The sequence below is a fragment of the Candidatus Viridilinea mediisalina genome (assembly GCF_002532535.1).
GTDB classification, from domain to species: domain Bacteria; phylum Chloroflexota; class Chloroflexia; order Chloroflexales; family Chloroflexaceae; genus Viridilinea; species Viridilinea mediisalina.
On the sequence record NZ_NQWI01000030.1, the window covers coordinates 1 to 50,148 of the forward strand.

Genomic DNA, 50,148 nt, shown 5'->3' on the forward strand with positions numbered 1-50,148 from the left:
GTCGTGCAATCCCTGACCGGATACCCCTACCTCCGGGAGGCGATTAATGCGGTATGTTCATAGGTAATTGGTATTACTCCCTGGCTATCAGCAAGCGATCACGAGTGCGATCGAGGGGCGCAACGCCGACTATGCCACCTACCAGCCCGATAGTGATTGGTATCGCTTTGAGGTCGTAAGCGGGCGCGGCTATGTGCTGGAACTTTTTGATGTGGCGAGCGGACTAGGGGCCAACGGGAGAGCCTGCGATGGCTACCAGCGAGACGGGTTGGGCTTGATTGTTTATGACAACCAGCTTAGCCTCTTGAACAGATCATGTACACCCAATCATCGGGATTTCAGTAGTGGCAACACACATCATACGATTCGGATTGACCCCACCGCTTCGGGCATCTTCTATGTTCAGGTCAAGCCCAACAATGCCAACGCCAGTGGGAGCTACAGTATTCGCCTCTTGCCACGCCACGATGAACCAGGGGCAAGTTGGGATGCCACAACGTTCGAGCCAAACAACCATCGTTATAGCGCCTATGCGATCACCCCCGGCTACCTCAATGCCCTGACGAGCGAGATTGAGGTGCGTAACCAGAACTATTCCACCTATCAGCCCGATAGTGATTGGTATCGCTTTGAGGCGCTCAGTGGGCAGACATTTGCAATTGAGCTCTTCAATGTTGCGAATAGCTTGGGCGGAACTGGCAATGCTTGCGATGGGTATCAACGCACTGGTGTAAGCCTACGCATCTACAATCCGGCTGGTACACTCGTGAGTGGCCAGTGCCCCACTGACCGGAATGTTTCGGCTGGCAACGTACACCACTATGCGAATGTGATTGCAGAAACCACTGGCACCTACTACATTCGGGTAAAACCCAATAGTGATGCCGTAAGTGGCAGCTATAGTCTGCGCGTCTTGCCCAAGTATGGCGAGCCGGATGCCGCTTGGGATGGCGAGAGCTACGAACCCAACAACTCCGTTTGGAACAGCTTCCTCATTTCGCTTGGTTCGGAACATGCGATAACGAGCCAGATTGAGGCGCGCAACACCAGCTTTAGCACCTTCTTTGCCGAAAAGGACTGGTACCGCTTTGAAGCTACCGCGAGCCAAGCGTATATTGCAGAACTCTTCGACGTAGATAGTGCCTTGGGTGTGTCTGGTAACTCATGTGATGGCTATACTCGCACTGGCACAGCCATTCGCATCTACCGGCCCAACGGCACCCTCTTTGCAGGCAGTTGCGTTCCCAACGGCACCACCGGGGTTGGTAACGTGCAACACCGCGTCCTCTTTACCGCCGAGCAGAGTGATACCTACCACATCCTTGTGCGGCCCAATGGCCCGAATGCCTCCGGCAGTTACCGTTTGCGCGTCTGTGTGAATGATGGCAGTGGCGTCTGCCCCGCTGTGGTGCTGCCCACACCGACGGCGACCCATACGCCCGTTCCAAGCAATACGCCGACGGCGACCCATACGCCCGTTCCAAGCAATACGCCGACGGCAACCCACACGCCCGTTCCAAGCAATACGCCGACGGCAACCCACACGCCCGTTCCGACCAATACACCTGCGGCAACCCACACGCCCGTTCCAACCAATACGCCTATCCCGACCAATACGCCCATTCCGCAGGTTCCGTGGTTGGTACTACTCTATTTGGGTGCTGATGATATTGATCCCGAGACGCGCCAACCGACTGGCTTTGCCCGTGCGGTTGATGCGCTCCTCTTTAAGTTGCGGCGCATGCCCTACAACCCGGCGATGGAACTGGTGGTCTTTTATGACGGCCCTGCCCTGGGTGATGCCAAGATCTACCGTTTGCGGCCTGAGGGCTTCATTGATGTAACTGAGCAGGCGGTTGCTTCACCACTCTGGCCGAGTGGTTGGACGGGTGAGCGTGGTCATCGTGAGGTGGACAGCGGCAGCATGGCAACCCTCGGCAACTTCATAGATTGGGCCCGGGCGGTCACACCGCCAGCACGCTACAGCATGCTCTCGATTGTCAATCATGGTGGTGGTTGGGCACCGGACTACAACGATCCCCCCGGACAGCCACGGGGTGGCAGTCGTGTGCAGGCGGGCGGCTGGCGTGGCCTCAGCCTTGATATGCAGAGCGGTGGAACCTCAATCTCGACCCGAGGTATTGGTCAAGCTTTAGGATCAACTCAATCCTTTGATCTCGTCTTCTACGATGCATGTCTGATGGGCATGATCGAGACGGCCTACGAGATCCGTGATAGCGCCGACTACCTCGTCGCGGGGCAGAACATGCTCTTTGCCGAACTGCCCTACCAGATCTATCTGAGTCGGCACTACCTTAATGCGACCACAACGCCTAGGCAGTTGGCTGCTCGGATCGTGACGCTCTACAATCTAGGCGTAAATCCGCGCCTTAACCCCTTCACCATCGCCGCCCTTGACCTACGGCAATTGCGTACAAGTCGGCCAGACAATCTCGCCGTGCGAGTCAACACGCTGGCCGAAGCGCTGCTAGAGGCGCTACCCGACCCAACCACACCCAACGATCCATTAGTACGGGTGCTGCTCCGTACCTATGATGCAACCCAGAAGTTTGACTATGATAGCAGTATGACGATTGATCCACGCGATGGTTACGCCGATCTTGTGGATTTCGCGCGGCGTCTCAGTGAGAGTAGTGATCAGGCACTACCCGTGGCTGCCCGTGAAGCGGCCCTAGCCGTAGTGCAAGCTGCAGTCGGCAGCGACCAGCCAGTCATTTTTGCCAACCGGGCGGTAAGCGGGGTCTACCAAGGCAATATTTGGCAACTGAACGGAGCCAACGGCCTCTCTATCTTCCTGCCGCTTGGTGAGCGGGACGAACGTCCAACTAGGATCATCCGCGTAGGTGGCAAAGATCAGGCCGTCTCCGAGCCACAGTTGCCCTACTATCTTGATCCCAACCAGTTGGCCTTCACCCGTGATGTGCCAGCCTGGGGGCAACTGCTCGAACGGATGGAGGCGAGTGTCCTCATCCGCCGCACCGGCCCCTATGTAGCACCCTCACCCTCGCTCGCCAATAGCGTTGAGTTTGATGATCGAACCTTCAAATCCGCAGAGCTATTGCATGGAATCCATACGGTCTATTTGCCCTTAACGGTGCGCTGAGCCATACCCCTAGATTACCAACTCATAGCCAATCCCACGGCGGGTACGGATCAGATCAAGATCGGGTGCTGCTTTACGCAGCACCCGTCGTAAGCCATTGAGCGCCTGATCGAGCGCGCCTGAGTCTAAACCGGGATCAAAATCGCGCCCCCAGAGCGCCTCAGCGCAACTCTCGCGGCTACAGACCGAGCCCAGATGCTGGTAGAGATGCAACAGGAGCTGGTACTGGCTCTTGGTTAGGTGCAAGGGCTGGTGGTTAAGCCAGAAGGTCAAGGCTCGTTCATCATAGCGCAAGATATTACTATTGTATGCAGTAGAATCGGGATCAACAAAGCGCAGTATTGGCGTTGGCGAACCCAAACCGATCAGATCATCATTGATTAAGGTATGGGAGTCGGTGAGCTGGCGGCCATTGACAAAGGTACCATTGACGCTGCCGGCATCGCGCAAGATGTAGCGCGGGCCACTCGGTTCAATCTGGGCATGGAGGCGCGAAATTTTCGCTCCGCGCACCAGAATCTGGCAGCCGCGCCCACGGCCAAGCATACAAGTCTCGCTACCAAGGTAAAACTCAGCGGGCGTAATGCTCTCCTCCATGGCTAGGAGCAGCGCGATGTCGTTGGGTTGGCTCTCTGCTTGCATTTTGGAACTCCTTCCCCAAGCTCACAATTCTCAAAGGTAATTGTGAGTTTTATGCGCTGGAAGTTGCCTGTACGAAGGGTATCATACGTTGTGAGGGCAGGATACAGAGACGAGGAAGTAGGAGAGAGGAAGTAGGAAGTAGGAAATAGTAATGCTTTGCCTCCTCCGAAAAACTTCTTTCCTTCGGCTTTGGCGGCGAAGCCGCCAAAGCCGAAGGAAACATGAGGGTTTGGGGCGTAGCCCCAACAAAGGCATCTGAATCAAGCGGAAGGGAAAACACCATGCTCTTGCGTAAACCCAATCTCTACGGGGCGACAGTTGAAGCGACGGGCTGCATCTTGGATGCAGAGGGACAAGCGACGGGCTGGTGGGTGAGTGACGATGGGCGCACGTTGGTAGATATTCATCATCGCGTGGTAGGAACCATTACGCTGCGTGGGCGTGTCTATGATCAGCGGGGGCAATTTATGGCTGATGTGGTACGTTACGATTATATCCTGCGCCAGAATGAATTGGGATAAATGCTTCAAGAAGCGCAATTAAATGGCTGATATGTTGTTCACGAGCTAGTTCCAGGCTGCGCTGCGTGTAGTGCAAAGCTGCTGTATGCTCCCCCTGAGCCTTAGCTAGGCGCGCACAAGCCCATAAGGTCAGTGCAAGATCATAGGGATCGCCGTGTTGCTCGGTGAGCTGCAATGCCTGTGTTAGGGCTTGGTTGGCCTCGCGTAGATCACCCAAGGCTATATGGGCCTCACCATAGACCCGTAGGGCAGACGCTTCGAGGGTTATCTGACCAAGCTCGCGCACAAGCTGAAGCGCCTTGGTGCCGTGGCTCAGGGCGGACATAGCCTGAGTCTGGGCCAAAGCTACATCACCCAGGAGTATGATGCAGCGCACATGTTCACTCTGTTCACCTAGTTCTGTAAAGATGGCACTAGCCGCAACGAGATTCTGTTCGGCCATCGTGAACTCATGTGTTTCGTAGTACAATTGACCTAAGCTTAACATAATTGAAGCAAGTGAACCACGAAGCTGGTGGCGGGTGGCCAGATCGCGGGCGGCAATGAGGTTTTGCAGCGCCAATTCAGGTGTTCCGCTGGCCAACTGGATCATCGCCAGGGTGTTGAGTGTATCTACCTGATCCAGTTGATGACCAAGTTGCATTCTAATCTGTAGACTTTCATTGAGGCAACTCTGCGAGCGAGCGAGCTTGCCACTCAAGGAGTGAAAGTGGCCCACATTGTGCAGCACCCGGGCAGTGAGGAGGCGATCACCCGCTTGCCGCGCAAGGCCAAGGCTCGTTTCGAGCATAATCACCGCTTGCTCATAGTTGCCATGCTGTCCTACAAGGGTTGCAAGACGCTGCAAGAGTGCGGCCCGTTCAGCGGGGGCGGCTGGTTCCGGTGGCAGTGTGGCTAGGCCCGCCTCACATGCTTGCTGAGCACCTACGTGATCATTGCGACGCATCAGGATTTCAGCCAACTGTGCGTAGAGCCGAGCCGCTTCAGTCTGAATCGGTGAATTCGCAGAATCGAGCGCCAACAACAAGCCTTGACGGCAGTAGGCTTCGGTACGCTCGTAGTCACCGTGGCGCGCATAGATGCGCGCCAGCAGCCGGTAGCGACGCGCCCGGCGTACCGGTGTTTCCGTTACCGTCTCAGCGAGCGCACGCTCCAAAAGGCTACATGCCAATTGGTCACGATCGAGGCGGGCCAACGCCTCGCCATGCACGGTCCAGAGGGCCACGCGCAGTTCGGGCGTGAGCGCATGAGCATCAAGGCTGGCCGCAAGCTCTTCAACTTCACCAGCTTGCCCTTGGTTGAAGAAGCGCCAGGGCGTAGTGGTGAGTAGGGTTGCCGCTTGCTGTACATCATCGGCGCGGGCATAGTGGCGCGCCGCCGCTAGGGTATCGTTGCGCCGCACCAAGTAAGCGCCTGCACGCCGGTGGCGCTCGCGCCGCCGCCGTGCTCCTTGCAGATCATAGTAGAAGGCTTGGACCATCGCGTGCTGCCGGTAGCACAGTCCCCCCGCCTGTGGTTCGACAATCAGCAATTGGCGCTGACTGAGGCTTGTCAGTTCGCGGCGCACTCCTTCATCTTCTAGGATAGCCTCAATCAGTGGACGTGGCCCCCCATAGCCCAACAACAGCGCCACCGCTTCCATCACTTCACGCTCACTGGGGCTTAGGCGGGCATCCACCTCGTGTAGCAGATACGCTTCAAGGGCGATGGTCTCGTTCAGATGGGTGAGCAGGGTTTGGCGTTCGTGGCTCTGCTGGAGCGACTCCATCGCCAGGATAAGAAACTGCGGGTTACCCTCGGTGCTGCGCCAGAGTTGTTCACTCTCACTGGCATTCAAATCGAGTTGGTTTTGGGTCAAGAGGGCCTGGGTTGTTGCGAGGTTCAAGCCGTGCAGTCCCACCAGTTCGTTGGTTGCGACAAATGCAGGCTGGGTGCGTGCCGTGGCCAGCAGGCTCGGCGGTTGTGGGGCCACAACACGCCGCAGGCGTTCGATTACACGCACAATCGCCGGATCATCCACAACTACATGGAGATCATCAAGGCAGAGCAGACTCCCCGCTAGGGCCGGTGCTTGGGCCACATACTCAACTAGGATGTCAGGGGTGGTAGGTTGACCAGCTTGGTAGTGGCGCTGAATTTGACGCCATGCCGTCGGATAGCCTCGTTGGGCTAACCAACCTGCCATGTGGTTCAGCAGGCGATCCGCACCTTCACCGGGTTGAAAATGGTGCCAAAAGACCTGATCTGGATGGGGGTAGCGGTGGGCCAATGCAACCGCCAAGCTAGTTTTGCCCACACCCGGCATGCCGCAGAGAAGCACGAAGTGGTCGCTGGCGAGTTGGGCTTCAAGTCGCGCCAATTCTGCTTCACGCCCAAAGAGCGTCGGCTTGGTAGGGAGCTGATTGGGCAGAGGTGGTGGAGGCAGATTGGCCGACTCCAACAGATCATCAAGCAAGGTCAGTAGCTCTGCTGCATGGGGGCGCGCAGCTACATGGTGTGCCATGCAGCGCTGAATGAGCTGATCAACCGCTGGACGCAACGTAGGATTAAGGGTTAGGGCGGGAATAAGCGGCTGATGAAAGGGCGGCGGAGCGTGGTTGGTGAGCAATTCGTAGAGCGTTGCGCCCAAGGCAAAGACATCCGAACGAGGTTCAGGCTTGCCCGCAAGCTGCTCCGGCGGCATATAGCCGTGGGTGCCGCCCCAATCCTGCTCAGGGTGCTGCGCTTGATCGCGGGCCAACCCAAAATCAATCAGAAAGACCCGTCCGGTCGCGTCGAGCATCATATTCGAGGGCTTGAGATCGCGGTGCAGAATTGGCCCTTGGTCATGCTCGTGCATATAGACCAGCGCAGCACATGCATCACGTACATAGCGCAGAGCCTCCGCTTCGGGCAGTGGTACTACCTGGCGCTTTAGAATGCGATCTAGGCTCTTGCCCGTGACATACTTCATCACGAGGCACTGCTCTTGGGGGAGATACTGGTAGATCTCTGGAATGTTGGGATGGCCTGGGTTATTCAGGGCCACTAAGAGGCGCGCCTCACGCTCAAAGTTGGTGTTGATCTGGCTTAGTAGGGTTTCAGGCGTATTAGGTTGGATGCTCAGACGCTTGATCAGGCAGAGCCGTCGCCAATGTTGGAGGTCCTCGGCTAGGTAGGCTTCACCAAAGCCGCCCTTGCCAATCAATTGTTGGATGGCATAGCGCCCATCGCTACCCAACACCGCACCTAATTTGAGGGGCGCTCGGACTTGAGGCACTGCTGAGGTATCAACAAGCCAATGCCCACAATAGCCACAATAGCGTGCTTGGGCACGGTTGTGGTGAGTGCAATGGTGGCAGATACGAGCATGCATCATAAGGGAAGTATACGGGAAATAGGCAATCGGTTTGCGGCATTTCCTGCCTCCTCGTTGCTGTCGCTTTCCCTCATGGTACAATCGTCAGTATGAAACTGACTTCCACCAGCGAACGCAGCCTCAGCACTCCAATCTACCCTGAGCGGCTAGGGGGGAACCTCCAGACACTTGCGGTCGTGCTCTTTTTGCCCGCGCTGGTTGCGCTGGCTACGCTGCTGCCGCGCGCCCTTGGGTTGGCTGATTTCTTTACGACCGACGAGTCGCACAATTGGATCAGGGCCACTGGTATCTTTGCCTACGCCCTTTCGATTGGGCGCTGGGAGGATACCAACCTGATTGGGCATCCCGGCGTGACCCTGATGTGGCTTGGATCGTTGGGGCTGCAATTGGAGCGTTTGGCGCTCAGTTTGGGCCTGATTGCCCCGCCTGATCGCCTTGAGCATCTGGCATGGCTGCGCCTGGGGCCAGTCTTGGCCCATACGCTGCTGACTACCCTGAGCTATCTGCTGCTGCGCCGCTTGGTGCGCCCCGCTGTGGCCCTGGTGGCCGCGCTGCTCTGGGCTACGTCGCCCTTCTTGGTGGCCCAAGGACGCCTGCTGCATCTCGATGCGCTGCTCACCGGCTTTACTAATCTTGCCGTACTCTGTACGCTGCACGCATGCTTCGCCCGTCGCCCCGCCCCGTGGCTGCTTGCGGTTGGCCTCTTGACCGGCCTGGCCCTGCTGACCAAAGGGCCCGCGTTGATCATGCTGCCGGTCTTGGGGCTGATCATGTTTGCCCTTGCCCCAAGCGTAGGTGAGCATCATTCTGGGCCGCGCCGTGTGGCTGCGACAAGCTCAGCCAGCGCCGCAGTGGCTCCGACAGGCTCAGCCAGCGCTTTCATGCTAGGCTTGCACACGCAGATCATCCCGCGCCTCCGCTGGTCGTTGTCGCGCTATCTGCTCATTTTGGGCCTGGCTGCCATCACCATCTTCCTGCTCTGGCCCGCCCTCTGGGTAGCCCCTGCCAAAGCCATTGGCGACTATCTGGGCGAAATTGTGAACAATGGGGGGCGGCCAAATGGTCATGGTCAATTCTTTCTGGGGCGTGACGACCGCGACCCGGGGCCGCTCTTCTACCCTATTGCCGGGCTCTATCGCCTGACGCCCCTGGAACTGTTGGGCCTGCTGCTGCTGCCTCTGGTGGCTTGGCAAGCGCGCATGGCTGGCAGCATTGACCCGGTGGCCCGCCGCGAGCGTGTTGTCCTCGTGGCGCTTGGCGGCTTTGCGCTCTTCTGGGTATTCGTGATGACGTTAGGGCCAAAGAAGTTCGACCGCTACATCTTGCCCGCTTGGCCTACGTTGCTCATCTTCAGCGCACTGGGGCTGGTGGCGGCGTGGGATGCCCTACGGCGACATTGGCCACAGGTGCGGGCCAGCCTCGCACTGGGCTTGCTGCTCTTGTTTCAGGCTGGCTCACTCGCCTGGTACCACCCCTACCACCTGAGCTACTTCAACCCGCTGCTCGGGGGCGGGCGTGTGGCCCCGCAGATGTTCCTGATTGGCTGGGGCGAAGGCATGCGCGAAGTGGGAGCGTGGCTGAGCGCTCGTCCCGACATCCAGCATGGGCAGATCATCTCGGCCCTCCCGCCCAACCTCGAAGCCTTCGTGCCCGTGCCCGTACAAGAGATCCGTGCGATTGACACTGCCCAACCCAACTACGCCGTGGTCTACTTGGAATCATTGCAGCGTGGCGATGTTCCCGAAATTTACGCCCGCATCCAACAGACCCTGCCGCTGCATGTGGTACAACTGCACGGCATCGAGTACGCTTGGATTCACCAACTCCCGCGCCCCTTCACCACGCCCGTTGGGGCTGAGTTTGGCAACAAGCTCAGGCTCTTGGGCTTCAGTGTTGAGCAAGAGGGGCAGCAACTCACCATCACCCCGGCGTGGGATGTACGCGTAGCCACGGACATTGATTGGATGCTCTTTTTGCACCTCTACGACCAGCAGGGGCAACGGGTAGCCCAAGTGGATGTGCCCCCAGGCGGCGGGGAGCGTCCGGCAACCAGCCAATGGCAACCGGGCGAGCAACTTGGTGTGCCGCTACCCTTGACGCTACCGAGCGACCTGCCTACGGGCAACTACCAAATCGTTGCAGGGCTCTACGATCCCAGCAGCGGCGTGCGCTTGCCCCTTAGCAGTGGCCCTAGCGCCGATGCAGGTTTAGCCGGGGCCAACGCGGCCCGCTTGGGTCAACTGGAGTTGGGTGAGCAGAGGTGAGCAGAGGTGAGCAGAGGTACAGAGTTATTCACCACAGAGGCACAGAGGGCACAGAGTGAGGTGAGCAGAGGTACAGAGTTATTCACCACAGAGGCACAGAGGGCACAGAGTTTAGAACAGAGGGAGTGTTAACAATGGCGTTTGCGATGCCACACACTTCTCTGTGTTCTCTGTGCCTCTGTGGTAAAATTCTCTGCATCTCTGCATCTCTGCATCTCTTCAAAAACTCTATTCCTCAACCACGCGGGCCAATCCGGCGTGATCCAGCACAATCACACGTCCGCGTTCAAGGCGCACCAGACCCTCTTCCGCAAGGCGGCGTAGAGCGCGGCCCGCCATCTCACGCACCGTACCGGCCCGTTCAGCCAATTCTTGTTGGGTGAGTTGGGCAGCGCCTTCGCCCGCTTCGACCAGCAGTTGGCGTGCGAGGCGGGCGCGCACCGAGCGAAAAGCGAGGTCTTCAACCAACGCGACCAGTTCCCGCAGTTGGCCCGCCATTGCACTGAGGGCCGCATAGGCCAGATCGGGGTGGCGGCGAATCAGGGCCAAGAGATCTTCACGCGGGAGCAAGAGGCAGACGACGCGACTCATCGCCCGCGCCGAGCTAGGATTGAGGCCGCCATCAAAGAGTGGCACGGGATCAAAGTGGGCCCCTGGCCCCAACATGGCCAACACCTGCTCGCGCCCATCGGGGGCCATGCGTGAGAGGCGCACGCGCCCGCGTTGAATCAGAAACAAACCAGGAGCCTCTTCACCTTCAGTCAAAATTTGCTGCCCAGGGCGAAAGGTGCAGCGCTGCGCTCGGCGTGCGGTGTCGCCCAATGTGACAGGATCGAGCGAGGCCAACAGCGGAATTGCCCGTAGATCTTCAATGGTCATTAGAGTGGGATTTTAGAAGTTGTCTGAAAAGCCGGGGGGCACACGCTGGAGTGCCGGCTTTAGCCGGCTAAAGCCGGCACTCCAACGCCAACCCATAGACTTTTCAGACAGCCTCTTACACATAGGGCACCACGGCGCGCACCGTGAGGCCGCCACGTTCACCTTCAAGAACGAAGAATTCACCATCGAATTCAGCGATGCGATAGCGCAGCGCCCGCAGGGCGTGCATGCCTGAACGCTCATAACTACCATTGGGCAGGCCCACGCCATCATCGTGGATAGTGAGGGTGACCGTCTCGGCAGCATAGCCAACATCAATGAGCACGGTACGGGCTTGGGCGTGCTGTTGGACATTGCGCAGAGCTTCTTGGGCGGTATGGAGCATGAGGGTCTGTTGGGCGGCTGCGAGAGGTTGGGGGTGGCCGCTACTTGTCACACGCACGGTAAAATCGCTCTGTTGGGCAAAAGCCGCGCCGAGTTGCTCAATGGTTGGCAGAATACTGCCGTCGGGGATCGGCTTAAGATCAAAGAGCAAGCGCCGGGCGGGATTGGCGTGTTGTTCGAGGGCACGGGTAATCACGAGCGGCAAAGGGTTGCGCGGCGGCAGGGGCGGGAAGAGGGCGGCACGCATCCGCTGCCGTTCGCTTAGGCCGCTACTCTGCGCCTCTGGGAGGGGCATGCTAGGCGGTGCCTCTGCTTGTGGCGGGTGTGGCGGCACAACCGGCGGCGCCGCTTGGGGTTCTGGTGGCTGTCCGGTACCCATGAACATGCGCTCAATGCTCACCCAGACCAACGCAAAGGCCAAGGGAGTAAGCACACGCGCAAAGAGATCAAGCCCACTTAACTCTGCGCTGGTTGCACTATTGATCAGGTTCAACCCAAGCAGATCTAAGAATAAAAAGGCCAGCGTTACGACCAAAGCCCCCGGCCAACCAAAGAGCAGCGCAGGCAGCACCAGGCTACTCAGGGCATAGGGTAAAAAGGGCAGCATCGCGCTCCCACTCAGCCAGAGTAGGGCGACACAGCCCATCAGATCAAAGATGAGCATACGTGGTTGAGCCTGCACCAAACGCACATAGTTGTGCGAAAGAGCCGTAGCCACCACATTGATCACACCAGCCAGCAAGAGAATCCCCGCATCGCGGGGCAACGTCTCAACCGGACGTCCAGGCATCGTCAGCGCGAGAGCCGCAATTGCCCAAGCCAGCCAGCGGTAACTATAGAAAGCTGCATGAGCGCTAATACGCCCAGGCCATTGAGGTGCCGAAGGCTTCACAGATGCCTGCCTTTCACCGCCCGCACACCGTACGCTCAGGGCGGCTAGGTTGATCCAACCTTTGCACTGTAGTGTAGCAGAAAGGTAGGCGGGCGGCAATGGCATTTATGCGCCAAACGCGAGCCTAAACTGATGCTGTGGTAAAGTATGTTGGGTTGATACATGTAGCATAGCTGTTGTTCTTTGGCTAGAGTGTACCATGCTCCAAACCCTCCGCCGCCGCTTTGCAAGCATCCGCTGGAAGCTCACCGCTGCCTTTATGGCCGTTTCGCTGCTCTTGGTGTTGACCATGAGCGTGATTTTTTTGGGTGGCCTGATCTTCATTCTCAACTCATCGCTCTTGCCGACGGCGGTAGCTGAATCGGCCCGCGATCTGGCGACACTGGTTGGCGATGAATTGGCCGATCCGCAGGGCAATATTGATCAACTCATTGATCGGTTGCGCCGTCTCTCTGGCTCACAAGGACTCCCCGATCCATCAGGCCAAGGGGGGGCTGAAGTGGAAGAGGAGCTCTTGATCGTGCTACTTGATCGCGAGGGGCGTATCTTACGTTCAACACGCGATCTTGAACTGCCCCTTGGTCAGCCCATCGCTGCGCTTGAACCCGAACCGGCGGGTGTGTTAGTCGAACTGGCGCTCGGTGGCTTGAAGGATCCAAGTGAATTGGGTGCCTGGAGTCGGCCCGATCATCAGCCGATTGGGGTTGCGCCTATCTTTGGTGCCGACGGCGAACTGGATGGGGTTATCTATTTGCGCATTGTCAATTTCCCCAAACTCGGTGTCTTCATTGGGGCTCTTGCCCCTTTTGCCCTCAGTCTCATTGTGCCGTGGCTGATCATCAGTGCGGGTATGGCGATGATCTATTCGTGGCTGGTGGGGCGTGGCTTTGCGCGGCGGATTGTGCGCCTCACTGAAGCGAGCATTGATCTCGCCGATGGCGATCTGAGTAAGCGGATTGAAGATCCCTCCAACGATGAATTGGGTCAGTTGGGGCGTCAGTTTAACACCATGGCCGACCAGCTCTCTGCGAATTTACGTTCGCTGCGTATGCTGGCTGAACGCAACGCCCAGCTTGCCGAGCAGGCCGCTCTGCTCGCTGCGGTGGAGGAGCGTAACCGCCTAGCCCGTGAACTGCACGATAGCGTCAGCCAAGAACTCTTCAGCCTCACGCTGCTTGCGGCAGCCGCCCAGCGCACCCTGGAACAGCAGCCGGACGTTGCGGCAACCCGCCTGCACGAGATCGAAGCATCGGCGCGTCGCGCCCTCGAAGAGACGCGCAGCATCATTTTTGCCCTACGCCCAGCCATCCTCGATGGTCGCGGTCTCGCCCCGGCGCTACGTGACCTCACCACCGCCCTTGGTGAGCGTCAAGGCTTGATTATCAAGCTTGAGATTGTAGGCGAACAACGTATTCCCCTTGAACATGAACAAGCCCTCTTCCGCATCGTTCAAGAAGCCCTCGCCAACGTCTCGCGCCACAGTGGGGTACGTACTGCTGATGTTCAACTCCACTACCATGACACGGGCGTAACCCTTGAGGTGTGCGACCAAGGGCGCGGCTTCGACCCCCAGGCCCGTCGCGATCCACGGGCCTTCGGGCTGCAAAGCATGACCGAACGCGCCCAAGTGCTCGGCGGCAGCCTGCAGCTCCAGAGCGAGCCTGGTCAGGGGACGAAGCTCCTGGTTCAGTTGCCTTTAGCTTAATCCTTTTTTCTTCCGCGTTGGCGGCGAAGCCGCCAACGCGGAAGAAAAAAAGTTCTGCGGGGGCGGCAAAGCCGCCCTCGCTCCCCACCAAATTGCGGGAGCTTCCGTATTCAAGTATACTTGACGCGGTGTAACAGCCGCATGGCTGTTGCCCTCAGCTATTCGCTTCTTCGCTCTCTAGGAGTAAATTTATGACCACCTACCAGTTGGCTCGTCGCTTAGCCCAGCTCGAGCCGTCTGCAACTGCCGCCATGAACGCCCGTGCCCAGCAGTTGCGCGCCGAGGGTATCAAGGTCATCTCGTTCAGCGTTGGTGAACCCGATTTTAATACCCCTGAGCCGATTAAGGCGGCGGGGATTGCTGCGATTCATGCCAATCATACCCACTATACCCCGGCTGGCGGCACAGTGGATCTGCGGAAAGCCATTGCGGTCCGCGTCACTGCTGATCAGGGCCTGCCCTATAGCCTCGCCCAGATTACTACCACCGCCGGGGCCAAAGAGGGGCTCTACTTGGCCTTCCAAGCCCTCTGCGACGAAGGCGATGAGGCGGTTATCCCGGCGCCCTACTGGGTGAGCTATGTGGAACAGGCGCGGCTCGCTGGTGCGACGCCGATTACGCCGATGGGCAGTGAGGCGACCGGCTTTAAGGTGACGCCTGAGCAGTTGCGCGATGCCTTGAGCGAACGCACCAAGATTGTTGTACTCAATTCCCCCTCCAACCCCACCGGCGGAGTCTATAGTGCCGCTGAACTGCGGGCTCTTGCCGATGTACTGCGCGATACTAAGGCGATCATTATTACCGACGAGATCTATGATGCTATCTCGTATGTTGAGTATGCCCGTTGGCTCCAGGTCGCGCCTGAAATGGCCGAGCGTACCCTGATTGTCAATGGGGTAGCGAAGGCCTATGCCATGACCGGCTGGCGGGTGGGCTATGTGGCTGGGCCTGCGCCGATCATTACGGCGATCAAGGACATCCAGAGCCATACGAGTACCCATACTGCCTCGATTTCGCAGTATGCCGCGCTGGCCGCCTATACGCCCAGTGAGGAGTTGGATCAGAGTGTGCGTGAGATGACCGCCGCGTTCTTGCGTCGCCGCGATATGATCCTCAAGCTGCTGGCCGAGATCCCCGGTGTGACCTGTGCGACGCCCGAGGGGGCTTTCTACGTCTTCCCCAACGTCAGCGGCTTGCTGGGGCGTCAACTCAAGCATGGGGTCTGCAACAGCAGCGATGAGCTAAACAACTACCTGCTCGACCACGCCCACATTGCGTGTGTCAGCGGGGAATCGTTTGGTGCCCCCGGCTTCATCCGCATCTCCTATGCCACCTCCGAGGAGGAGATTGTCGAAGGCATGCGTCGTTTCCGCGCCAGCCTCTAGCTCTATGAGAACGCTTGTCGCCCGCCTAGCCGCTCAGCGTATTCTGGTCATTGGCGATCTGACGCTTGACGAATATCTGTATGGGCGGGCGACGCGCCTCTCGCGTGAGGCTGCGTTGCCGGTGTTGGAGTTGCAGCGCCAGGAGTTGATCCTTGGTGGTGCGGCCAACCCGGCGCGCAACATTGTTGCCTTGGGCGGGCAGGCCACCCAGATCGGGGTGGTGGGCAATGATCCCGAAGCCGAGCAACTCAAGGCGCTCCTCGCAGCCAGTGGCATCAGCAGTGCGGGGCTCGTAGTTAGTGCCGAGCGCCCAACCACCCGCAAGACGCGCATTCTGGCCACCGAGTCGCCCCGCTTGCCGCAGCACGTCGCCCGCCTTGATCGGCTCCAGCGTAGCCCCCTCAGCCCGCATGAGGAGCAGCAGATTCTCGCGGCCCTCGCGGCGCTTGTGCCCAAACACCAAGCGGTCCTCTGCTCCGACTACCAATTGGGCCTCTTGACCGCACGCGTTGTGGATGCCGTGCGTGAACTTTGCCGGGCCCACGCTGCGCTCTTCTGTGTTGATGCCCAGGGCAACTCCCATTTTTACCGTGGGGCCGACCTGTTTCGCTGTAACGACCGCGAAGCGGCCTTAGCCCTTGGGCTCCCACTCCGCAGTGAAGCGGAATTTGTACGCGGCTTGGCGCGGCTCCGCAACGAACTAAACGCCCAACTCGTCATGGTCACCCGTGGGCCTGATGGCCTCTCGCTAGAGGGCGTTGGGGTAGCGTACCAACACCTAGCCGCCGCACGGGCCAGCGAGGTCTACGACACAACCGGCGCAGGCGACACCTTTGTCGCAGTAGCAACCATGGCTCTCACGGCTGGCCTTACACCCCTTGATGCGGCCCAGCTTGCCAACACAGCGGCAGCACTGGTGGTACGGCGCTACGGCAACGCGGTGGTTAGTCCAGAGGAGTTGATGGCGGCGTTGGGGGAAGGAAGTAGGGAGTAGGAAATAGGAAGTAGGGAGTAGGAAATAGGAAGTAGGAAGTAGGAAGTAGGAAGTAGTAGGAAGTAGGAAATAGTAGGAAGTAGGAAGTAGGAAATAGGAAGTAGTAGGAAGTAGGAAATAGGAAGTAGGAAGTAGGAAGTAGGAAGTAGGAAGTAGGAAGTAGGAAACAGGAAGTAGGAAATAGGAAGTAGGAAATAGGATGTGCGCCCCTACGCTGGCTGAGCCTGTCGAAGCCAGCGTAGGGGCGCTTGCAGATACCGGGTATGTAGAAGCCGCCCCAGCGGGGCGGCTCTAGCATCACAGGAACAGGTGTGGTTCACAGCCTGTACTCTACTCCGCAGCAGCCTGTTGAAAGCGCCCAATGGCTTCTTCTTCATCCTGGTAGATCTCGGCATACTGGGCGAGGCCAACCATACGAAAGATCTTCTGGAAGTGCTGTGAGAGGCCGCTCACCGCGAGTTTTTGGTTATTGCGATTCACTTCAGTGACAATGCCGATCAAGATGGCGATTCCGGCACTATTGATATAATCATTTTGGCGAAAATTTAGCAACACAAAACGAGCGCCATCATTGGTAACTTCGCGGTAGGCCGCGTTGATCTTCTCTTCCGCGAAGGTGGTCACATCACCGACGAGGTCGATGATCGCTACCCCGTCACGCTCACGGGTGCTCACCGTCAGCTCGTCTTCCAGCATCATAGCTCCTCCAGAGAACAGAGAACAGAGAACAGAGAATAGAGCGCAGAGAAAAGAATCGAGAACCCTGAGCTACCGACTAAACGCCAAGCGCATGCGGTTACCATTGGCACATGGTTCAAAGCTCGACTCATCACAGAGTTGACTAATTAGCATCAGCCCCATGCCGCGCAGCGGCCCTAGCCCTGCAACCTTCTCGCTAATGGTCGGCAGATTATCACGCACGACAAACTCAGCCGTACCTTCATCAACTACTTCAATAACTAAGCGATCAGGTTCAAGGTGGCAATGCACGGTCACACGCAGATCGGGGCGCAACGAATTACCATGCTCAATCGCATTGATACACGCTTCACTCAAAGCGGTCTTCAGATCTTCAATGCGTTCAGCGGAGAGGCCCATACGTCGCGCAAAGGCAGAGACGGCATCGCGGGCGATGACCTCATAGCCAAGTTCGCTAGGAAATGATAGATCCATACTGTAAATAAGAGAGGTACTCATGATGGGCTATTAATGGCCACACACAAAACGAATGACACTACTCAAGATGAATCACCATACGCACTTGGTTGCCGCCGCTTGGTGCTGTGGAGAACTCGACTTCGTCCATCAACTCGCGGATCAGCCAGATGCCCCACCCCCCCTTATCATCACGCTCGAAGGCTTCTTCAATCTTGGGGCTATTCGTGGTAGAAACTTGAGCCAAAGGCTTACGGCCTTGGTCTGCGACACTCACAATCAACCCATCTTCCAGTGCAGTCAGCAGCACAACCACCTTCATGGCCGCATCCTGCTGATTACCATGCTCAATCGCATTGGTGACCGCCTCGCTAATCGCTGTTTTCAGCGAGTCGACGCGGTCATCGGGGAAGCCCATGCGGCGGGCAAGTGAAGAGGCGGTATCCATCGCTACCCGCTCGTAGCCGAGCTTGCTCGGAAGCCGCAACTCTATCACTTTTTCCAGGCGCTCAGGCTGGGAGGTTTCGTCACTCATACTAGCTAACCTAGACCGATCAGAAGCTACGCTTGTTCCGGAAACCCACCCAATGAGAAGAATGTGTGGCTTTTATGTTTACGCCCGCCCACTATCATAGCATGGGCGGTGTTCGTGTGGCAAGGGGGGAATTTGAGCGGTAAGGAGATGTTCACCACAGAGACACAGAGGACACAGAGATCGTGCAGTGAGTGCAATCATTCTAGCTTATACTCCATACCAGAAACCTCTGTGCTCTCGGTGCCTCTGTGGTAAAACATTCTGTACGGCACCCCTACAACGGAATATTGCCATGCTTACGGGCTGGCATGCTCTGGCGCTTGGTGCGTGCGATGCGTAGGGCTTTAACTAGGGTTGGGCGGGTTTCGCGCGGTTCGATCACGGCATCGATGTAGCCGCGTTCAGCGGCAACATAGGGGTTGGCAAAGCGATTCTGATAGTCTTCGACCAACTCGGCTTGGCGTTGGGCCGGATCGCTGGCTTCGGCCAACTCTTTGCGGAAGATAATCCGCACTGCGGCATCAACACCCATCACGGCAATCTCGGAGGTGGGCCAGGCGAAGTTGAAGTCGGCCCGAATGTGCTTCGAGGCCATGACGTCGTAGGCGCCACCATACGCCTTGCGCGTAATCACGGTCAACTTAGGCACGGTGGCCTCACAGTAGGCATAGAGCAGCTTGGCACCATGGCGGATGATGCCGCCATACTCTTGGCTCGTACCCGGCAAAAAGCCCGGTACGTCCACAAAGGTGAGCAGCGGAAGGTTGAAGGCATCACAGAAGCGCACGAAGCGCGCCGCCTTGACTGAGCTATCAATGTCGAGTGTGCCCGCCATGTGCATCGGCTGGTTGGCCACCACGCCGACGGCATGGCCATCCAAGCGGGCAAAGCCAATGACGATATTGCGCGCCCAGTGGGGCTGGACTTCAAAGAAGAAGCCGTCGTCCACCACCGCCTCGAGAACCTTGACCATGTCGTAGGCTTTGCGCGGACTGTCGGGTACTAGGGTCTGCAACTCTTCGTCCATGCGCTCCGGGTCGTCTTCGGGCGCGACATAGGGCGGGTCGTCCATGTTATTGGATGGCAGAAAGGAGATGAGAGTCCGCAGTTGTTCAAAGCAGTCCTCTTCGCTCTCGGCGGCAAAGTGGGCCACGCCCGAACGGGAGTTGTGGGTCATTGCGCCGCCCAACTCCTCAAAGCCAACCTCTTCACCCGTGACCGTCTTGATCACATCGGGGCCGGTGATGAACATCTGGCTTGAGCCTTTGACCATCATGATGAAGTCGGTCATCACTGGCGAGTAGACCGCGCCGCCGGCACAGGGGCCAGCAATCACCGAGAGCTGGGGGATGACGCCGCTGCTCAAGACATTGCGGTAGAAGATTTCGGCGTAACCGCCAAGACTCACCACCCCCTCTTGGATACGCGCCCCACCTGAATCGTTGATGCCAATACAGGGTACCCCCATACGCACAGCAAGATCCATAACCTTACAGATCTTTTCAGCAAAGACTTCACCCAAACTGCCACCAAAGATCGTAAAATCTTGGGCAAAGACACAGACCGGACGGCCATCAATCGTACCGTGGCCCGTGATTACGCCATCACCCAGGGGCTTACGGCGTTCCATACCAAAAGCCGCAGTACGATGTACTGCAAAAGCATCAAGTTCTACAAACGAACCAGGATCGAGCAACAGATCAATCCGCTCACGGGCCGTCAACTTACCCCGTTCATGCTGCTTCGCAATCGCAGCGGGGTCGCCAGTCTGAACCTTCTCGCGCCGTTGGCGCAACTCTGCGATCTTCTCAGCGGTAGTTTGTGACATAGTGGAAGCTCCTTATGGGAGAACAGGAGAACAAAGGAACAGAGGAACAGGAGAACAGAACATTTTCCATGTTTTCAGGTAGCTACATTCTTCTGTTTCTCTGTTCCTCTGCTCTTCTGTTCCTCTGCTCTTCTGTTCCTCTGTTCTCCTGTTCTTCTGTTCTTCTTTAGCACATGCCAAATAAAGCGAGGCACCGCATCAATAATGCGGGGCAGGCGTTGGGGTTGATGGGCGAGACGGTGGAGCCATTCTAACCCAAGCCGCCTGAGCCAGCGCGGGGCGCGGGGGACAGTGCCGGCTAGGTAGTCGAAGGTACCCCCAACACCAATAGCGATAGGCACACCAAGACGCTCTTGATTGCGGGCAATCCAGAGGTCTTGGCGCGGATGGCCATAGGCCACCAGCAAAATATCGGGGCGGGCAGCGCGGATCATTTGCTGCAGAAAGGGCTCATGGCGCGGAGTGGGCGAGCCAGCATAGCATCCGGCCACAAGCAAGCCTGGGGCTTCACGGGCCAGCACTTGGGCCGCAGCCTCGGCCACCCCTGGAGCGGCACCCAGCAAGAAGATGCGATAGCCCCGTTGGGCAGCCAACGCAGCCAGACGGCGGGTCAGTTCCACCCCAGTCACGCGCCCGCGCAGGGGCTGCCCCAGATAGCGAGCCGCCAGCAACAAGCCCACTCCATCAGGTGTACAGAGGGTGGCACGGGCCAAGACCGCTGCAAATTCAGGGTTACGGCCCGCCTCGATCACAAACTCAGGGTTGACTGTACAGATCTGATGGACCCCCCCAGCCTCAAGCAAAGCAGCGATCCGCGCCACTGCTTCAGCTTCAGTCACAGCGTCAATTGCCACACCAAGAATCGTTATACGCCGCCTTAAGGGCGGCGGAGGCAATCCAACGCTGGCTGAGGTCTCGACTGGGAGCATAGTGATTGGCGCGGAACTGATACTAGTGAGGCGTGAGGTGTGAGGCGTGAGGCGTGAGGCGTGAGGCTGCGCCGCCCCACCAAGTAACTGCTGTGATTATAGCCTAGAATGGCCAATTTGTGGGATGACTTGGGCCGCAAATCGGATTTCAGACCAAAATGAGCAATATTCGGACGAAAACCGTATCTTTTGGGCTCCTGCGACGGTACATGTTATGAGACCTATTTTTTTCGCGCCTAGTCTAAAGGAGACCCGACCATGAGTGACCGTGTACTTTCGACCGCGACGGCCCGTGAGGCGATTACGTCATTCCAGGCGATTGTGAATGGACCGTTGTTGGAGCAGATCAGCCAGTTGAACAGCAAGGGGCAGATTCTGAGCCAGCCGAACAATTGGGATGGCCATTTGGCGATTCAGTTCCGCAGCCATTGGGCCGATACGCACCAGAAGTTGTTGGCTATCCAACAGAGCTTGGAGGAGTTGCGCCGCCAGATTCATCAGATCAACCAGAACATTATGCAGGCAGGTGGGAATTCGTAATGCACACCGATGCTGTTCAACTGAGTCACGAGGAGCTGTTGTTGGTGCTTGGCCTGTTGAAACTGCCAACACCACTGGCCCTCGGCCCCCGTCCGGCCGATGGTTACCAAGCCCTCGGCCTCGGGGCAGCCCTGGGCGCAGCAGGGGCGAGCTTGGTCGCCCGCGAGCTTGCCTCGCCCCCTGCGCGTGATGAGCTACCGCCCGACCCGGTGCCGGCTCTGGCCGCGCTCGCCAGAGCGGTTGCCCTCGCGGAGGGCTGCCTCTTCCTTGCCGAACGGCGTGGGGCGGAGCGGCGCACGGCTCATCTTAGTACCTACAGTGGCACCCTGGTGTTGCACACCTGTCCGGTGCCACGCATCCACCGGCTGGCACGTTTAGCCGACCGCAAGGCGGCGACGGCGTGGCTCAGCACACATATCGCTACAGCGGAGGGGGCGGCGGCACCAACGGTGCGCGCCCCGGTGGCAACGTTGGCAAGCGTCCTCGAGGCGCTTGAGGCGGGCCAAGTGGCGGCAGCGCAGGCCCAACTAGAGGCGGCAGAGGTGGCGGCGAGTAGTGACTTTATTGCAGCGGTTGGCCCCCAACCCAGTCGTTTCGTCTTGGCCGCCATGCGCCGCCTGCAAGAAGCCGTCCCCGTTGGCCGCGCCTCGATTGTCCTCTGCGGTAGCCACGCCACCTGGTGGGGCGCAAGCGACCCCGACCTGGTCGAATTGCGCCCCTTGGGGCCTGCTGCGCTGCAGGCGGAATTGGACGAGTTGGTTGGATGGATCCAGGGGTGATTGGGTTGGGGCTACGCCCCAAACCTCCTTGCTTCGTTGCTGTTTGGCGGCTTCGCCGCCAAACAGCAACGAAGCAAGCTTTGCGGGGGCGGCGAAGCCGCCCCCGCGCCCCCACCGGAGGTGACGTTGACGTAGCCCAAGCCTCAAGGCTTATGCACATTACTTTAGGAGAAAGTAACCCCCATGGCAGCAACAAGTTCCGTCAGCTTGGAGGGGCTGGCGACCTATCAGCGGGCGGGTGATGCGGCAGCAGGGCGCATCACGGCGGCAGGGTACGGTCTGGATGCGGCGTTGGGGCCGTTTCACGCCCGTTGCGTTGAGTATCCGGTGCATGCGACACGCAATTTGACTGGGCGCATCTTTGGCTATGCGAACCACGAGGGTACGTTGGTGCGCCATGTGGCCGAACTGGCGCAGGCGTTCCGTCAGGCCGACAGCGGGTGGCTGGGGGCGATGTTGCCCGGCTTTATGCGTGCGTGGCACTACCGCGATCATTATGGCCGCGATGCGCCTACGGCACTCGTTGGCGCACTGAACCGTGATTTGGCGCTCAGGTTGCAGCATGTGCCCACTTTTGGTGCCGTGCGGCTCTATGATGCATGGCGCACCGCCAGTTGGAATGGGGCTGGTAGGAGCCTGAATCTGATAGCGCGGATTACCAATCGAAGCATTGCGCTCTCCGAATCACGCTGGCCCCAAGTCTTGCCCTTGGTCAGTGCGGTTTTTGCGGGGCCGATGATCATGGCAGGGCTGAGTGCCGCAGGGCTGAGTGTGGTGGGCGATGCCCCGCGTTGGCTCAATCAACCCGTCAATGCCCCCTCGGATCTGTTGCACCTCTCGCTCCAGGGCTTCTGGTATGAGGGCATGGCCCATCTGAACCCACAGCTTTTTCAGTCCTTGAGTGCCCAAGTAGACCAATTGAGTCTTGCTACGTGCGCTGAGTTGGAGCGCTGTACCCCCAGCGGACGTGAGCCTGAGGTTGCGGAGCGGATCGTTGATCCGCTGACTGGCGCATTGGATGTTGCTGCTGAACAGGTGTTTTTGCACAGTTTCCAGGCTGGTCAACGCTTTCAGCCCCAGGCTGCCGATGCGATGCATGGCGATCATAGTGCCATCAGTTATGCTCCGGGCGAGCAGGTGCGGCTCGAACGGCTCAATGCCGAGCGCGGTGATTACCGCATCAGCATTGCCGGGCTGAATCCCAATCAGCCGGGGGCGATCAACAATTTTGAAGCGGTGGCCATGACGGCCCAAGGCATCAGTGAGGGCAACCACTACTACGAAGAGGTACGGGCGCGCTTTCTCGCTGATCTTGAGCGCATTCCGCCAGGGAGTGTGCTGCACCTCCAGGGTCATAGCATGGGGGGCGGTATGTGCTTTCTGCTGCGCGACGATCCGCTGGTGCAGGCCAGCCTTGTGGCTGCTGGTGTGGTGATTGGCAGCATGATCACCTTTGGGGCGGTGCGGCCCCAGGGGCCAGCGGGCCAGGATCTGCCGCGTGAGGCGGGAAATCCCTTTGCCCATGCCGAGGAGCGCCACTATGTGGACACTGACGATAGCCTAGCACGCAATGTGGGCGCTGGCCATGTTGGTTTTGCCAATGTCTTTTTGCTCGAAAATAACCAAGTCAATGATCCTGTTTTTGCCCATGGCGATTATGAAAACCCCGAAAACTACCATGCTCTGCCGCCAGATCTGCAGCGCCTGCCCTTCGAGGTTGATCCAGAGAGCTATGAGGTCTATGCACCAACCAGTTTTGCTGCCATCCAGCTTGATGAGGAGGAGGAGGCTCAACCATGAGGCGGCCAAACTATGTGGATGTGCGCTGGGATCACGGGGCGGCCAATGCGGCCATAGGGGCCTGTATGCGTGCCGCCGATGAACTGGAACATGCGATGGCTGACTGCAACCGCGCCCTGACTCAAGCGCGTGAACATTGGCAGGGTAATCGCATGGAGCAGTTTCTGCAAGAGCGCCAAGCCCTTGATAGCCACGGACGTAGCCTCGCAAACGATTGTCGTGCGGCGGCCCATGCGATTGGTGCGGCGAGCCAGCAAGCCCACGCCGAGCAGCAGCGGCGCGAGCAGGAGCGGGCCGATTATGAGCGTTGGGAGCGTGAAGAGCGCGAACGGCGCGAACGCGAAGAGCGCGAACGACGCGCACGAGAACGCCAGCAACAGGCAGCGTAGGCAAGGCTTCGCCTGTTACATGAAGCCCCCGGCGGGGGGTTGGGGGAGGCAAAGCCTCCCCAAAGAAAACTCTTTTTGTTCCGTGTTGGCGGCTTCGCCGCCAACACGGAACAAAAAACGGGGTTTGGGGCGTAGCCCCAAAGTGGGCTTTAGGGCGGCAGCCCTAAACGTAAGGCGCATGAGGCCCATGCGTCGGCACCTCCGCTGCGGCAGCAGCAAAAAGCGTAACTTGGTTACGAACCATACCCTTAGGGAGAAAAAAACCCATGAGTACCCAAAGTTTCAACCGACCGCCACGGGTGCGTCCCCACTGGCTCGCCGAGCAGGTCGAATTGCCTGAACCGCCCGATCCGCCCGATCTGCCGCGTACCGATTGGCTGACGATGATGATCCCGTTGATGGGCGCGGGTATCTTTGCCGGTACGGCTAGTATCAATGGTACCAATCCGCTCTTTGTGGCTGTTCCCATGGGCAGTATGGCGATTATGACCTTGGGGGCGGGGTTGCTCAACCAGCGTGCGGCGCGTCAGCGTGCCGCGACGACCTATGCGGCGCGGAAGGGGTTTTTTGAGGACCATTTGGAGGCGGGGCGCAATCGGTTGCGACGGCTCTATGAGCAGGAGCGGGCGGCCCGTGGTTTTCTCTGGCCCCATCCGAGCGAGTTGTTGCTGCTGGCAGGCGCGACAACTAGCACGGCGGCTCCTGAATCCCGTCTATGGGAACGCCGCCCTAGCGATGATGATTTCCTTGATCTGCGGGTGGGCGCGGGCAGCCGTGCGGCTGCCAGTCAAGCCCGTGTGCCGCCGCCGCGCCCCGGTGGTACGGTGGACCAGCGGCTCTATACGTGCGCCGAGGAGTATGCCACGCTACGCCAAGTGCCAGTGAGTGTGCCTTTGGGTCGCGTTGGTTCGCTGGGCTTGGCGGGGGCGCGGGGGGCTACAACGGCCCTGGTGCGGGCGCTGCTCTGGCAGGCTGTCGTGCTGCACGCGCCGAGTGAACTGCGCATTGCGGCGCTCTGCGAGCCTGGTTTGGTCAATGAGTGGGAGTGGTTGCGCTGGTTGCCCCATAGTATCCCGTTGAGCAATGATTTGGCACCGGGGGCGCGTATGCTCGCGGGTAAGCCGGTGGAAGCGGCGCGCCTCGCTAGTGATCTGCTTGACCAATTGAGTCGGCGGCGCGAACGGGCCGAGGGGAGTGGCAGTATGCCGCTGCTGCTACCCCGCATGCTGCTGCTGGTGGATGGATCCGCCTTGGCCCATAGCTACCCGGCGATTGCCGAGGTGTTGCGCCACGGTGCGCCCTTGGGCATGACCGCGCTGCTCTTGGCCCCCACATGGCCCCAAATTCCCGAAGATTGCGGCGCTATGCTCGAACTGGAAGAGCAAGGGGCACGCTGGATCGAGCGTGGCGCCCAGTGGCCGCGTGAACGTTTTGTGCCCGATGAGGCCGACCTCGCGCTCAGTGATCGCCTCGCCCGCCGTCTCGCCGGGTTGCGCCTCGTTGAGAGTGGCGGTGCCCAAGACATCCCGCGCCGCGTGCGCCTCTTTGATCTGCTCGGTGTGCGCGAAGCCAACGATCTGCTGCCCCCCCGCGCCTGGGGCGAAACATTGTCCAAGGCGTGGGCCCCGGCTCCCTTTGGGGCCACCACCGACGCCGCTCCGATCTGCCTCGACCTGAACGAGAGCCGCCACGGCCCCCACGGGATCATTGCGGGGGCCACTGGGGCGGGCAAGAGCGTCTTGCTGCAAAGCATCATCGCTGCCCTCGCCGTGACCCACGCGCCCGAACGGCTCCAGTTGCTACTGATTGACTTCAAGGGTGGCGCGGCGCTGATGATGTTTGCACCGCTGCCCCACACCGCCGGGTTGGTCACCGACCTGGAGGGGCGCTTGGCTGAACGGGCGATGACCGCGATCAAGAGTGAGTTGCGCCGCCGCAAGGGGTTGCTCCATGGCCTTGCGACTGAACATGCCTGCAAGCTGGAAAATATTGCCGACTATCGTGCCCTGGCTGCGCGTGCCAACCTGCCGCCACTGCCCAACCTGCTGATTGTGGTGGACGAGTTTGATGAATTGGCCCGTGGTAACCCCGAATTTGTGGCCGAACTGATCCGTGTGGTCAAACAAGGCCGTAGCTTGGGTGTCCATCTGCTGGTTGCAACCCAACAGCCAGCACGGGCGGTGAGCGACGAGATCCGCAGCCAGTTGAGCTTCTTCATTGCGCTGCGCTTAGGCGATGCCGAGGATAGCCGCACTATGCTGCTCAAGCCCGATGCCGCTTTTTTGCCGAGCGACCTGCCAGGGCGGGCCTACATGCGGGCCAGTGGCGAAGTTCGCCTGCTGCAAGTTGCCCAGGTGACCGGCACCTACCGTCCTACGGAAGCGCAAGGGCCGCAGGTGAGCTTTCTGCGCGACGGCCACGAGCAGCGGGTGGGGCTAGGGTTGGAGCGTACATCGAATGATGCAGAGGCGAGCGACCTAGATGTGCTGGTGCATGCCCTGAGCGAAGCCGAACGCCTACGCGGCCCGGTCTACCCCGGCTGGCACGCGGCGCGCATTTGGCAACCGCCGCTGCCTGCCCGTTTGCCATTGAGCGCATTGGCAGCAGCAGAGCAGGGGGGCTTGTGCCAGGCGATTGGCCTGCTCGATCTCCCCCAAGAGAGCCGTCAAGAGCCATTGGTGGTTGATCTGGCCAAGAGCAACATGGTGGTGGTGGGGGCACCGGGTAGTGGCAAGACAACCCTGCTGCGAAGCCTTGTCTTGGGGCTTGCGGCAGCGCACACACCGCGTGAATATTGGTGCTACCTGATTGACGCGGGGGGCCAGGGGCTAGGCCCGCTGGCCGGGTTGCCCCATGTGGGCGCACACATCCAGGCCCGCGAAGCCGAACGGGTACGCCGCTTGCTGCGTTGGCTCGAAGCAACCATGCGCGAACGTCAGGAGTTGCTGCGGGCCGCTGATGCGCCCGATCTGGCGAGTTACCGCGCCCAGACGGGGCAGGCCATGCCGTCCATCCTGCTCGTGATTGACAAACTGGCGGTACTGCGTGAAGAGCTGCGCGACGCCAGTGGCGACGAACTGCTCAACGAATACCTGCTGCGGCTCTTGCGCATGGGGCGAGCCTGTGGCATTTACGTGGCGTTGAGTGGTGAGCGGGCCAACGATGTTGGCTACAAACTCTTGGCCCTGATCGAGACCCGTGTAGCATTACGTCAGCCAGAGCTCTACGACTACAACGAGCTACTCGGCGTGCGCGTCAGCGCCCAAATCCCCCCGACGCTGGCGGGGCGCGCCCTGGTAGCCCATCCCGACTATGGGGCGCTCGATGTGCAGTTGGCCCTGCCCGATCTGAGCCCGCCGGGTAGCTCAGGCGATACGGTGGGGAGCTTGGAGGGTGACCTAACCCAGGCGCTACGCGGCACAGTGGCACAATTGGCGGCGGACTGGGCCAAGCAGGCGACCACTGCTGATCCTACCCCACCCCCGATTGAGCTACTGCCCGAACGGATTCAGCGCAGCGAACTGGGGCCAAGCACGCATGCACAAAGCATAGAGCATGGTCTCAGCACCCCGATTGGACGCGAGAGTCTGGGGCTTGATGTGGCCTGGCTGCACCTCGACAGCGACACCCCCCATGGGCTGATCGTAGGGCCACGGCGCAGTGGCAAAAGCATGGTGCTGCTGAGTGCAGCCCTGGGTTTAGCCGAACACTACAAGGCAACGGAATTGGCCTTCTACATCATTGACAGCCCGCGCGGTGGTTTGCGGATGTTGCGTAGTCTAGCCCACTGCGCCCACTACGCCAACGATGACGCAAGTGCAGCAGCCCTCACCACAGCCCTTGCCGCCGCACGCAGCGGCGGGGCACCAGCGCGGCGCATCATCCTCCTCGACGACTACACCCTCTGCCGTGAGCGCATGCGCGGCCAACTGGCCCAAAACTACAGCGGGCCCCCCAACCTACTCGACGCCCTCTTGGAACTCGTGCAACTCGGCGGGCAGCATGGCGAACACCTACTGTTGGCGGCGGGCATGAGCTACCCCGACGACGCGCTGCTCAAAGCCTTAGACGGCTGCCGGGCTGGGCTGTTGCTCTGGCCGGGCCGCTACGATCCCGGCACACGGATCTTAGGCACCAACCTACCCCTCACCGAGCAGCGCGACGCCGAACAGCCACCAGGGCGGGCGCTGCTCGTGCGCGAAGACCAGCGCCAGATTGTGCAGATTGCGATGAGTTGAGGAGAGAGGAACATAGGAAATAGGAAAGTAGGAAATTTGTTAGCGCGAAGAAACTCTGGGCCGCGCCGCTTGGCTTCGACAGGCTGGTTTCGGCAGGCTCAACCACCGAGCCAGCGGCGCGGTGGCGGGGGAGGCTTCGCCTCCCCCGAAAAACTCTTTATCTTTCGTTTTGGCGGCTTCGCCGCCAAAACGTAAAGATCAAAGAGACGTTGGGGCGCAGCCCCAAGAGCGGGTTGTAGGGCGGCAGCCCTACGCGTAACGGGAGTGGGGGAACTTGGTTCCCCCACTCCCAACAAAGAGAAGAGACACCCCATGAGCAACCGCCAAGACAACCTAACCGTAACGCTCCACTGGCTCAATGCAGGCCAAGAGCAGACCACGACCGTCATGTGCGAAGACAGCCCACCAGCGCAACTGATGCCCTTGTTGCTGGCGGGCTGCGGCCTAGCGACGAACAGCGAAGCGTACCAATTGCGCGAAGGGGCAGCGGACGGGCGTGCGCTACGCGCAGGAATCGCCCTCAGCGCCCAAGGCATCCGCAGCGGCAGCCACCTCTGGTTAAGCGACCAGGGCAGCACACGGACAATCCGTTGCCTGATCAGCCTACCGGAGGGCGGCGAACTCCTTGCCCCGAGCAAAGGCATCACGCTCACGCGGGGCTGGTTGCTACAACTCCTAGCCCTAGCCAACCCAGCGGGCCACAGCCGCGAACTCGCCCGCCTAGAGCAACGCAACTCCGCGTTTGCCTACGTCTCAAAACGCCCGCACTGCGCCATCCGCCCCACGCCCCAAGGGGGATGGGTGGTGATCAGCGAACGCAACGACGTCGCCACACTGCTCAACGGCATCCGGCTAGCCCCGGGCATTCCTGCCAACATCAGCGATGGCGACCGGCTCACCTTGGGGGATGGGGGCGTAGGCTTGCGTTTGGGCCTGTTGGGGTAGGGAGGCTTGCCCCCCTACTCCTCACTATAGAGCGGCGTACTCAGGTAACGCTCGCCATTACTAGGCACCACAAAGACAATCAGCTTACCGGCATTCTCGGCGCGGCTAGCGACACGCAGAGCGACGAGAGCGGCGGCACCGCTTGAGATACCGACCATGAGGCCCTCTTCGCGGGCGAGGCGGCGCGCCATAGCAAAAGCGTCGTCGTTGCTCACCTGTTGGATTTCGTCAATCAGTTCGGTATTGAGCACATCGGGCACAAAGCCCGCGCCAATACCCTGGATCTTATGGGGGCCGGGAGCACCGCCAGAGAGTACCGGGCTGGCTTCAGGTTCAACCGCGACCACCTTAAAGCTAGGGCGGCGCGCCTTGATCACCTCGGCCACGCCGGTGATCGTTCCGCCAGTACCAACACCGCCAACCAAGTAATCAATCTGGCCATCGGTATCGCGCCAAAGCTCCTCGGCGGTGGTACGGCGATGCACCTCAGGATTAGCCGGATTCTGAAACTGCTGAGGCATAAAGCCATGGGGCAGATCGGCCAGAATCGCCTCGGCGCGGGCAATCGCCCCGCGCATCCCCTCTGGGCCGGGGGTCAAGACAAGCTCGGCGCCATAGCCGCGTAGCAACTTACGCCGCTCGACACTCATCGTCTCCGGCATGGTCAGAATAAGGCGATAGCCCTTAGCCGCCGCCACAAAAGCCAAGCCAATCCCGGTATTACCACTCGTCGGCTCAACCAGCACCGTCTCACCGGGGCGAATGCGGCCCTCGCGTTCAGCCGCCTCGATCATTGCGAGGCCGATGCGATCCTTAACCGAACTAGCCGGATTAAAGAACTCCAGTTTTGCCACAATGGTAGCTTGCGTATCATTGACCCGATTGAGACGTACCAACGGTGTATTGCCAACCAACTCGGTGATACTGTTGTAGATGTGTGTCATGAGAATCCTTGCAATTACATGCTGCATGCCCTAACGTCTAGCCGCCATTCCATTGTACCGTCGCACGGCGCTAAAGTCAAGTTCTTGCGTTATATTATTAAGAAATACACATAGGCTATACTATACCTGTCGGAGAGCGGATCAAAGCGCAAATGAGGAGGGCATGGCATGCGCGGACGGTCGGTACGCAAAACAGAGCGATCGGGTGGGGGGGAAGAAGCGTTGCGCTTGACGCGCTGCGCTGGCACATGGTTAGCCGAGCCACCTGATGGTGCAGAGGAGCAGCGCATCGCTGAGGCGGCCCATGTGTTGAAGGAGCAGCGCGCCCAGGCGACCGCCTTTTATCGTGATCCCGTCGCGGCACGCGCCTTTAGCATCAAACTCTTCCGCGACGAGCGCTTTGCGCCGCTTCATTTTGGTGATGCCCTGGTTGAGAAGATGATCGCCCAATGTGGCGAGCCGCCGGTCGTCACAGCAGAGACAGAAGAGCAATTCTCGAACTACCTGCGCGACGCCATTCTGGTAGTGGCGCTACCCAACACCCGCCGCTTGCTTGCTGCCCAACTGCGGCGCATGCTACCAGCCTATGTTGCGGCGGGCCAGTGGCAGGAAGCCATCGCCATTGACCACAACGCCTTTCGTACCTCATTGGGAACCGAAGTCACCCCCTTCTTGGCCCACATGGCGCTCGCAGGCCTTGCCGCCTACTACGAAGAGCATGAGGCATAGCAGGGCGGTAGCCCTAAAACCCGGAGCTACGTCCCAAATCCCGTTTTTTGTTGGGTGTTGGCGGCGAAGCTGGCAACACCCAACAAAAAATTTGAACAAATCCCAAAGCTCTGCTATAATGCTCCGCGTTGAGCGCCCCCATAGTCTAGTGGCCTAGGACGTCACCCTTTCAAGGTGAAGATCGCGGGTTCGAATCCCGCTGGGGGTACCAATTGTTTGCCCAACGGAAGAGGGGCCGCTCTCATTGAGAGCGGCCCCTCTTCCGTTAGAAAGACCAACAACTCAAAGATGGTCTCAGACTATAAAGAAAAGGGGCAATTTTCCTAATTGGACAAGGAAATTCTTGACATGATGAGTCTGGCTAAGTATTATGAGGGTTACCTGATAATTCGCTCCGTTTGCCACCGGAATGAGCCGGTGTTTGCAATCAGCACAGCGGAACCTAGCTAGCTAGACTAGGGATACGCTGGCGCACCTTTACAACTGCATAGGAGGCTACAGTGTTCGAGATACTCTGGGGTGCGCTGGCCCTATTGATTGGGCTGGCTGTTGGCGCCGGCCTGACCATTAAGTGGGTGAACCACGGCGCCAACGCCCTAGCGGAACGCAAAGCGGCTGAAGCTCGTCTGCTGATCGAAGAGGCCCGCTCACAGCAGAAGGAGTTATTGCTTCAGGCCAAAGATGATGCCCTGCGCATCCGTAACGAGGCGGAAGTTGAATTGCGCGAGGCGCGTCAAGGGTTACAGAAGCAGGAAGAACGGCTACAACGAAAGGAGGAGAATCAGGATCGTAAACTTGAGGGGCTGGAACGGCGGGAACGCCAGCTTCAGACCCGCGAACGCCAGATTGAACAGCTCTACCAAGAGGCAGAACGGCTCAAAGTTGAGCAGGTGACCGAAATGGAACGCATTTCGCAACTGAACCGTGAACAAGCACGGGCGATCATTTTGGCCCAGGTAGAGCGTGAAACACGCGATGATGCCGCACGGCGCATCCGTGAAATAGAACAGCATACCAAAGAAGAGTCTGAAAAGACGGCCCGCAAGATCATTGGTTTGGCTGTACAACGTTGCGCCAGTGACTATGTGGCTGATATTACCGTCTCGACCGTACACCTGCCCAGTGAAGAGTTGAAAGGGCGCATTATTGGCCGTGAAGGCCGTAATATTCGCGCCTTTGAGCAATTTACTGGTGTTGATATTATCGTTGATGATACCCCTGAAGCGGTAACCCTCTCGTGCCACGACCCGGTGCGCCGCGAGGTTGCCAGAGTTGCGCTGATTAAGTTGCTTAAAGATGGGCGCATCCATCCTTCCCGCATCGAAGAGGTGGTGCAAAAGACTCAAGCAGAGATTGATGCGATTATGCGTGAAGAGGGTGAGCGCGTGGCCTATGAGGCGAACGTGCAAGGGCTTCACCCCGATCTGATAAAGTTGCTGGGGCGGCTCAAATACCGCACGAGCTATGGACAGAATGTACTCCAACACTCATTGGAGTGTTCACTTCTTGCGGCCCATATGGCTGCCGAACTCGGCGCAAATATCAGCGTCGCCAAGACTGCGGCGCTGTTACACGATATTGGCAAAGCGGTTGACCATGAAGTTCAGGGGCCCCACGCCCTGATTGGTGCCGATATTGCCCGTCGCCTCGGACGATCACCGGCGATTATCCACGCTATCGCCGCCCACCACCACGATGAGGAACCAACCAGCGTTGAAGCCTTCCTTGTCATCGCTGCCGATGCGATCTCTGGCGGGCGACCGGGAGCGCGCCGCGAGACGTTGGATCTCTATATCAAACGCCTCGAAGCGCTTGAGACCGTTGCAACTTCGTTTACTGGTGTGCAACGCGCCTTTGCGGTGCAGGCCGGGCGCGAAGTGCGGGTGTTGGTGCAACCTGAACAGATTGATGATCTCGCCAGCATCCATTTGGCCCGTAATGTCGCCAAAAAGATCGAAGAGAGTTTGCAGTATCCCGGTCAGATTAAAGTGACCATTATTCGTGAGACGCGTGCCGTTGATTATGCCCGTTAAGGGTGCCACAAGCCCAACGAGCGCTGGTACTGCCGTTTTGGTGGCTTTTGCCACCAAAACGGTACAATATTACGTAACCATCCGCCGATGGGCTGTGGTACAATTCATCATGTGATGCTGTCGAAACCAGCAGCGCACAGTTGAAGGAGGGATGGCATGACCAGCCTTGAGACCTCCCCTAGTGAGCCGATCCACAATCTACCGTCCGACAAACAGGAGAATCGTATGAGCAATGCTCAGTCGGTGCAGACTGCGCGCGCCGTTGGTGCAAACAAGCCCCAAGCTGCTCAAACAGAGCATGTGGCTGAAGTGCTAAAGGTCTCGACGCGCTCACGCCCAAGTGCCGTTGCCGGTGCTATCGCTGGTGTTATTCGTGAGAATGGAATGGCCGAAGTTCAGTCCATTGGTGCAGGTGCAACCAACCAGGCTATTAAGGCGGTTGCGATTGCCCGTAGCTACCTCAACGAGGAGGGTATTGATATTATCTGTGTCCCTTCGTTCATTGATGTTGCCATTGATGAAGAAGAGCGCACCGCTATCCGGCTACTCATCGAACGCCGCTAACCTCCTATGCCGTAACCACAATCCTTACGTGTGGGGCGGCACACGTTGAAGCCTAGGTGCTTTAGCCCTGGGATCCGTCACAATATCAAATGAGGTCTCGCGTAGAGCGAGCCAGCTCTCACCAAGTTCGTGAGGGCTGTTTCTTTATGTCCGATGGCTTGGCCAGTCTACAACCCCGTTGGGCGCATAGGGTACCAGTGGTAACAGCCGGGCATCGCTCAGCTTCAGACGCACAGGTTGTGCCGAGAGCAGCATAGGGATGCCCAAGGCGCGTACCCATTCGTCATCGTCGGTGGCCTCATCAGGGCGCGGGCCAGCGCGATCCGTGATAACCGCAAGGTCGCAACGATCACAGGGCAGCCCGTAGCGCAAGATGTCGTTCGTTTCGAGGCCCAGCACCAACGCTTCGGCCTGCGGGTCGGCCAGGGCTTCGCGGGCCAGCGCAAAGCTGGCATCGGCCATGGTGTGGACCCGCACCCCCAAGGCAGCGGTGTCGGCTGCGAGCCGCTGCACCGCCGCAGTGCGCTCGTGCGCCCCGGTGACCAAGACCAGCGGCACGCTGCCTAGATGCTCCCACGGTGGCGTCGGGGGGCTCTGCGCCTCGCCCAGCTCCGCGAGGTCGCATTGCCAGCCCCGCGCCCCATAGCCAAGCTGCAGGTGCCCACTGCTACTCACAAAGCTAGGCAAGCCACGTTGCAGTGCCTCGGCCATAAGCTGCACCGCTGCCATCGGCAGACTGGCGCTGCGCCGTTGGCGCTGAAGTTTGGCCAGTGGCGCTTCACGATCCCAAGTGGCATCCGCGTTCGCCTTGGCAGTCGCGCACGCTACCACATATTCACAGAGCGCCGCACCCACGGTGGGCACCTCGCAACTGAAGAGCACCGACACCAGCGCGGCCCCCTGCTCCAAGGGGCGGGCGTCAACTTCCAAGCGCGCCAAGACCAAGCCAATTGCTTGGGCCGCATCCTTAATCGCGCCCCGCAACTCAGTGCTACGATCCTGATCACAATGAACCAACAACCAGACACCTGCGACTGGCCCCAAAATATTGGGGCCAGCATAGGCCCGTAGGCGAATAATTTGCATTGGAGGCATGGGAGGGTTCCTCATCTACAATCGAGGAGAGATACCGAGGATTGCACCACAGAGGCACCGAGGGCACCGAGGTGTTGTAGTAGAGGGGAGTGCCAACAAGGTGATTGCTTTGTTACAAACTTCTCTGTGTTCTCGGTGTCTCTGTGGTGAAATTCTCTGCATCTCTTCAAAAACTCTATAACTGAAAGAGGGCCATTCTGGGCATCCCAAGAGCCTAGCCGTGGCTATAGTTCATTAGCGATGAGCTTTGAGCAAGCGATGCAGATCATCCAAACAGACATGCTCGACCGTCACCCCATGTGCGGCAAGCACTTCCTGATACTCAAGCCAGTCGGTGTCAACCGCATTGATGATCGGGGGTGACGAATGTTGGGCGCGAGCGACGGCAACAAATTTGCGATCAGCACGATCAAACTGCTCCAAGGCGGGATCGTCAGGAAACTCGGCGAAGTCGCGGCCATCCGTGGTGGGCGTGATCGCGACGAGAATACATACCTGGGGATTGGCTTGGTTGTACCAAAGCCATTTGAAGAAGGCATCGCCTAGCCCCGGCTGGCCACTTGGGGCAAGATGCTTACGGTATTCTTGCAACATAAGCCCCGTCTGATCCAGACTGATGCGCCGTTCCGCCTGCATCAGACGCAAGGCGGAGATGCAGGCCAGTTGGCAAGCAGGGCTGACATGGGTGGCATGGCCGTTTGCGGTTATTGGCACGTTGGTATCTACGATGACGACGCGCTTCATACCCCCCCCATCCGTCGCTTCAGTGCGGCCTCTTGCATTGCGGCGATTTCGCCAAATTCATCACCGAAAAAATCTTTGGGCCAATTGGTGATGTTGCCGAATGGATCAAGCTCCAGGGTTTGTAGCTGCGCTGTGCCCTGCTGGTCGGTGCGGCAGAAGTAGAGTGCGGCCTGATCTGCGTGGAGTTGCTCTTCAGCAATGCGCCGCTGGAGCCGCCGTAACAGGTGTTCGCTGTGGCTCTCGAGGATGATCTGGATGTTGCGCGTCTTCATTGCGTCAATGAACACATCGGCTAATCCGGCTTGCACGCGCGGGTGAAGATGAATCTCTGGCTGCTCGAGGATAATCGTTGAGCCTGCGGGTGCATGGTAGCAGAGCGTGATCACTGGCAAGATCTGTGAGACGCCGAAGCCGACGTCGGTGATCAGTACTTCGGCTGCTTGCGCCGAACGCTGTATCCACACTTGGTAGAGTTTACTCCCCGGAGCGATGAGGCGCACCTCAAAGTGTTCAATCAGGCCAAGCTCTTTGAGCCATAATGCCACTCGCGCTTCAAGGGTCACCCGCTCCTGTTGCGGCCCATAGGCGATGGTCGCACCCGCCTCACGACCGGCCAGCAGCGCATCAATCACCCGCTCACCACGACGGCCCATATCGGCAGGTTGGGCACCGGCCCATGTGTACTGACGGCGGGGATAGTCGCGCAGCGGGCCGAGATAGAAAACTCGTTGCAAGAGTTGCTCAAGTTCGAGTTCGAAATCGGCGAGGAAGCCAGCATTTTGATAGTATGCGCGGGTCTGATCGGGAAACCCATAGCACTTCACCGGCGCTGGCAGACTCCAGGCGCGGCCACGGGTACGGATGAATTTAAACCCCGTCGGAGTGCTATACAAATCGTACTCCGACGGGTTTGAGCTTTTTTGGCGCATGCCAAACTCGTGGCCTGCAAATTGGTAGGCCAGTGTCGCAACGCTTGCACGGCCTTGCGCTACCGCAAAGGGCGACGCTGGGCTGCTGGCACCGTTTTCGCTCCAGGTGATCTGTGTGGCGAAGGTGAGGGTGTTGCCCGCGAAGAGCATTGCTCCTGGCTGGGCCGGATTCTCAATCTGCAGCGGCTGGGGCAATTGCCACGCGATCCGCCATGTCAGGGGCAGCGCCGGATCATGGCGGTGCAAGAGATCGGGAAGGACGCCTAACTCTACCATGCTATGCTCATCACCGAGATCCAGCACCTGGAAGCGATCCGATGATTCGGTGGTCTGTTTGAGCATCAAAAGCAGTTGGAGCAAGCTGGTTTTGCCCGAGCTGTTGCTGCCAAAGAGTGCCGTGATCGGCGCAAGGCGCAGCGGCCCAGTGGCGCACCATGACTTGAAGTGGTTGATTTCTAGGCTGGTAAGCATCACGTCTCCTACTTCTCACGCCGAGACACGTAATACCAATTGCCGTTGAACATGTCGCATGCCCAATGACAATCTAGCGCATTGAGATGCCATGCTCGGCTATCGGCTATCGGCTATCGGCTATCGGCTTTGGTATAGACCCGCACCACCGCGCGGGTCGCCGGTGACACTTTGGAGGCTAGGGCGGGATCGGTCGCCAACAGGCGTTGCAACAGTTCATCAGGTGTGATCTCCGGTTCGCGCACCGCTACTTGCACCCCTTCGACAATGACAACGACCGCTGCAGGCGCGGGGGCAGCAGGCTTTGCCGCCGCACGCTGGCCCAACCGCGCAGCCAACGCTCCAGCGATGGGCGCCGCGACACCAGTGATCAGTGCCAGCACGACATCCTTGTTGGCGGCTGCGCCCTCAGCCAATTGGCGCACCACCTCATAGAGATCACCCCCCATTGCGCCAGTATAGACCGGCTGCGGCACAAAACCCTGCGCCCGCAACGTCGCCAGCGCCGCATCCGCCAGCGCCGCCACCCGCACCGGATCGGGTTGCGTCGCATCGGCATCACAAAACTCGATCTGAACGGTAAGCTGATCAGCCATCAGAAGACTCCTTTGGGAGGGAAGGACGATACACCTAGCGGCGCATACGATTTCGCACGGCCCGTACACGAGCAGTTGCCATGAGCCAAGGCCAGCCAAGGCCGACGAGCCCTCCTAGGATTGCCAAGAGAGTAAAGCTATGTGGGAAATTTGGCAATATGTAGGTTATGAAAGGTACGAAGAGGATAACACTTAACAAAAAACCGATCTGCATACGCCAGATAGCTCTGACTAACCGCGTAGCAATTGCCCAACGCCAATAGCCGACCATGCCTACAATGATGATAGCACCTGCGCCAAACCAATCAAGCCCTACAGGGAGCCAAAGCCATATGAGCCCGGCACATAGGCCAGTCTCGATTAAAGCCTTCCAACGGAGGTTGCGAATTGCAGTTAAGGTAATGGCGGTGTCACGGTGGGGCTGGGGCAGCACGGCGCGTTGCATCGTCAAGGCTTGCTCATAGTAGTCGTGCGCCTCGGCGTAGCACCCCTCGGCCTGCGCCAGATTGCCCAGTTGGTGCAGAGTGGCGGCGGTGGAACGGTGGGGCTGGGGCAGCACCTCGCGTTTTATTTCCAGGGCTTGCTCATAGTAGTCGTGCGCCTCAGCGTAGCGTCCCTCGTTCTGCGCCAGACGGCCCAGTTCGTACAGGGTCACGGCGGTGTCACGGTGGGGCTGGGGCAGCACCTCGCGTTTTATTTCCAGGGCTTGCGCAAAATAGCTATGGGCTGCGCGGTAGTCCTCGCTCTCATACCAGACGAGTCCGGCGGCATGGAGGAGATCGGCATGGAGCGCATCAGTCGCGTTTATGCCCGCATCAAACAGGTGGGTGAGATGCTCGCGGAAGGCGGATGGGGTGTCTAGCTCTCCCTCATCATCGAGACGCTTGATCGTCTGGGCAAGGCCACTAGCGGCGTGGCGGCGATCAGTGGCTTGATCGGGGCTGACGCTCTGGGCATAGGCGATCATGAGGCGGTGGAGCCGGTAGTTGTCAGCGTTCCGCTCGATTAGCCCTAGCTCGCGCAGGCGGCGTAGGGCTTGTGCGCCCTGGTCGTGTTGGTCGCGTATACTTGGGTCGCAGTCGCCTGCCCGCAGCAGCACTTCGGCGCTGATTGGCTCGGGGGCGAGTTGGGCCGCTGCGAGCCAGATGGTGCGGGCGAGTTGGTCTTCTGCGCTTTGGTGTAGGCGTCCGTAACTTAGCGCAAAGGCGGCAACAATGCCGACTTGGTAGCCTTGGGGGAGACCTTCGACGAGCGCGGGGCTGAGGGATTGGTGGTTGACGCTGGTGCCGCGTAGCTCGGCGTGATATGCGGCGAGGCTGAGGCTGCTGCGTGCTAGGTAGGTTCCCGCTAAGTTGAGGGCGAGGGGATGGCCGCCCAATGCTTGCACTAATGTCGCTGCTGCTGCGGCCTCGTGCGCAGTGGTAAGGAGTTCCGCGATGGAACATTCGCGCTCGTCGGCACGGGGTTTGAGGAGCAACTCCTGGCTGGCTGCGTCGTGCAGGTTGCGCAGGGGCAACGCCTGCACGCCACTGGCGGTTGTCCAACGCTGCCGCCGCGTGGTGATCAGCACGCGGCTGCCTCCGCCACGCGGACGCCATTGATCGAGCAGTGTCGGATCTTCTAGGTTATCAAAGACCAACAAGCGCTGTCCCGGCCCTGCCCAAACCGCCTGCACCTGGGCAACTTGCTGCTGCAAGCTCAACCTTGGGGCGCGTGCCTCGTCGTCGCTACCGAAACGCAAGCCCTGCGTGGCCTCGTGCTCAGCATCGACAAAGAGTTGCAGGCCGCGCTGCCCGCCACAGGCCGCCACTTGCGCCGCAATCGTCTGCGGGTTCTCCATATTCAGCCAGAAGACCCCCTGCGGGAAGTGGTTGCGGTAGCGGTGGACAAACTCGATGGCGAGGCGTGTCTTGCCGATACCGCCAATCCCAGCGACGGCGGGCAGCAGGGCGGCGCTGGCCGGTTGTGCATCGGTGCCAAGCGCTGCAACTCCTCTTCGCGCCCAACAAAGCCGGGCAGGGGCGGATAGGGCATAATCCAGGGTTGGTGGCCGGAGAGTCTCATGTGCGCCCGCTCGGGGTAGTAGGCCAAGGTCGCCCCGCTCGAACGGTCGAAGCCGTAATCACCCGGTTGGCTCGCGCTAAGTTCAGCTTGCAGGTAGGCGTGAAGGCTCTGCCACGTTACGCGGCCATCTTCCAAGATAGCTTTGCCAAACAGTCCGTGTAGCCACATGGCGCTGTAGCAAGTGGTTTCAGCAGCTTCATACGCTTTGTGCAGCGGGCTCACGGCAGCTAACGTTTTGCGCATGCTTGCGCCGGTTGCGCCATCGCCCTCGGCGCTACGCTGAATGTTGAGCGCCACTTCGAGCCGCCGCCGCAAGTTCGCCACCAACGGATCGGGGGCCGCCTCACCAACCGCCCCAGCAAAACAGCAATCGAGCACCAACAGCAAGCGGTCGGGGATGGCGTGGCGCAACACCTTCTCCTGGAGCCACTGCATCGAGAGGTGCGCATCAGGGTCATCGCGGGCATCGCCAGGCCGAAAATTATGGGTCACCAGAAAGAGATCACTCTGCCCAGGCGCAAACTCAACATAGCGCCCGTGACCAACATAGTAGATCAGCAGGAAGCCATCCTCACCCGCCGCACGGCGCGCATCAAAGATCGCCCGGCGCACCGCATCCGTCGTCGCTGCCGCCCCCAGCAACGGCTCACCGCCATGGAGCCTAAAGCCACTCGCCACCGCCGTAAGCGCCTTGGCGAGCTGCATCGCCGTCGCTTCGGCATAACGCAACTCCGGCAGGTCACTCTCAGGGCCGCCGTTGATGCCGATGATGAGGGCGATGTTCGTTGGGTTCATCCTTCGCTCGGATCGATCCATTCTTTGAGATAGGGTCGTACCTTGACCAATAATGAGCGCAAATGGTTGTAGGGTATCGTCGTAGACAATCTACAAGATAACGTGGTCTGTATCAAGATGACAAGTGGTTGTACCTATTCAGAGTTGGGGTAAGCAACATGCTGGGTGCGCGGGCCTCCGGCCCGCATGCGGGCCGGAGGCCCGCGCACCCAGGAAAAGTATGAACAATTACTATTCCTCCAATTCCGCCAGTAGCTCGCGGGCCGCTGCGGCCCAGCGGCCCTCTGGCGCGAGGCGTAAGTAGGTCTGAAGGGCGTCGCTGGCCTCGAAGTGATCGCCGCGTAGGGCAAAGAGCCGCCCAATTTGGTAGTAGGGCTCTGGTTCTTGTGGATCGAGCATGAGGGCGTTGCCCAACGCAATGGCCGCTTTGTCCAGTTCGCCCCAGTCCACCAGGGCTGCGCCCAGTTTGTTCCAGTTGCCCGCAGTGGGGTTGTTTTTTGCCGCTACCATGTAGGCTTCTTCCGCTTCGCGGAAGCGCCCCGCTTCGCTGAGGATGTCGCCCCACAAGTGGATGACGCCGATGTCGTCGGGGTTGGCTTGCGCTGCGGGGGCTAAGACCTGCGCTGCGTCGTCGAGGCGCCCAAGGCGGCGGTATTGCTCTGCAAGGCCAAAGGCGGTTGGCCCATGGGTTGGGTTGGCCTGATGGGCCGCCTCAAGCTCGGCAAGTTCGGCGGGTACCTCGGCGGGTGCGGCGGGCGGCGGTGGCGGTGCGGCTTCGCTCGCAAAGTTGTGAGGCTGAAGTCGTGCATATTGGTCGGGAATACTCCGCACCGCGTAGATCTGTACCTCGGCGTTGTTGTAGATCACATCGAGGTAGTTGTCGCTCATCTGGGTGAATTTGGCTAGACCCGCCTGCGGGTAGAGTGCCCGTTCGACCCCGCCTACATAGATGTAGTTGACCCTATATTCGGCGAGGAAGCGCAATGCCTGTTCGATGTCGCTGCTCCGGTAGAACTGCTCAACTGCACGGTCGCGCCGCGCCGCCGCTGCCGGATCGCGCTGCTCGTCCACATGCAGCGCACTTACGACTGTCGGCAGGCCGGTGTTGGCCGCAATGCGGATACCGTAGGCGCGGTAGAAGAATTGGTTGGACTGCACAACAATCGGCGTTCCGCGCATCTGCTGGTTGAGCCACGCGATGGCCGCTGCATCGCCGCGTAGATCAATCGTGACTGAAGCTACCCCTGGTTCGCAGCCCCCAAAGGCTTGGCAGTCGTAGCTGAACTGGGCTTCGCGCATGAACGCGAGGCCGTCGAGCGTCAAACCGCTGCTGACCTCAAAACGATTGGCGATGCGGGCGGGCGTTGCGGCTAGGGGGTAGACCGCAGCCAGAGCTAAGAGGAAGCACAATACCACCAGTGCCCCGGCCTGCGCCGGGCCGCCGCCGCTGCGCCGTAGCCCCTGGAGCAACCGGGGCAGCAAGGCCGCCGCCGCTAGGGCCAAGAGCACCCAGATCTGCAAGCCAAACTTGAAGACCGTATTCATGCGGTACCACTCGCTGCCGTCAACATGGTCGCGGATGTAGACCAGTTCAACCCCGAGCGAGACGGCCCAGGCGAGCCAGGCGAGCAGTAGGGCGTACCATGTGGCAGGCGCCAGCGCCCGTTGGCTCAAGAGCAGCAGCCCGGCCAGCAGCAAGGCAACGAGCGCAAGGCGCAGCCCCAGGCTCGGCAGTAGCACTGCGCAGCCCCAGGCGAGCAGCAGCAGCCCCAAGGCGAGCCAGGGGAGCCTGGGGCGCGGCGTGTCGCTGTGTGAACGCTCCCAACCACGGGTTACGCGCCAGAGCGCCGCGCCCACTGTGGGCAACAGGATGGCCATTGCCACCCCATAGATGATCAGGTAATCGCTGATCTTCGTTGCGCCATCCCATGCAACCCTCCCAATGCCGCCCACAGGTGCCCAATAGTTGTCAAAGAAGGGCGCATAGAGCATCAGCCCGGCCAAGCCAAGCCCCGCCGCCAGCAACCCGGCCTTGAGCATGCCACCCAGGGGGAGCGTGCGCCCACGCGGGCCATGCGCACGCCAAGCCGCGCCCAAGAACACCAAGCCCATCAGCAACCCATAGGTTGGAAAGTCCCATGAGTTAGTTATGGCCAATGCGCCCAGACTTAGAACGAGTAATCCTACGCTGAAGGGCCGTTGGGACGGGTTGTTTTCCAAGAGCACATAGCCCAACGCCGCCACAAGCAGCGTCATTGGTAGCGCCATCAGATGGGGATGCAGATCGGCAAAGAGCAGGCTAAAGAAGGGGAATTCATTGATTGTATAAGGAATCACCCGACTCGGGCCGATATACCAGCTATCGAGTTGTGCCCCCATGCCACGCAAGCCAGCAGTGCCTAGCGCATTGCTGATTGCGCCGAAGCCTTGCGACCAACCAGCCCCAAAGACGCCCGCTAGGTTGCCTGCTACGCCGACCATAGCTGCGCCCAACAAGCCATAACGCACCCGCTGGGTCAATGCGAGTACAAGCGCAAAGGCCCCGGCCAGCAGCAAGCCCCCCAGGGTGGCCACAGCAAGATTGAAGCCAATAGCGGGCGCAATGCCGGTCAGTTTGATCGGCAATGAGAAGAGAAAAAAGCCATAGTAGTAGTAGTTAATATACCCATCGCTAAAGAAGGGATCGTAGGGCGGCATCACCGCGCTACGCAGTATTGCATTGAGAAAGCCAAACTCCATGGGCTTTTCGCCGCCCCAAACGGGATGCCACAGATCGGGGTTGAAGGCGCGGATCAGGGCGAAGCTGCCAAAGCCGAGCAGGAAGAGCGCTTCGCTCCATAAGGCGCGCGGCCTGCACTGTTTGAGCCGTTGCCCCAAGGCTGCCACGCCTAGCATCAGCCGCTCACGATCGCTGTTGCCGTGCAGTCGCGCCCCCTGCCACCAGAGGATGACACCATTGAGCCCAAGCACCAACACGAGGCCGCCCAAGCTGCCCCAGAGGTTGTAAGACCAGACTCCGAGGCTGGTTGGCAGCCAGACGGCATAGCCGAGCAGCAAGAGGCCAATCAGCCGCGCCCAGGCCACGCCGCCGTCGGGCCAGTGGCCAAAGACGGCGTGGGCCAGGGGCATGCCCAAAAGCGCGAGGCCGTAAAAGGCCAGCAGCCAGAGCAGGGTGGCTCCTAACGAATCTTGCCCCAAACGTTCATTCCAGGCATATTCATCCACCACAGGCAGCCGATTCACCGGCCCATCCAGGCGCAGCGGCGGCGCTGTGTTGAGTGTCGGCGCTACAATGGGGCGGTCGCTGGTGAGCATGCGCGGCGTACCGGGATGCACCACGCGGTAGATGCTGGTTTGACCCTGTTGAAAGACCGTTTCTAACAGACCCTGTGCCGCCATGTTGGGAAATTTGGCCAAACCCGCCGGATCATAGATGTCGCGTTCAAAGCTGCCAATATAGATGTATTCAACCCCATAGAGGCGCAAGAGCTCCAAGGCGGCTTCACTGTCGGAGGTGCTATAGATCACCCCAATGATCTGCTGGCGATAGCTGATGATTGGCCCGGCCCCCACGACGCCGCGCTGCTGAATTTGGTGCCACTCCCAACCGAGCAGGGTGGGCAAGCCGGTGTGGTTGGCCACGCGCCCGGCCCACTGGTAGGAGGGCTGATGGGCCTCTAGGATGACGGGCGTGCCCTCGACGTTGCGCTGGAGCCAATCAATTGCTGTGGCATCCTCATTGAGCGCGAAGCGCTGGCCGTGCCGTTCGGCGCTGATCCAGTGCATGTAGGCCGCTCCATCGAGGCTACGCGGCGCATCGGTGTTCCAGCGATCAGCGGCGCGCGCCGGGGTCGCAGTGAGCGGGTAGATCAGTGTGGCTACTGCGAGCAGTGCGAAGCCGCCACGCATGCTGGTCAAGAGGGCCGGGGGCGTGACGAGCCGCCCTGTGCCCGCCAAAAGCTGTGGCAATAGCGCGGCCCCGGCCAATGCGAAGAGCAACCAGGTGTGCAGCCCAAACTTAAAGACCGTATTCATGCGCCCGATGTCGCCCTGCACGGCAACCAACTCGACCAGCACCAGCAGTCCTAGTGCGCCCCCCATCCAGAGGCCAGGCAGCAGCAGGTGGTAGGGGGCGCGGCGTAGCCGCCAGATCAGCACCACGGCACCGCCGAGCAGCGGCAGGCACAAGAGCAGCCCTGGCCATGCGCGCCACAGCCCCACGAAGTAGAGCAGGCTGAATCCTGCGGTTAGCACGAGCGCACTTGTAGTACCCCAATAGCGACGCGCCAGCAACAAGCCGCTCGTCGCCGTCAGGGCGATCCAGTGGCCGTGCAGCAGCGTCAACTCCCAGAGTGTCGTTCGGGGGGCCTCCAGCACCTGCGCCAGCGTGCCCGCAGCTAAACCCTCGCGCCAGAGTTGCACCCCCGACGATTCGGTGGCAAAAGCAGCCGTAAAGGGGGCAAAGAGCAGATTACCAAGGAGAACCATCAGCAGCGGCGGGCCAGCGATCCAGAGCAAGAGCCACGCCCAGGGGCGTTGTGTCCGCCCCGCCCGCCATGCCACCCCGGCCATGATCAGCGCCGTAAGGCCCACAAAGGTCGGATAGTCCCAGGTGTTGGTTGCCCGGATTGCGCCCACAAGCAGGCCCATGCTGCCAACATAGAAGAGCAAGCGGCGCGTTGCAGCCCCAACGCAGTGCAGCGGATCGGTAGCATAGGCCACCGCAAGCCCCAAGAGCGCCAGGCTGAGCGGCAGCACCAGCATATGGGCATGCAGATCGCCAAAGAGAAAGGTGAAGAAGGGAAACTCATTGACCGTCCCGGCCACAATGCGCGTCGCATCCCAATAGGCCCATTCGCCCCGCCCGCGCGATGCTTGGGTCTGGGCATAGCCACTCAGATACCAGATCGCCTGGGCCAGATTGCCCAGCAGCAGCAGCAGCACGGGGGCCAAGCCCCCCGCCAAGAGCGCCCGTCGCTCTTGGGCTGGCGGCGGCGTCTCTGCGCTCCCCAGCAGACGCGGGGCCATCAGGTTATAGACAACGCCCCATGCGCCGAGGGCGGTGAGCGCCATGATCGTCGCAACCGCCAGGTTATAGGCAATACTAGGCACCACGCCACTCAGGTGGGTCAAAGCCCCCACCAGCACAAAGCCAAAATAGTAGTAGTTGAGATACCCACCGGCATGCCAGGGATCATAGGGCGGAAACGCGCCGCTCTTGAGAACCGCATTGAGGTAGGCAAGATCCATCGGCTTCTCGCCGCCCCGCGCCGGATGCCAGAGATCGGGATTGAGCCAACGCAGCCCCAAGCCAATCAGCAGGAAGACAAGGAAGACCACCTCGGCAGTAAGGAGCGCCGTAGCGCGCTGCTGCCAGAAGTCGCGCAGGGTTTGGCGCTGCATCCAGGCCGCCAGGCCGCCAACGAGCAGCAGCGGCCCCGCAAAGAGCCAGAGGGTAGCGGGCGTAAAGGCCATAGGAAACGGCCCCCAACCCATGCCATGCAGATTGCCCTGCCCAGGCACCCCCACGCCCGTCCCCAGGCTACCCGCCAGCCACGCGAGATAGGCCACCAGCAACAGCCCCAAAAGCTTGGCCAGACTATAGCCACGGTCGGGCAGAGTGGGCAGCAGCGGAAAGAGCAGCGCAAACGTCGCCAGCCCCAAGCCTTGCACCAGCAGCAGCCAGAAGAGCGGCGCAAGCGGACGCAACCACTCCGGCTGGCCAAAGAGCTGCGCCCACGTCCCCGCCTCGCGGTAGTGCGGCCACTGCCCATCAGTCAGGCGCAACGCCGTCGCATTGCGGTCGGCGATCCTAACAGGCGACTTATAGACCTCACCCCAGAGCACATCATTGATAATCAGCGCCTCGGCCCGTTCACGCGAAAAAGCCTCAGTCTTCGCAAAGATCAAGACGCGGGGATGGTCATAGACATGGAACGCCTCTTCGGCGCGCTGATCGGGAATAGGGATACCGAGGAAACGCGGGTAGGAGGTAATCTCAGCGACCAGAGCAAAGCCCAATTCGCCGGAAAAGAGCGCCTCATAGTAGCGCATCAGCGCGGGGTAGCGCATGCGCAGCCGCGAAGTACTATCGTAGACCCGGTTGCTCGTAATGGTAATATAGTCGGCCCGTTCCAACTGATCGAGCAACCCCTCCTCACGCGAGCCATCGCCGCCAAAGCCGCCCACATACTTACGCAGATCGTCCTCAGCATAGGGGGCCGAACTGATCCCCTGGAAGGTTCCGCCCCAGGTTGCGCGTGTAACCTGCAGCGGCAGCGGATCGTCCCAAATCTCAGCCATCACATAGGAGCCGGGGCGGGCATGTTCGGCAAACCACTGCGCCGCCATGACCCGCGAGTGGGGCTGGATATAGATGCGCGTGAAGGCATAGGCCCACCCAAAGCTGAAGAGAACCACCACAATGGGCACAACGACCAACAGCGATCGACGGGCCCGCCCACGTTCCCACAGGCGCACAAGGCCCCAGGCCCCAAAGACCAATAGGCCACCATAGATCGGCAGCAGGTAGCGCAGGGTAATCGCAAATTGGTTGCCCTGCCAGGCAAAATAGAACGCAACCCAGGCGAACACCACCCAAGCGGCGCTCAGTGGGGGCGCAGCGGGCGGTGGCCAGAGCAGGCGGCGCAGGCCCAAAAGCGCAAAAGCCAGCAATCCGCCCCAAGCGGCCAAACCCATTGCTGGCCCCATGCCCCACAGCACCATATTCAGCCATGGGAAGAGGTAGGCCGTGCGCCCCACCCACTGCTGCGAAGGCGGAAAGTCCACTTCACCACTAACCAAGCCGCGCACTGTCTGCAAATTATCCAAAAAGCGCGGCTCCGGGCGCAGATCAAAAAAACCAGCTCCATGCAACAGCGCCCCCTCCGCCATCAAGACCGGCCCATCGGCCCGTGAACCAACAAACGCATCGGGGGCAAAGGTACGAAACCCCAGGATGGTCAACAGCCCAGCCAAGACCAGCAGCGGAAATTCGCGGCCAAAGAAGCGGTTCCAAAACGCAGCACATGAACCATCGCCCCGCTGCTGCACAAAGCGCATAGCCGCCACAAGGGCCGCAACAAGCGCCACACCACCCAGCGTCGCCATCGTAATGCGATTAGCCATCGCCGCGCCAATACTAAGGCCCAGCAGCGTATAGGCCAGCCACCCGCCCCCCTGAGCAACCCGCACAGCCCAATAGAGGCTCAAAAGGCAGAAAAAGGTCGAAAAGATCGGATCAACAAAAAAATGGGACTGCTGGATCGGCATCACCGCCAGCGCAGCGAGCAACGCAGCCAACAGCCCCACCCGGCGATCAAAGAGTTGTCGGCCAAGCAGATAGATCAGCAGCAGCGACCCCAGATCAAACAGCGCCGCAAGGCTCCGCCCAACCTTCTGGATCTCACCATAGCCCGTGAGATTACGCCCGTCCGGATTAAAGATTTGACCCACAAGGGGCAGACGGGGGAAACTCCGCTCAGGATTAGGGCGCAGCTCACCAACATCACTACGACGCTCATGGGGACGTTCAGCATCAATCCCCGTGCGCGGCGGCCCCAAAATACGCGGCACCTGCTCAGGCAACGCCTCAGGCGGCGTCAGCGCCACCGCCACCATCCGGGTCAAATAGACCGGCATAGGGCCATAGGTAAAGAAGCCAAACTGATGGTAATTACGCGGATTCAGTGGCGAGCGAGCCGCATCATAGAGCTCAGCCAGATCAGCGGGCAAACGCACCGTTGAGGTCACATCAGCAAAAAAGCGCTCATCGGGATGCTGCCCCGTCCCCGCGTCCCAATCAGTCAAGCCAAGAGTACGAAAATAGGCCCCCAGCAGAATAATCAAAACCAACAGGAGCCGTGTAAGCCACACAGATGGAGGAGATTCGCGTTTCACAAGCAACGTTCTGTATTGAGAAAGTTAGGAAATAGGGGTAGGTATCAACAGCGAGTATGAACATACCCAACGAAACGTATCATACCATGACGGCTTGCTTCTCGCGTAGGGCTGGATAGAGCCGCCCCGTTGGGGCGGCTGGGGCGGAAAGGAAAGAGCCGCCCCACTGGGGCGGCTCTGGACGGTTGCTTTTGCATCTTGCGTTGCTACGATCGTACAAAGATCAACTCTTCTCCCTTGGATGTCTGGAGGATGAGGGTTTCGGCGGTGAAACGGGTAATTGGTATAACCCTCTGTTGCTTACCGGAACCTTGGTAGAGCCGCCCCGCCGGGGCGTCTCTACCGGAAAACTTTGTTAGCGCGAAGAAGCTTTGGGTTGGCAGCCACCGCGCCGCTGGCTGAGCTTGTCGAAGCCAAGCGGTGCGGCCCAGAACTTTTTCGCGCTAACAAAACTTGACGCAGCATTAAGCACGACCATCTCAGCGCCCTTCGTTGCGCCGGGGATTAATGCGTGGGCCACGCACCCCAAAGGGGCTCATGCCGCCTTCGGCGACATTACTGCGCTCGCTGCTGAGGCTGATGCTTGGCGGTTGAGGGCCGTCATTCTCTTTAATGGCGATGCGACCAACCTCTTGGGCGCGCAACTCTTCGGCTTGGCGTAGCAATTCAGGCGCAGCGTGGTAGTAGAAATCGAGGGCTTCGCCGTGGCGATCCACACCAGTATAGGTGACAACCACCCGACTACCGGAGGGAATCCCACCAGAGGCAAGCAGATCGGCTAGGGGGGCATCAATATGCTTGAGCAACTGCTGGCGCAAAGGACGTGCCCCAAAGCGCGAATCGAAGCCTTTGTTGAGGATATACTCCTTCGCTTCGGCCAAGAGTTCAACCTTAACGCCCTGGCGGATGTATTGCTCATTGCTCTCTTTGACCATATGGTCGAGCACGCTCCGCAGCACATCGCTCGAAAGCGGGCGGAAGGCGACAATCTCATCAAGCCGGTTGATCCATTCGGGTTGAAAGACCTTCTGCAGCGCCTCGAAGCCAATCTGGTAGATCTCTTGGCCGGTTGACTCAACATCCTGATGAGGCGTGCGGAAGCCAATCGTGCGCTGATCGAGATAGTCCACCATCTCTTTGGCCCCAACGTTGGTGGTATAAATGACGATACTATTGTGGAAACTTACGCGCCGCCCACCATTGAGCAGCAAAATCTCGCCATCTTCCATCACCTGGAGCAACAGATTCCAGAGTTCGGGCTGACCCTTTTCGATCTCATCAAAGAGGACGACGCTATTCTCTTGTTCAATGATTTCAGGGTTGAGCAGTGGTTTCTGGTCACGGCCCACATAGCTCGGCGGAGCGCCAACGAGGGCACTCACTTCATGCCCTTGGCTAAAGAGCGAGCAATCAATCTTGAGGAAGGCTTCTTCATCAGGGCGCAGCAACTGGGCAAGGGCGCGTGCAGTAGCGGTTTTGCCAACACCAGTCGGGCCAAGAAAGAGCAGGGTTGCCCGTGGGCGCCGGGGGTTACCCGCCGAGAAGCCAAAGCGTGCCCGGTTCAGCACACGGATGACACTCTCAATGGCACGCTCTTGGCCAAAAATCTGCCCCCGCAGACTTGTCTCAACCAGATCGAGCGGATTCTGATCACCTCGGGTTGCTCGCTGCATTCCTTGCGTCAGTGTACTCATAGCACCCTCACAATCTTTATACTTAGGGTGGCACCACGTATGTACGTATTTCTAGGAAGTGGGGGTGTAGCATTGCATAGACGCCCTACACCCCAATACCATTGTAACACTTCAAGCGTACCAAATGCATGACATTACGCCAGGGGTGCGGGAGTGGCGAAGCCACTCCCGCACCTCTTTATTTTGTTGCTGTTTGGCGGCGAAGCCGCCAAACAGCAACAAAATAAGGGCTCTCTAGGATTTCCCGGGCTAAAACGTTTGTGCTTCAGTAGACATGGCTTCCTGATGCGCTAAAACAGAGGCGG

34 protein-coding genes and 1 tRNA gene are annotated in these 50,148 nt (G+C 59.6%); 17 read left to right on the forward strand and 18 right to left on the reverse strand.

What is annotated here, in order from left to right; all coding sequences use genetic code 11:
• Window positions 1-67: 67 nt before the first annotated feature.
• Window positions 68-3,124 carry a clostripain-related cysteine peptidase gene (locus CJ255_RS08780; RefSeq protein WP_097643730.1) on the forward strand — a complete coding sequence of 1,019 codons (3,057 nt, stop codon included), beginning with the start codon at window positions 68-70 and terminating at the stop codon, window positions 3,122-3,124.
• Window positions 3,125-3,133: 9 nt separating this feature from the next.
• Here the strand turns inward: CJ255_RS08780 and CJ255_RS08785 are convergent, their stop codons facing one another.
• Window positions 3,134-3,766 (reverse strand): FHA domain-containing protein, encoded by a 633-nt coding sequence (locus tag CJ255_RS08785; protein WP_097643731.1) that lies wholly within the window; start codon window positions 3,764-3,766, stop codon window positions 3,134-3,136.
• A 281-nt stretch (window positions 3,767-4,047) separates the two neighbouring features.
• Here CJ255_RS08785 and CJ255_RS08790 point away from each other — a divergent pair, with 281 nt between their 5' ends.
• Complete coding sequence (locus CJ255_RS08790; RefSeq protein ID WP_097643732.1) at window positions 4,048-4,287, forward strand: hypothetical protein; 240 nt, start codon at window positions 4,048-4,050, stop codon at window positions 4,285-4,287.
• Here the strand turns inward: CJ255_RS08790 and CJ255_RS08795 are convergent.
• The gene (locus CJ255_RS08795; RefSeq protein WP_097643733.1) at window positions 4,232-7,645 is read right to left on the reverse strand and encodes a serine/threonine-protein kinase; all 3,414 of its coding nucleotides are present in this window, start codon (window positions 7,643-7,645) and stop codon (window positions 4,232-4,234) included. The two genes, CJ255_RS08790 and CJ255_RS08795, sit on opposite strands and share 56 nt — an antisense overlap.
• 89 nt (window positions 7,646-7,734) lie before the next feature.
• Between CJ255_RS08795 and CJ255_RS08800 the strand changes: the two genes are divergently transcribed.
• Window positions 7,735-9,909: a glycosyltransferase family 39 protein gene (locus tag CJ255_RS08800; protein WP_097643734.1), complete on the forward strand. Its 2,175-nt coding sequence runs from the start codon at window positions 7,735-7,737 to the stop codon at window positions 9,907-9,909.
• 228 nt (window positions 9,910-10,137) lie between these two features.
• Here the strand turns inward: CJ255_RS08800 and CJ255_RS08805 are convergent, their stop codons facing one another.
• Together CJ255_RS08805 and CJ255_RS08810 are read right to left on the reverse strand one after the other, a co-directional pair.
• Window positions 10,138-10,788 carry a Crp/Fnr family transcriptional regulator gene (locus CJ255_RS08805; RefSeq protein WP_097643735.1) on the reverse strand — a complete coding sequence of 217 codons (651 nt, stop codon included), beginning with the start codon at window positions 10,786-10,788 and terminating at the stop codon, window positions 10,138-10,140.
• A 115-nt stretch (window positions 10,789-10,903) separates the two neighbouring features.
• Window positions 10,904-12,064: a sensor histidine kinase gene (locus tag CJ255_RS08810; protein ID WP_097643736.1), complete on the reverse strand. Its 1,161-nt coding sequence runs from the start codon at window positions 12,062-12,064 to the stop codon at window positions 10,904-10,906.
• 199 nt (window positions 12,065-12,263) lie between these two features.
• Here CJ255_RS08810 and CJ255_RS08815 point away from each other — a divergent pair, with 199 nt between their 5' ends.
• The 3 genes from CJ255_RS08815 to CJ255_RS08825 all read left to right on the forward strand — a co-directional run bounded on the left by CJ255_RS08815 (window position 12,264) and on the right by CJ255_RS08825 (window position 16,148).
• Window positions 12,264-13,769, forward strand: a complete 1,506-nt coding sequence (locus CJ255_RS08815) for a HAMP domain-containing sensor histidine kinase (RefSeq protein ID WP_097643737.1) — start codon at window positions 12,264-12,266, stop codon at window positions 13,767-13,769.
• A 191-nt stretch (window positions 13,770-13,960) separates the two neighbouring features.
• On the forward strand, window positions 13,961-15,154 hold the full coding sequence (locus CJ255_RS08820; protein ID WP_097643738.1) for a pyridoxal phosphate-dependent aminotransferase: 1,194 nt from the start codon (window positions 13,961-13,963) through the stop codon (window positions 15,152-15,154).
• A gap of 4 nt (window positions 15,155-15,158) precedes the next feature.
• Entirely contained in the window at window positions 15,159-16,148 is a 990-nt protein-coding gene (locus tag CJ255_RS08825; RefSeq protein ID WP_097643739.1) for a bifunctional heptose 7-phosphate kinase/heptose 1-phosphate adenyltransferase, read from the forward strand.
• A gap of 330 nt (window positions 16,149-16,478) precedes the next feature.
• Here the strand turns inward: CJ255_RS08825 and CJ255_RS08830 are convergent, their stop codons facing one another.
• The 5 genes from CJ255_RS08830 to CJ255_RS08850 all read right to left on the reverse strand — a co-directional run bounded on the left by CJ255_RS08830 (window position 16,479) and on the right by CJ255_RS08850 (window position 20,595).
• On the reverse strand, window positions 16,479-16,847 hold the full coding sequence (locus CJ255_RS08830; RefSeq protein WP_245863277.1) for an STAS domain-containing protein: 369 nt from the start codon (window positions 16,845-16,847) through the stop codon (window positions 16,479-16,481).
• A gap of 69 nt (window positions 16,848-16,916) precedes the next feature.
• Window positions 16,917-17,345 carry an ATP-binding protein gene (locus CJ255_RS08835; protein ID WP_097643741.1) on the reverse strand — a complete coding sequence of 143 codons (429 nt, stop codon included), beginning with the start codon at window positions 17,343-17,345 and terminating at the stop codon, window positions 16,917-16,919.
• A gap of 37 nt (window positions 17,346-17,382) precedes the next feature.
• Complete coding sequence (locus tag CJ255_RS08840; protein WP_097643742.1) at window positions 17,383-17,838, reverse strand: ATP-binding protein; 456 nt, start codon at window positions 17,836-17,838, stop codon at window positions 17,383-17,385.
• 274 nt (window positions 17,839-18,112) lie between these two features.
• Window positions 18,113-19,666, reverse strand: coding sequence for an acyl-CoA carboxylase subunit beta (locus CJ255_RS08845; protein WP_097643743.1), 1,554 nt, complete (start codon window positions 19,664-19,666; stop codon window positions 18,113-18,115).
• 74 nt (window positions 19,667-19,740) lie between these two features.
• Window positions 19,741-20,595: a WecB/TagA/CpsF family glycosyltransferase gene (locus CJ255_RS08850; RefSeq protein WP_097643744.1), complete on the reverse strand. Its 855-nt coding sequence runs from the start codon at window positions 20,593-20,595 to the stop codon at window positions 19,741-19,743.
• 258 nt (window positions 20,596-20,853) lie between these two features.
• Here CJ255_RS08850 and CJ255_RS08855 point away from each other — a divergent pair, with 258 nt between their 5' ends.
• The 7 genes from CJ255_RS08855 (at window position 20,854) to CJ255_RS08880 (ending at window position 29,286) form a co-directional block, all read left to right on the forward strand.
• Window positions 20,854-21,135 (forward strand): pyrophosphorylase, encoded by a 282-nt coding sequence (locus tag CJ255_RS08855; protein WP_097643745.1) that lies wholly within the window; start codon window positions 20,854-20,856, stop codon window positions 21,133-21,135.
• Window positions 21,135-21,914, forward strand: coding sequence for a hypothetical protein (locus CJ255_RS08860; protein ID WP_097643746.1), 780 nt, complete (start codon window positions 21,135-21,137; stop codon window positions 21,912-21,914). The genes CJ255_RS08855 and CJ255_RS08860 overlap by 1 nt, the downstream gene beginning before the upstream one ends.
• A gap of 183 nt (window positions 21,915-22,097) precedes the next feature.
• Complete coding sequence (locus CJ255_RS08865) at window positions 22,098-23,714, forward strand: hypothetical protein (RefSeq protein WP_097643747.1); 1,617 nt, start codon at window positions 22,098-22,100, stop codon at window positions 23,712-23,714.
• Window positions 23,711-24,103: a hypothetical protein gene (locus CJ255_RS08870; RefSeq protein WP_097643748.1), complete on the forward strand. Its 393-nt coding sequence runs from the start codon at window positions 23,711-23,713 to the stop codon at window positions 24,101-24,103. Before CJ255_RS08865 ends, CJ255_RS08870 begins: the two co-directional genes overlap by 4 nt.
• A 266-nt stretch (window positions 24,104-24,369) precedes the next feature.
• Window positions 24,370-28,341 carry an FtsK/SpoIIIE domain-containing protein gene (locus tag CJ255_RS08875; RefSeq protein WP_097643749.1) on the forward strand — a complete coding sequence of 1,324 codons (3,972 nt, stop codon included), beginning with the start codon at window positions 24,370-24,372 and terminating at the stop codon, window positions 28,339-28,341.
• 36 nt (window positions 28,342-28,377) lie between these two features.
• Complete coding sequence (locus tag CJ255_RS23475; protein WP_165774627.1) at window positions 28,378-28,536, forward strand: hypothetical protein; 159 nt, start codon at window positions 28,378-28,380, stop codon at window positions 28,534-28,536.
• A gap of 117 nt (window positions 28,537-28,653) precedes the next feature.
• Entirely contained in the window at window positions 28,654-29,286 is a 633-nt protein-coding gene (locus CJ255_RS08880) for an FHA domain-containing protein (RefSeq protein ID WP_097643750.1), read from the forward strand.
• A gap of 14 nt (window positions 29,287-29,300) precedes the next feature.
• On the opposite strand, the gene cysK is transcribed toward CJ255_RS08880, so the two are convergent.
• Window positions 29,301-30,230, reverse strand: coding sequence for a cysteine synthase A (gene cysK / locus CJ255_RS08885; protein ID WP_097643751.1), 930 nt, complete (start codon window positions 30,228-30,230; stop codon window positions 29,301-29,303).
• 168 nt (window positions 30,231-30,398) lie between these two features.
• Between cysK and CJ255_RS24405 the strand changes: the two genes are divergently transcribed.
• The 4 genes from CJ255_RS24405 (at window position 30,399) to CJ255_RS24770 (ending at window position 33,556) form a co-directional block, all read left to right on the forward strand.
• Window positions 30,399-30,959, forward strand: coding sequence for a hypothetical protein (locus CJ255_RS24405; RefSeq protein ID WP_097643752.1), 561 nt, complete (start codon window positions 30,399-30,401; stop codon window positions 30,957-30,959).
• A gap of 134 nt (window positions 30,960-31,093) precedes the next feature.
• Window positions 31,094-31,170, forward strand: a tRNA-Glu gene (locus CJ255_RS08895).
• 289 nt (window positions 31,171-31,459) lie between these two features.
• Window positions 31,460-32,992 (forward strand): ribonuclease Y, encoded by a 1,533-nt coding sequence (rny, locus tag CJ255_RS08900; protein WP_097643753.1) that lies wholly within the window; start codon window positions 31,460-31,462, stop codon window positions 32,990-32,992.
• Window positions 32,993-33,148: 156 nt separating this feature from the next.
• The gene (locus CJ255_RS24770) at window positions 33,149-33,556 is read left to right on the forward strand and encodes a stage V sporulation protein S (protein WP_097643754.1); all 408 of its coding nucleotides are present in this window, start codon (window positions 33,149-33,151) and stop codon (window positions 33,554-33,556) included.
• 144 nt (window positions 33,557-33,700) lie between these two features.
• Here CJ255_RS24770 and CJ255_RS08910 read toward each other — a convergent pair whose 3' ends face one another.
• The 8 genes from CJ255_RS08910 to CJ255_RS08940 form a co-directional block, all read right to left on the reverse strand.
• Window positions 33,701-34,651 carry a DUF4938 domain-containing protein gene (locus tag CJ255_RS08910; RefSeq protein ID WP_165774628.1) on the reverse strand — a complete coding sequence of 317 codons (951 nt, stop codon included), beginning with the start codon at window positions 34,649-34,651 and terminating at the stop codon, window positions 33,701-33,703.
• A 234-nt stretch (window positions 34,652-34,885) separates the two neighbouring features.
• Window positions 34,886-35,395 carry a hypothetical protein gene (locus tag CJ255_RS08915; protein ID WP_097643756.1) on the reverse strand — a complete coding sequence of 170 codons (510 nt, stop codon included), beginning with the start codon at window positions 35,393-35,395 and terminating at the stop codon, window positions 34,886-34,888.
• On the reverse strand, window positions 35,392-36,795 hold the full coding sequence (locus CJ255_RS08920) for an AAA family ATPase (protein ID WP_097643757.1): 1,404 nt from the start codon (window positions 36,793-36,795) through the stop codon (window positions 35,392-35,394). The genes CJ255_RS08915 and CJ255_RS08920 overlap by 4 nt, the downstream gene beginning before the upstream one ends.
• Before the next feature lie 113 nt (window positions 36,796-36,908).
• Window positions 36,909-37,391 carry a hypothetical protein gene (locus tag CJ255_RS08925; RefSeq protein ID WP_097643758.1) on the reverse strand — a complete coding sequence of 161 codons (483 nt, stop codon included), beginning with the start codon at window positions 37,389-37,391 and terminating at the stop codon, window positions 36,909-36,911.
• 34 nt (window positions 37,392-37,425) lie between these two features.
• The gene (locus CJ255_RS08930) at window positions 37,426-39,231 is read right to left on the reverse strand and encodes a tetratricopeptide repeat protein (protein WP_500681115.1); all 1,806 of its coding nucleotides are present in this window, start codon (window positions 39,229-39,231) and stop codon (window positions 37,426-37,428) included.
• Window positions 39,232-39,233: 2 nt separating this feature from the next.
• Window positions 39,234-40,250, reverse strand: a complete 1,017-nt coding sequence (locus CJ255_RS24410; protein WP_245863280.1) for a caspase family protein — start codon at window positions 40,248-40,250, stop codon at window positions 39,234-39,236.
• A gap of 231 nt (window positions 40,251-40,481) precedes the next feature.
• The gene (locus CJ255_RS08935) at window positions 40,482-46,601 is read right to left on the reverse strand and encodes a DUF2298 domain-containing protein (RefSeq protein WP_439100147.1); all 6,120 of its coding nucleotides are present in this window, start codon (window positions 46,599-46,601) and stop codon (window positions 40,482-40,484) included.
• 2,027 nt (window positions 46,602-48,628) lie between these two features.
• Complete coding sequence (locus CJ255_RS08940) at window positions 48,629-49,843, reverse strand: AAA family ATPase (RefSeq protein ID WP_097643759.1); 1,215 nt, start codon at window positions 49,841-49,843, stop codon at window positions 48,629-48,631.
• Window positions 49,844-50,148: the final 305 nt, after the last annotated feature.

Coding starts and splice junctions, on each gene's coding strand:
- CJ255_RS08785 (WP_097643731.1), bottom strand. CDS start 3,766: ATGCAAGCAGAGAGCCAACCCAACGACATCGCGCTGCTCCTAGCCATG.
- CJ255_RS08790 (WP_097643732.1), top strand. CDS start 4,048: ATGCTCTTGCGTAAACCCAATCTCTACGGGGCGACAGTTGAAGCGACG.
- CJ255_RS08795 (WP_097643733.1), bottom strand. CDS start 7,645: ATGATGCATGCTCGTATCTGCCACCATTGCACTCACCACAACCGTGCC.
- CJ255_RS08800 (WP_097643734.1), top strand. CDS start 7,735: ATGAAACTGACTTCCACCAGCGAACGCAGCCTCAGCACTCCAATCTAC.
- CJ255_RS08805 (WP_097643735.1), bottom strand. CDS start 10,788: ATGACCATTGAAGATCTACGGGCAATTCCGCTGTTGGCCTCGCTCGAT.
- CJ255_RS08815 (WP_097643737.1), top strand. CDS start 12,264: ATGCTCCAAACCCTCCGCCGCCGCTTTGCAAGCATCCGCTGGAAGCTC.
- CJ255_RS08820 (WP_097643738.1), top strand. CDS start 13,961: ATGACCACCTACCAGTTGGCTCGTCGCTTAGCCCAGCTCGAGCCGTCT.
- CJ255_RS08825 (WP_097643739.1), top strand. CDS start 15,159: ATGAGAACGCTTGTCGCCCGCCTAGCCGCTCAGCGTATTCTGGTCATT.
- CJ255_RS08830 (WP_245863277.1), bottom strand. CDS start 16,847: ATGATGCTGGAAGACGAGCTGACGGTGAGCACCCGTGAGCGTGACGGG.
- CJ255_RS08835 (WP_097643741.1), bottom strand. CDS start 17,345: ATGAGTACCTCTCTTATTTACAGTATGGATCTATCATTTCCTAGCGAA.
- CJ255_RS08840 (WP_097643742.1), bottom strand. CDS start 17,838: ATGAGTGACGAAACCTCCCAGCCTGAGCGCCTGGAAAAAGTGATAGAG.
- CJ255_RS08845 (WP_097643743.1), bottom strand. CDS start 19,666: ATGTCACAAACTACCGCTGAGAAGATCGCAGAGTTGCGCCAACGGCGC.
- CJ255_RS08850 (WP_097643744.1), bottom strand. CDS start 20,595: ATGCTCCCAGTCGAGACCTCAGCCAGCGTTGGATTGCCTCCGCCGCCC.
- CJ255_RS08855 (WP_097643745.1), top strand. CDS start 20,854: ATGAGTGACCGTGTACTTTCGACCGCGACGGCCCGTGAGGCGATTACG.
- CJ255_RS08860 (WP_097643746.1), top strand. CDS start 21,135: ATGCACACCGATGCTGTTCAACTGAGTCACGAGGAGCTGTTGTTGGTG.
- CJ255_RS08865 (WP_097643747.1), top strand. CDS start 22,098: ATGGCAGCAACAAGTTCCGTCAGCTTGGAGGGGCTGGCGACCTATCAG.
- CJ255_RS08870 (WP_097643748.1), top strand. CDS start 23,711: ATGAGGCGGCCAAACTATGTGGATGTGCGCTGGGATCACGGGGCGGCC.
- CJ255_RS08875 (WP_097643749.1), top strand. CDS start 24,370: ATGAGTACCCAAAGTTTCAACCGACCGCCACGGGTGCGTCCCCACTGG.
- CJ255_RS08880 (WP_097643750.1), top strand. CDS start 28,654: ATGAGCAACCGCCAAGACAACCTAACCGTAACGCTCCACTGGCTCAAT.
- cysK (WP_097643751.1), bottom strand. CDS start 30,230: ATGACACACATCTACAACAGTATCACCGAGTTGGTTGGCAATACACCG.
- CJ255_RS24405 (WP_097643752.1), top strand. CDS start 30,399: ATGCGCGGACGGTCGGTACGCAAAACAGAGCGATCGGGTGGGGGGGAA.
- CJ255_RS24770 (WP_097643754.1), top strand. CDS start 33,149: ATGACCAGCCTTGAGACCTCCCCTAGTGAGCCGATCCACAATCTACCG.
- CJ255_RS08910 (WP_165774628.1), bottom strand. CDS start 34,651: ATGCCTCCAATGCAAATTATTCGCCTACGGGCCTATGCTGGCCCCAAT.
- CJ255_RS08915 (WP_097643756.1), bottom strand. CDS start 35,395: ATGAAGCGCGTCGTCATCGTAGATACCAACGTGCCAATAACCGCAAAC.
- CJ255_RS08920 (WP_097643757.1), bottom strand. CDS start 36,795: ATGCTTACCAGCCTAGAAATCAACCACTTCAAGTCATGGTGCGCCACT.
- CJ255_RS08925 (WP_097643758.1), bottom strand. CDS start 37,391: ATGGCTGATCAGCTTACCGTTCAGATCGAGTTTTGTGATGCCGATGCG.
- CJ255_RS08930 (WP_500681115.1), bottom strand. CDS start 39,231: ATGGAGAACCCGCAGACGATTGCGGCGCAAGTGGCGGCCTGTGGCGGG.
- CJ255_RS24410 (WP_245863280.1), bottom strand. CDS start 40,250: ATGAACCCAACGAACATCGCCCTCATCATCGGCATCAACGGCGGCCCT.
- CJ255_RS08935 (WP_439100147.1), bottom strand. CDS start 46,601: ATGGCGGCGCAGTGGTTTGCCGAACATGCCCGCCCCGGCTCCTATGTG.
- CJ255_RS08940 (WP_097643759.1), bottom strand. CDS start 49,843: ATGAGTACACTGACGCAAGGAATGCAGCGAGCAACCCGAGGTGATCAG.